54 protein-coding genes and 1 pseudogene (1 of these 55 only partly in view) are annotated in these 57007 nt (G+C 68.6%); 22 read left to right on the top strand and 33 right to left on the bottom strand.

What is annotated here, in order from left to right; genetic code table 11:
- The 10 genes in view from AB0436_RS24105 to AB0436_RS24150 are tightly spaced (at most 32 nt apart) and all read right to left on the bottom strand, a layout consistent with a single transcriptional unit that may run on beyond the window.
- Window positions 1–679, bottom strand: partial view of an NADH-quinone oxidoreductase subunit J gene (locus AB0436_RS24105; protein WP_366469985.1) — the 5' portion only. The gene continues 251 nt to the left of window position 1, outside the view; the window shows 679 of its 930 coding nt (coding positions 1–679); its start codon is at window positions 677–679; the stop codon falls past the left edge of the window.
- Window positions 676–1326, bottom strand: a complete 651-nt coding sequence (gene nuoI / locus AB0436_RS24110) for an NADH-quinone oxidoreductase subunit NuoI (protein ID WP_366469986.1) — start codon at window positions 1324–1326, stop codon at window positions 676–678. Before nuoI ends, AB0436_RS24105 begins: the two co-directional genes overlap by 4 nt.
- Entirely contained in the window at window positions 1319–2641 is a 1323-nt protein-coding gene (nuoH, locus tag AB0436_RS24115) for an NADH-quinone oxidoreductase subunit NuoH (protein WP_366470050.1), read from the bottom strand. The genes nuoI and nuoH overlap by 8 nt, the downstream gene beginning before the upstream one ends.
- Before the next feature lie 32 nt (window positions 2642–2673).
- Entirely contained in the window at window positions 2674–5229 is a 2556-nt protein-coding gene (locus tag AB0436_RS24120) for an NADH-quinone oxidoreductase subunit G (RefSeq protein WP_366469987.1), read from the bottom strand.
- Entirely contained in the window at window positions 5226–6620 is a 1395-nt protein-coding gene (gene nuoF, locus AB0436_RS24125) for an NADH-quinone oxidoreductase subunit NuoF (protein WP_366469988.1), read from the bottom strand. Before nuoF ends, AB0436_RS24120 begins: the two co-directional genes overlap by 4 nt.
- Window positions 6620–7432 carry an NADH-quinone oxidoreductase subunit NuoE gene (gene nuoE, locus AB0436_RS24130; RefSeq protein ID WP_365851963.1) on the bottom strand — a complete coding sequence of 271 codons (813 nt, stop codon included), beginning with the start codon at window positions 7430–7432 and terminating at the stop codon, window positions 6620–6622. The genes nuoF and nuoE overlap by 1 nt, the downstream gene beginning before the upstream one ends.
- A 26-nt stretch (window positions 7433–7458) precedes the next feature.
- Window positions 7459–8790 carry an NADH-quinone oxidoreductase subunit D gene (locus AB0436_RS24135; RefSeq protein WP_366469989.1) on the bottom strand — a complete coding sequence of 444 codons (1332 nt, stop codon included), beginning with the start codon at window positions 8788–8790 and terminating at the stop codon, window positions 7459–7461.
- Window positions 8790–9515, bottom strand: a complete 726-nt coding sequence (locus AB0436_RS24140) for an NADH-quinone oxidoreductase subunit C (protein ID WP_366469990.1) — start codon at window positions 9513–9515, stop codon at window positions 8790–8792. The genes AB0436_RS24135 and AB0436_RS24140 overlap by 1 nt, the downstream gene beginning before the upstream one ends.
- A complete protein-coding gene (locus AB0436_RS24145) occupies window positions 9512–10066 on the bottom strand; it encodes an NADH-quinone oxidoreductase subunit B family protein (protein ID WP_365851849.1) in 555 nt (184 codons plus the stop codon). The genes AB0436_RS24140 and AB0436_RS24145 overlap by 4 nt, the downstream gene beginning before the upstream one ends.
- Window positions 10067–10084: 18 nt before the next feature.
- Window positions 10085–10444 carry an NADH-quinone oxidoreductase subunit A gene (locus AB0436_RS24150; RefSeq protein ID WP_250299117.1) on the bottom strand — a complete coding sequence of 120 codons (360 nt, stop codon included), beginning with the start codon at window positions 10442–10444 and terminating at the stop codon, window positions 10085–10087.
- Between the two features lie 710 nt (window positions 10445–11154).
- Between AB0436_RS24150 and AB0436_RS24155 the strand changes: the two genes are divergently transcribed.
- On the top strand, window positions 11155–11961 hold the full coding sequence (locus AB0436_RS24155) for a C40 family peptidase (RefSeq protein ID WP_366469991.1): 807 nt from the start codon (window positions 11155–11157) through the stop codon (window positions 11959–11961).
- A 151-nt stretch (window positions 11962–12112) separates the two neighbouring features.
- Here AB0436_RS24155 and AB0436_RS24160 read toward each other — a convergent pair whose 3' ends face one another.
- Window positions 12113–13396 (bottom strand): geranylgeranyl reductase family protein, encoded by a 1284-nt coding sequence (locus AB0436_RS24160; RefSeq protein WP_366469992.1) that lies wholly within the window; start codon window positions 13394–13396, stop codon window positions 12113–12115.
- A 100-nt stretch (window positions 13397–13496) separates the two neighbouring features.
- Here AB0436_RS24160 and AB0436_RS24165 point away from each other — a divergent pair, with 100 nt between their 5' ends.
- On the top strand, window positions 13497–14006 hold the full coding sequence (locus tag AB0436_RS24165) for a GNAT family N-acetyltransferase (RefSeq protein WP_366469993.1): 510 nt from the start codon (window positions 13497–13499) through the stop codon (window positions 14004–14006).
- A gap of 9 nt (window positions 14007–14015) precedes the next feature.
- On the opposite strand, the gene AB0436_RS24170 is transcribed toward AB0436_RS24165, so the two are convergent.
- The 4 genes from AB0436_RS24170 to AB0436_RS24185 all read right to left on the bottom strand — a co-directional run bounded on the left by AB0436_RS24170 (window position 14016) and on the right by AB0436_RS24185 (window position 19640).
- Window positions 14016–14714 carry a demethylmenaquinone methyltransferase gene (locus tag AB0436_RS24170; RefSeq protein WP_366469994.1) on the bottom strand — a complete coding sequence of 233 codons (699 nt, stop codon included), beginning with the start codon at window positions 14712–14714 and terminating at the stop codon, window positions 14016–14018.
- Between the two features lie 58 nt (window positions 14715–14772).
- Entirely contained in the window at window positions 14773–15276 is a 504-nt protein-coding gene (locus tag AB0436_RS24175; RefSeq protein WP_366469995.1) for a hypothetical protein, read from the bottom strand.
- Window positions 15277–15291: 15 nt separating this feature from the next.
- Entirely contained in the window at window positions 15292–16506 is a 1215-nt protein-coding gene (gene mqnC / locus AB0436_RS24180; protein ID WP_366469996.1) for a cyclic dehypoxanthinyl futalosine synthase, read from the bottom strand.
- A 206-nt stretch (window positions 16507–16712) separates the two neighbouring features.
- Window positions 16713–19640: a BTAD domain-containing putative transcriptional regulator gene (locus AB0436_RS24185; protein ID WP_366469997.1), complete on the bottom strand. Its 2928-nt coding sequence runs from the start codon at window positions 19638–19640 to the stop codon at window positions 16713–16715.
- Window positions 19641–20003: 363 nt separating this feature from the next.
- On the opposite strand from AB0436_RS24185, the gene AB0436_RS24190 reads away from it, so the two are divergent.
- Both AB0436_RS24190 and AB0436_RS24195 read left to right on the top strand, forming a co-directional pair.
- Complete coding sequence (locus AB0436_RS24190) at window positions 20004–20651, top strand: hypothetical protein (RefSeq protein WP_366469998.1); 648 nt, start codon at window positions 20004–20006, stop codon at window positions 20649–20651.
- 74 nt (window positions 20652–20725) lie between these two features.
- Complete coding sequence (locus AB0436_RS24195; RefSeq protein ID WP_366470051.1) at window positions 20726–21700, top strand: hypothetical protein; 975 nt, start codon at window positions 20726–20728, stop codon at window positions 21698–21700.
- A 34-nt stretch (window positions 21701–21734) separates the two neighbouring features.
- On the opposite strand, the gene AB0436_RS24200 is transcribed toward AB0436_RS24195, so the two are convergent.
- A complete protein-coding gene (locus tag AB0436_RS24200) occupies window positions 21735–22379 on the bottom strand; it encodes a class I SAM-dependent methyltransferase (RefSeq protein ID WP_366469999.1) in 645 nt (214 codons plus the stop codon).
- A gap of 222 nt (window positions 22380–22601) precedes the next feature.
- On the opposite strand from AB0436_RS24200, the gene AB0436_RS24205 reads away from it, so the two are divergent.
- The 5 genes from AB0436_RS24205 to AB0436_RS24225 all read left to right on the top strand — a co-directional run bounded on the left by AB0436_RS24205 (window position 22602) and on the right by AB0436_RS24225 (window position 27206).
- Window positions 22602–24062, top strand: coding sequence for a pyridoxal-dependent decarboxylase (locus tag AB0436_RS24205; protein WP_366470000.1), 1461 nt, complete (start codon window positions 22602–22604; stop codon window positions 24060–24062).
- A 197-nt stretch (window positions 24063–24259) separates the two neighbouring features.
- Window positions 24260–24481 (top strand): hypothetical protein, encoded by a 222-nt coding sequence (locus tag AB0436_RS24210; protein ID WP_366470001.1) that lies wholly within the window; start codon window positions 24260–24262, stop codon window positions 24479–24481.
- Window positions 24478–25713 carry a hypothetical protein gene (locus AB0436_RS24215; protein ID WP_366470002.1) on the top strand — a complete coding sequence of 412 codons (1236 nt, stop codon included), beginning with the start codon at window positions 24478–24480 and terminating at the stop codon, window positions 25711–25713. The genes AB0436_RS24210 and AB0436_RS24215 overlap by 4 nt, the downstream gene beginning before the upstream one ends.
- A gap of 69 nt (window positions 25714–25782) precedes the next feature.
- Entirely contained in the window at window positions 25783–26526 is a 744-nt protein-coding gene (locus tag AB0436_RS24220) for a hypothetical protein (RefSeq protein WP_366470003.1), read from the top strand.
- An 11-nt stretch (window positions 26527–26537) separates the two neighbouring features.
- Window positions 26538–27206 (top strand): hypothetical protein, encoded by a 669-nt coding sequence (locus tag AB0436_RS24225; protein WP_366470004.1) that lies wholly within the window; start codon window positions 26538–26540, stop codon window positions 27204–27206.
- Between the two features lie 44 nt (window positions 27207–27250).
- On the opposite strand, the gene AB0436_RS24230 is transcribed toward AB0436_RS24225, so the two are convergent.
- From AB0436_RS24230 to AB0436_RS24270, 9 genes are all read right to left on the bottom strand, one after another.
- Complete coding sequence (locus tag AB0436_RS24230) at window positions 27251–27718, bottom strand: pilus assembly protein TadG-related protein (RefSeq protein ID WP_366470005.1); 468 nt, start codon at window positions 27716–27718, stop codon at window positions 27251–27253.
- Window positions 27715–28152, bottom strand: a complete 438-nt coding sequence (locus AB0436_RS24235; RefSeq protein WP_366470006.1) for a TadE/TadG family type IV pilus assembly protein — start codon at window positions 28150–28152, stop codon at window positions 27715–27717. Before AB0436_RS24235 ends, AB0436_RS24230 begins: the two co-directional genes overlap by 4 nt.
- Window positions 28149–28592 (bottom strand): TadE family protein, encoded by a 444-nt coding sequence (locus tag AB0436_RS24240; RefSeq protein WP_366470007.1) that lies wholly within the window; start codon window positions 28590–28592, stop codon window positions 28149–28151. The genes AB0436_RS24235 and AB0436_RS24240 overlap by 4 nt, the downstream gene beginning before the upstream one ends.
- A gap of 93 nt (window positions 28593–28685) precedes the next feature.
- A complete protein-coding gene (locus AB0436_RS24245; protein ID WP_366470008.1) occupies window positions 28686–28931 on the bottom strand; it encodes a hypothetical protein in 246 nt (81 codons plus the stop codon).
- Window positions 28932–28966: 35 nt separating this feature from the next.
- Window positions 28967–29896, bottom strand: coding sequence for a type II secretion system F family protein (locus tag AB0436_RS24250; RefSeq protein WP_366470009.1), 930 nt, complete (start codon window positions 29894–29896; stop codon window positions 28967–28969).
- Window positions 29893–30891, bottom strand: a complete 999-nt coding sequence (locus AB0436_RS24255) for a type II secretion system F family protein (RefSeq protein WP_366470010.1) — start codon at window positions 30889–30891, stop codon at window positions 29893–29895. Before AB0436_RS24255 ends, AB0436_RS24250 begins: the two co-directional genes overlap by 4 nt.
- Before the next feature lie 10 nt (window positions 30892–30901).
- Window positions 30902–32212, bottom strand: coding sequence for an ATPase, T2SS/T4P/T4SS family (locus AB0436_RS24260; RefSeq protein ID WP_366470011.1), 1311 nt, complete (start codon window positions 32210–32212; stop codon window positions 30902–30904).
- Window positions 32209–33036 carry a hypothetical protein gene (locus tag AB0436_RS24265; RefSeq protein WP_366470012.1) on the bottom strand — a complete coding sequence of 276 codons (828 nt, stop codon included), beginning with the start codon at window positions 33034–33036 and terminating at the stop codon, window positions 32209–32211. Before AB0436_RS24265 ends, AB0436_RS24260 begins: the two co-directional genes overlap by 4 nt.
- Before the next feature lie 39 nt (window positions 33037–33075).
- On the bottom strand, window positions 33076–33801 hold the full coding sequence (locus AB0436_RS24270) for a hypothetical protein (RefSeq protein ID WP_366470013.1): 726 nt from the start codon (window positions 33799–33801) through the stop codon (window positions 33076–33078).
- A 767-nt stretch (window positions 33802–34568) separates the two neighbouring features.
- Here AB0436_RS24270 and AB0436_RS24275 point away from each other — a divergent pair.
- Complete coding sequence (locus tag AB0436_RS24275) at window positions 34569–35231, top strand: hypothetical protein (RefSeq protein WP_366470014.1); 663 nt, start codon at window positions 34569–34571, stop codon at window positions 35229–35231.
- Window positions 35219–36280: a hypothetical protein gene (locus AB0436_RS24280; RefSeq protein WP_366470015.1), complete on the top strand. Its 1062-nt coding sequence runs from the start codon at window positions 35219–35221 to the stop codon at window positions 36278–36280. The genes AB0436_RS24275 and AB0436_RS24280 overlap by 13 nt, the downstream gene beginning before the upstream one ends.
- Window positions 36281–36553: 273 nt before the next feature.
- Here AB0436_RS24280 and AB0436_RS24285 read toward each other — a convergent pair whose 3' ends face one another.
- Together AB0436_RS24285 and AB0436_RS24290 are read right to left on the bottom strand one after the other, a co-directional pair.
- Window positions 36554–36832, bottom strand: coding sequence for an alpha/beta hydrolase (locus AB0436_RS24285; protein ID WP_366470016.1), 279 nt, complete (start codon window positions 36830–36832; stop codon window positions 36554–36556).
- 196 nt (window positions 36833–37028) lie between these two features.
- Window positions 37029–37625: a TetR family transcriptional regulator gene (locus AB0436_RS24290; protein WP_366470017.1), complete on the bottom strand. Its 597-nt coding sequence runs from the start codon at window positions 37623–37625 to the stop codon at window positions 37029–37031.
- A gap of 63 nt (window positions 37626–37688) precedes the next feature.
- Between AB0436_RS24290 and AB0436_RS24295 the strand changes: the two genes are divergently transcribed.
- Window positions 37689–38564 (top strand): NAD(P)H-binding protein, encoded by an 876-nt coding sequence (locus AB0436_RS24295; RefSeq protein ID WP_366470018.1) that lies wholly within the window; start codon window positions 37689–37691, stop codon window positions 38562–38564.
- 113 nt (window positions 38565–38677) lie between these two features.
- Here the strand turns inward: AB0436_RS24295 and AB0436_RS24300 are convergent.
- Both AB0436_RS24300 and AB0436_RS24305 read right to left on the bottom strand, forming a co-directional pair.
- Window positions 38678–39110 (bottom strand): annotated as a pseudogene (locus tag AB0436_RS24300) (LysR family transcriptional regulator substrate-binding protein); the annotation flags it as partial.
- A 412-nt stretch (window positions 39111–39522) separates the two neighbouring features.
- Window positions 39523–39867 carry a hypothetical protein gene (locus AB0436_RS24305; protein WP_366470019.1) on the bottom strand — a complete coding sequence of 115 codons (345 nt, stop codon included), beginning with the start codon at window positions 39865–39867 and terminating at the stop codon, window positions 39523–39525.
- Window positions 39868–40093: 226 nt separating this feature from the next.
- Between AB0436_RS24305 and AB0436_RS24310 the strand changes: the two genes are divergently transcribed.
- From AB0436_RS24310 to AB0436_RS24335, 6 genes are all read left to right on the top strand, one after another.
- Window positions 40094–40972, top strand: coding sequence for a hypothetical protein (locus tag AB0436_RS24310; RefSeq protein ID WP_366470020.1), 879 nt, complete (start codon window positions 40094–40096; stop codon window positions 40970–40972).
- Window positions 40973–41052: 80 nt separating this feature from the next.
- Complete coding sequence (locus AB0436_RS24315; RefSeq protein WP_366470021.1) at window positions 41053–43275, top strand: hypothetical protein; 2223 nt, start codon at window positions 41053–41055, stop codon at window positions 43273–43275.
- Window positions 43265–44557 (top strand): hypothetical protein, encoded by a 1293-nt coding sequence (locus AB0436_RS24320; RefSeq protein ID WP_366470022.1) that lies wholly within the window; start codon window positions 43265–43267, stop codon window positions 44555–44557. Before AB0436_RS24315 ends, AB0436_RS24320 begins: the two co-directional genes overlap by 11 nt.
- Before the next feature lie 68 nt (window positions 44558–44625).
- A complete protein-coding gene (locus tag AB0436_RS24325) occupies window positions 44626–45171 on the top strand; it encodes a hypothetical protein (protein ID WP_366470023.1) in 546 nt (181 codons plus the stop codon).
- 42 nt (window positions 45172–45213) lie between these two features.
- Window positions 45214–45912: a hypothetical protein gene (locus tag AB0436_RS24330; RefSeq protein ID WP_366470025.1), complete on the top strand. Its 699-nt coding sequence runs from the start codon at window positions 45214–45216 to the stop codon at window positions 45910–45912.
- Between the two features lie 61 nt (window positions 45913–45973).
- Window positions 45974–47392 (top strand): PE-PGRS family protein, encoded by a 1419-nt coding sequence (locus AB0436_RS24335; RefSeq protein WP_366470026.1) that lies wholly within the window; start codon window positions 45974–45976, stop codon window positions 47390–47392.
- Between the two features lie 382 nt (window positions 47393–47774).
- On the opposite strand, the gene AB0436_RS24340 is transcribed toward AB0436_RS24335, so the two are convergent.
- The 3 genes from AB0436_RS24340 to AB0436_RS24350 all read right to left on the bottom strand — a co-directional run bounded on the left by AB0436_RS24340 (window position 47775) and on the right by AB0436_RS24350 (window position 49308).
- A complete protein-coding gene (locus AB0436_RS24340; RefSeq protein ID WP_366470027.1) occupies window positions 47775–48608 on the bottom strand; it encodes a hypothetical protein in 834 nt (277 codons plus the stop codon).
- A gap of 40 nt (window positions 48609–48648) precedes the next feature.
- Window positions 48649–48909 (bottom strand): hypothetical protein, encoded by a 261-nt coding sequence (locus AB0436_RS24345; protein WP_366470028.1) that lies wholly within the window; start codon window positions 48907–48909, stop codon window positions 48649–48651.
- 96 nt (window positions 48910–49005) lie between these two features.
- A complete protein-coding gene (locus AB0436_RS24350) occupies window positions 49006–49308 on the bottom strand; it encodes a hypothetical protein (RefSeq protein WP_366470029.1) in 303 nt (100 codons plus the stop codon).
- Window positions 49309–49430: 122 nt separating this feature from the next.
- Here AB0436_RS24350 and AB0436_RS24355 point away from each other — a divergent pair, with 122 nt between their 5' ends.
- The 4 genes from AB0436_RS24355 to AB0436_RS24370 all read left to right on the top strand — a co-directional run bounded on the left by AB0436_RS24355 (window position 49431) and on the right by AB0436_RS24370 (window position 52226).
- Window positions 49431–49760, top strand: a complete 330-nt coding sequence (locus tag AB0436_RS24355) for an SAV_915 family protein (RefSeq protein WP_366470030.1) — start codon at window positions 49431–49433, stop codon at window positions 49758–49760.
- A complete protein-coding gene (locus AB0436_RS24360; RefSeq protein ID WP_366470031.1) occupies window positions 49753–51228 on the top strand; it encodes a hypothetical protein in 1476 nt (491 codons plus the stop codon). Before AB0436_RS24355 ends, AB0436_RS24360 begins: the two co-directional genes overlap by 8 nt.
- A 152-nt stretch (window positions 51229–51380) precedes the next feature.
- On the top strand, window positions 51381–51845 hold the full coding sequence (locus AB0436_RS24365) for a DUF3592 domain-containing protein (RefSeq protein ID WP_366470032.1): 465 nt from the start codon (window positions 51381–51383) through the stop codon (window positions 51843–51845).
- A 120-nt stretch (window positions 51846–51965) separates the two neighbouring features.
- Window positions 51966–52226, top strand: a complete 261-nt coding sequence (locus tag AB0436_RS24370) for a WXG100 family type VII secretion target (protein WP_328537326.1) — start codon at window positions 51966–51968, stop codon at window positions 52224–52226.
- A gap of 104 nt (window positions 52227–52330) precedes the next feature.
- Here the strand turns inward: AB0436_RS24370 and AB0436_RS24375 are convergent, their stop codons facing one another.
- Entirely contained in the window at window positions 52331–56815 is a 4485-nt protein-coding gene (locus AB0436_RS24375) for an FtsK/SpoIIIE domain-containing protein (RefSeq protein WP_366470033.1), read from the bottom strand.
- Between the last annotated feature and the right edge of the window lie 192 nt (window positions 56816–57007).

The following is a 57007-nucleotide window of genomic DNA, read 5'->3' on the forward strand; positions in this document are numbered from 1 at the left end:
TGAGCTCGGCCGGTGTGCCGTCCGGCAGCAGTCCCGCGACGTCCACCGCGTTGTGCCGGGCGTACACACCGGGGGCGGGCAGCGGCGGCAGCTGCTTGCTGCGTACGCGCTCCTCGGACATCTCCCGCTGGGTCTTCGCCCGCTCGGTGCGCTCCCGGTGGGTGAGCACCATCGCACCGACCGCCGAGGTGATCAGCAGCGCGCCGGTGATCTCGAAGGCGAACACGTACTTGGTGAAGATGAGGGCCGCGAGGCCCTCGACGTTGCCGCCGGCGTTGGCCTGCCCCAGTCCGTCGAACTGGGAGAGCGAGGCGTTGGCGATGCCCGCGATCAGCAGAATCCCGAAGCCGAGTCCGCAGGCCGCGGCCAGCCAGCGCTGGCCCTTGATGGTCTCGGTCAGCGAGTCGGCAGCGGTGACGCCGACCAGCATGACCACGAAGAGGAACAGCATCATGATCGCGCCGGTGTAGACGACGATCTGGACGATGCCCAGGAAGTAGGCGCCGTTGGCGAGGTAGAAGACCGCCAGGACGATCATGGTTCCGGCGAGGCTGAGCGCGCTGTGCACGGCCCTGCGCATCAGGACCGTGGACAGTGCCCCGATCACCGCGATCGTGCCGAGCACCCAGAACTGGAAGGCCTCGCCGGTGGAGGTGGCGTAGGCGGCGAGGGACATCATCGTCCGATCACCTTCTTCGACGCCGGTTCACCGGGACCGAAGTCCGCGGCGGCCTCCTGCGGCGCTTCGCCCTTGGAGAGCGCGACCTGACGGACCGTGCCCGGCGCCGCCTCGGTCACCAGGCCCCGGTAGTAGTCCTGTTCGTCGGTGCCGGGGAAGATCGAGTGCGGCGAGTCGACCATGCCTTCCTCGAGGCCGGCGAGCAGCTGCTCCTTGGTGTAGATCAGATTGGCGCGGCTGCTGTCGGCGAGCTCGAACTCGTTGGTCATGGTCAGCGCCCGGGTCGGGCAGGCCTCGATGCAGAGTCCGCACAGAATGCAGCGCGCGTAGTTGATCTGGTACACGCGGCCGTATCGCTCGCCCGGGGAGTAACGCTCCTCCTCGGTGTTGTCCGCGCCCTCCACATAGATCGCGTCGGCCGGACAGGCCCAGGCGCAGAGCTCGCACCCGATGCACTTCTCCAGTCCGTCCGGATGCCGGTTGAGCTGGTGCCGCCCGTGGAAGCGCGGCGCCGTGGTCTTCTCCTGCTCCGGATACTGCTCGGTCAGCCGCTTCTTGAACATGGCCTTGAAGGTCACGCCGAAGCCGGCCGCCGGATTCAGCCACGGAGATTTGGGGGTGTCCCCCTCGGAAGAGCGGTCAGGCATCGTCAGCCTCCTTTCCGTCACTCACAGTGTCCACGCCACCACTGACAATCAGCTCCCGCTCCGTGCGCGAGCGCCGCCGGGGAACCGGCGGAAGGGTCTGCCCGGGCAGTGGTGGCACCGGGAAACCGCCCGCCATCGGGTCGAACTCGGCCTCCGGCGCGGCTGCTTCGGCCTCCGCCTTCTCCCGCTTGTCGCGGAAGATGTCGTAGACGAAGGAGAGCAGCAGGATCGCGATGACGGCCCCGGCGACGTACAGCACGATCGAGGTGAAGTCGTAGTTCTCGTTCCGCAGCGCCCGTACGGTCGCGACCAGCATCAGCCAGACCACCGAGACCGGGATGAGGACCTTCCAGCCCAGCTTCATCAGCTGGTCGTAGCGCACCCGGGGCAGCGTTCCGCGCAGCCAGATGAAGAAGAACAGCAGCAGCTGGACCTTGATCACGAACCAGAGCATCGGCCACCAGCCGTGGTTCGCGCCCTCCCAGTACGTCGAGATCGGCGCCGGGGCTCGCCAGCCGCCCAGGAACAGAGTCGCGGAGACCGCCGAGACGGTGACCATGTTGACGTACTCCGCCAGCATGAACATCGCGAACTTGATCGACGAGTACTCGGTGTTGAAGCCGCCGACCAGGTCGCCCTCGGATTCCGGCATGTCGAACGGCGCGCGGTTGGTCTCACCGATCATCGTGACGATGTAGATGATGAAGGAGACCGGCAGCAGCACGATGAACCAGCGGTCCTTCTGTGCGTCCACGATCGCCGACGTCGACATCGAGCCCGAGTACAGAAAGACCGAGGCGAAGGCCGCGCCCATCGCGATCTCGTAGCTGATCATCTGTGCGCACGAGCGCAACCCGCCGAGCAGCGGATAGGTCGAGCCGGACGACCAGCCGGCCAGCACGATGCCGTAGATGCCGACCGAGGCCACCGCGAGGATGTAGAGCATCGCGATCGGCAGGTCGGTGAGCTGCATCGTCGTGCGGTGGCCGAAGATCGAGACCTCGTTGCCGGCCGGGCCGAAGGGGATCACCGCGATCGCCATGAAGGCGGGGATCGCGGCGACGACCGGGGCGAGGACATAGACGAACTTGTCGGCCCGCTTGACGATCACGTCTTCCTTGAGCATCAGCTTGATGCCGTCGGCCAGCGACTGGAGCATGCCCCAGGGGCCGTGCCGGTTGGGCCCGATGCGCAGCTGCATCCAGGCGACCACCTTGCGCTCCCACACGATGGAGAAGAGCACAGTGATCATCAGGAAGGCGAAGCAGAAGACAGCCTTGATGACGACGAGCCACCAGGGGTCCCGTCCGAACATGGACAGGTCCTCGGCCGCGAGGTAGTAGTTCGTCACGCCTCCACCTCCGTCGTGGCCGCGGCTGCGGCAGGTGCGGCGGAGATCCGCACCGGTTCACCCGGGTGGGCGCCCGTGTCGGCGAGGACACCGCCGCCCGTCGAGTTCAGCGGGAGCCAGACCACCCGGTCCGGCATCTCGGTGACCTGCAGCGGGAGTTCGACCGCACCGGCGGACCCGGTCACGGCGAGGACGTCGCCGTCCTTGACGCCCGTCTCGGCCGCGGTGGCCGCCGAGAGCCTGGCGACCGCGGCGTGCCGGGTGCCGGCCAGGGCTTCGTCGCCCTGCTGGAGCAGCCCCTGGTCGAGCAGCAACCGGTGCCCGGCGAGCACCGCCTCGCCCGCGTCGGGGCGGGGCAGCGGGAGCGAGGACTCGGCGGGAGCGTCCGCGTACGGTCCGGTCCATGCGCCGAGCCGGCCCATCTCCCTGCGTACGGCGTGCACATCCGGCAGCCCGAACCGACCGGCGCGGTCGGCGCCTCCGGTCCCGGTCTGCGCTTCGGCCAAGGCATCGGCCAGGGCGTCGGCCAGCATGTGCAGCACCCGCGCATCGGCCGGGGCGAGGCGGCTGGTCATCTGCTCCGGCTTGAGTGCGGCCTCGAACGGCCGGGCCCTGCCCTCCCAGTTGAGGAAGGTGCCCGGCTTCTCGGCGACCGCGGCCACCGGGAAGACCACATCGGCGCGCTCGGTGACCTCGCTGGGCCGCAGCTCGAGCGAGACCAGGAAGCCGACCTTGTCGAGCGCCTCACGCGCCCGCGCCGGATCGGGCAGGTCCGCGATTTCGACGCCCGCGACGAGCAGCGCACCCAGTTCGCCGGTGGCGGCCGCCTCGACGATCTGGCCGGTGTCCCGTCCGAAACGGTGCGGGAGTTCCGGTACGCCCCAGGCAGCGGCCACTTCTTCGCGGGCCCGCGGGTCGGTGGCGGGGCGACCGCCCGGCAGCAGCGCGGGGATCGCGCCCGCCTCGATGGCGCCGCGCTCGCCGGCCCTGCGCGGAATCCAGACCAGCTCGGCGCCGGTGGCCGCCGCCATCCGCACGGCCGCGGTCAGCGCGCCGGGTACGGCCGCCAGCCGTTCACCGACGATGATCACCGCGCCCTCAGCGCGCAGCGCCTCCGCTGCCTGCTGCCCCGCGGTGTCCAGGCCGACCCCGCCCGCGATGGCGTCCAGCCACTCGGTCTCGGTGCCCGGTGCGGCGGCGAGCAGCACACCGCCCGTCTTCTCGAGTCCGCGGGTCGCATACGGGGCGAGGGAGAAGGTGCGCAGACCGTGTTTGCGGTGGCCCTTGCGTAGCCGCAGGAAGACACCGGGGGCCTCTTCCTCGGATTCGAACCCGGCCAGGAGTACGGCCGGGGCCTGCTCCAGCGAGGTGTTGGTGACGCCGCTTGCGTCCAGGTCCCTGCCGCGTCCCGCCACCCGGGCGGCCAGGAAATCGGCCTCCTCGGCGGAGTGCACCCGGGCGCGGAAGTCAACGTCGTTGGTGTCGAGGGCGACCCGGGCGAACTTGGCGTAGGCGTAGGCGTCCTCGACGGTGAGACGACCGCCGGTGAGCACTCCGGCGCGGCCTCGGGCGGCGGCCAGTCCTTCGGCCGCCCTGCCCAGCGCCTCCGGCCAGCTCGCCGGTTCCAGGACGCCGTCGTCATTGCGTACCAGCGGGGTGGTCAGCCGGTCGTGGCGCTGTGCGTAACGGAAGCCGAAGCGTCCCTTGTCGCACATCCACTCCTCGTTGACCTCCGGGTCCAGGGCGGCGAGCCGCCGCATGACCTTGCCGCGCCGGTGGTCGGTGCGGGTCGCGCAGCCGCCGGCGCAGTGCTCGCAGACGGACGGCGACGAGACCAGGTCGAAGGGGCGGGACCGGAAGCGGTAGGCGGCCGAGGTCAGCGCGCCGACCGGGCAGATCTGGATGGTGTTGCCGGAGAAGTACGACTCGAAGGGGTCGCCCTCGCCGGTACCCACCTGCTGGAGCGCGCCCCGCTCGATCAGCTCGATCATCGGGTCGCCGGCGATCTGGTTGGAGAAGCGGGTGCAGCGGGCGCACAGCACGCACCGCTCCCGGTCGAGCAGCACCTGAGTGGAGATCGGTACCGGCTTCTCGAAGGTCCGCTTCTTGCCGTCGAAGCGGGACTCCGCCGCGCCGTGCGACAGCGCCTGGTTCTGCAGCGGGCACTCGCCGCCCTTGTCGCAGACCGGGCAGTCCAGCGGGTGGTTGATGAGCAGCAGCTCCATCACCCCCACCTGGGCCTTGGTGGCGACGGCCGAGGTGAGCTGTGATTTGACGACCATGCCGTCGGTGCAGGTGATGGTGCAGGAGGCCATCGGTTTGCGTTGGCCCTCGACCTCGACGATGCACTGGCGGCAGGCGCCCGCCGGGTCGAGCAGCGGGTGGTCGCAGAAACGCGGGATCTCGATGCCGAGCATCTCGGCGGCGCGAATGACCAGGGTTCCCTTGGGGACCGAGATCGCAATGCCGTCGATGGTCAGCGACACCAGGTCCTCGGGCGGCACGGCCGCCTCGCCGCCTCCGGAGGGAGCGCTGTTGGTGGTCACTGTCATGCGTTCACCTCCGCGTTACGGGTGGGGCCGTCGGCCCATACGGTCGACTTCGCGGGGTCGAAGGGGCAGCCCCGGCCGGTGATGTGCTGCTCGTACTCCGCGCGGAAGTACTTGAGCGAGGAGAAGATCGGCGAGGCGGCGCCGTCGCCGAGCGCGCAGAAGGACTTGCCGTTCACGTTGTCGGCAATGTCGTTGATCTTGTCGAGGTCGGCCATCTCGCCCTTGCCCGCTTCGATGTCGCGGAGCAACTGGACCAGCCAGTAGGTGCCTTCGCGGCAGGGTGTGCACTTGCCGCAGGACTCATGGGCGTAGAACTCGGTCCAGCGGGTGACCGCCCGCACCACGCAGGTCGTCTCGTCGAAGCACTGAAGCGCCTTGGTGCCGAGCATCGACCCGGCGGCGCCCACCCCCTCGTAGTCCAGCGGGACGTCGAGGTGCTCGTCGGTGAACATCGGGGTGGAGGAGCCGCCCGGCGTCCAGAACTTGAGCCGGTGGCCCGGCCGCATGCCGCCGCTCATGTCGAGCAGCTGGCGGAGGGTGATGCCCAGCGGCGCCTCGTACTGGCCGGGGCTCGCGACGTGACCGCTCAGCGAATAGAGCGTGAAGCCGGGGGACTTCTCGCTTCCCATCGATTTGAACCAGTCCTTGCCCCGGTTCAGGATTGCGGGAACCGATGCGATGGATTCCACGTTGTTGACCACGGTGGGACAGGCGTAGAGCCCCGCGACGGCCGGGAAGGGCGGGCGGAGCCTGGGCTGCCCGCGCCGGCCTTCCAGCGAGTCCAGCAGCGCGGTTTCCTCACCGCAGATGTAGGCGCCCGCCCCGGCGTGCACCGTGACGTCGAGGTCGAGCCCGCTGCCCAGGATGTCCTTGCCGAGGAAGCCCGCTTCGTATGCCTCACGCACGGCCTCGTGCAACCGCCGGAGCACGGGGACGACTTCGCCCCGCAGGTAGATGAAGGCGTGCGAGGACCTGATCGCATAGCAGGCGATCACGATGCCCTCGATGAGGGAGTGCGGATTGGCGAAGAGGAGCGGGATGTCCTTGCAGGTCCCGGGCTCGGATTCGTCGGCGTTGACCACCAGGTAGTGCGGCTTTCCGTCACCCTGCGGAATGAACTGCCATTTCATTCCGGTGGGGAATCCCGCGCCGCCCCGGCCGCGCAGACCGGAGTCCTTCACGTAGGCGATGAGGTCGTCCGGCGCCATGGCGAGCGCCTTCTTCAGGCCCTCGTAGCCCTCGTGCCGTTTGTAGGTCTCCAGGGTCCAGGACTCCGGCTGGTCCCAGAAGGCGGAGAGGACCGGGGTGAGCAGCTTCTCAGCGCTGCTTCCGTTGCTCTCGCCGCCCCCCTCGCCGTTGCCGCTTCCGCTGAACTCGGTTGCCAAGGTCATCACTCCCCCTCCTCAGCCACGGGTCCGGCCGGGTGCTCCGGATCGGACGCGGAGGTTTTCTGCGGTGCGTCGTGCGAGCTCAGGTGCTCGGACCCCGGCTGGGGCGCGTCCTGCGGGGCCTCGCCGCGCGGGGAGACGACCCGGGGCTGCGGTTTCTCGCCCTTGGCGAGCCGCAGTCCGACGAGTGAGGGAGCACCGGCACCGCCGGTGGCCGCGACCGCGCCGGGGCGCTGGTCCGGGAAGCCGGCCAGGACGCGGGCCGTCTCCTGGTAGGTGCAGAGCGGCGCCCCACGGGTCGGCGAGACCTGCTCGCCCGCCCGCAGGTCGTCCACCAGCTGTTTGGCGGACTCGACGGTCTGGTTGTCGAAGAACTCCCAGTTGACCATCAGCACCGGCGCGAAGTCGCAGGCCGCGTTGCACTCGATGTGCTCGAGGGTGACCTTGCCGTCGGCGGTGGTCTCACCGTCGCCGACGTCGAGGTGCTCGCGCAGCGCGGCGTAGATCGCATCGCCGCCCATCACGGCGCACAGCGTGTTGGTGCAGACCCCCACCTGGTAGTCGCCGCTCGGCTTGCGCCGGTACATGGAGTAGAAGGTGGAGACCGCGGTGACCTCGGCGGTCGTCAGACCCAGCATCTCGGCGCAGAAACGGACGCCGGTACGGGTGACGTAGCCCTCCTCGGCCTGCGTCAGGTGCAGCAGCGGCAGCAGCGCCGACCTGCTGTCCGGGTAGCGGGCGATCACCTCCCTCGCGTCCGCCTCCAGCCTGGCGCGTACGTCGGCCGGATAGTCGGGAGCGGGGAGTTGGGGCATGCCGAGGCTCGTCGGAGCGACGTTCGTCACCGGTCAACGCCTCCCATCACGGGGTCGATGGACGCGACAGCGACGATGACGTCGGCGACCTGGCCGCCCTCGCACATCGCCGCCATGGCCTGCAGGTTGGTGAACGAGGGGTCGCGGTAGTGGACCCGGTAGGGCCGGGTGCCACCGTCCGAGACCACATGGACGCCGAGTTCGCCCTTGGGCGACTCCACGGCGGTGTATGCCTGTCCGGCCGGGACCCGGAAGCCCTCGGTCACCAGCTTGAAGTGGTGGATCAGGGCCTCCATGGAGGTGCCCATGATCTTCTTGATGTGGTCGAGCGAGTTGCCGAGTCCGTCCGGGCCCATGGCGAGCTGCGCGGGCCAGGCGATCTTCTTGTCGGCGACCATGACCGGGCCCGGCTCCAGCCGGTCCAGGCACTGCTCGACGATCCGCAGCGACTGCCGCATCTCCTCCAGGCGGACCAGGAACCGCCCGTAGGAGTCGCTGGTGTCGGCGGTCGGGACATCGAAGTCGTAGTTCTCGTAGCCGCAGTACGGGTCGCTCTTGCGCAGATCGTGCGGCAGGCCGGCCGAGCGCAGGATCGGCCCGGTCGCGCCGAGCGCCATGCAGCCGGCCAGGTCGAGGTAGCCGACGCCCTGCATACGCCCCTTGAAGATGGGGTTGCCGGTGGCGAGCGCGTCGTACTCCGGCAGGTTCTTGCGCATCGTCTTCACGAACTCGCGGACCTGGTCCACGGCGCCCGGGGGCAGGTCCTGGGCCAGTCCGCCGGGCCGGATGAACGCGTGGTTCATCCGAAGCCCGGTGATCAGCTCGAAGAGATCGAGAATGAGTTCACGATCACGGAAGCCGTAGATCATGATCGTGGTCGCGCCGAGCTCCATGCCGCCGGTGGCGATGGCCACCAGGTGCGAGGAGAGCCGGTTCAGCTCCATCAGCATGACGCGGACGATCGTCGCGCGGTCCGGGATCTGGTCCTCGATGCCGAGCAGCTTCTCGACGCCCAGGCAGTACGCCGTCTCGTTGAAGAACGGCGTCAGGTAATCCATCCGCGTGACGAAGGTGGTGCCCTGCGTCCAGTTCCGGAACTCGAGGTTCTTCTCGATGCCGGTGTGCAGATAGCCGATGCCGCAGCGGGCCTCGGTGACGGTCTCGCCGTCGATCTCCAGAATCAGCCGGAGCACGCCGTGCGTGGACGGGTGCTGCGGTCCCATGTTGACGACGATGCGCTCGTCGTCGGCCTTGGCGGCGGACTGGACGACCTCGTCCCAGTCGCCGCCGGTGACTGTGTATACAGTCCCCTCGGTGGTCTCCCGGGCCGAAGCGTGCGAGGTATGTGGCGTGGACATCAGTTGTAGGACCTCCGCTGGTCCGGGGCCGGGATCTGGGCGCCCTTGTACTCGACGGGGATGCCGCCCAGGGGGTAGTCCTTGCGCTGCGGGAAGCCCTGCCAGTCGTCCGGCATCATGATCCGGGTGAGGGCGGGGTGCCCGTCGAAGATCAGGCCGAAGAAGTCGTAGGTCTCGCGCTCGTGCCAGTCGTTGGTCGGATAGACCTCGACCAGCGACGGGACATGCGGGTCCGCGTCCGGCGCACTGACCTCCAGCCGGATCAGCCGGCCGTGCGTGATCGAGCGCAGGTGGTAGATCGCATGCAGTTCGCGGCCCTTGTCCCCCAGGAAGTGCACCCCGCTCACGCCGGTGCAGAGCTCGAAGCGCAGCGCCGGGTCGTCGCGCAGGGTGCGTGCCACGGTCACCAGGTGTGCCCGGTCGATGTGGAAGGTGATCTCGCCGCGGTCGACGACGGTCTTCTCGATCGCGTTGCCCGGGGCGAGTCCCTGCTCCTCGAGGGCGCCTTCGAGTTCATCGGCCATCTCGTCGAACCAGCCCCCGTAGGGCCGGTTCGTGGCGCCCGGCAGCGCCACGGTGCGGACGAGGCCGCCGTATCCACTGGTGTCCCCGCCGCTGCCGCCGTTGCCGGCGCCGAACATTCCCCTGCGTACGCCGATGACCTCACCGGTGTCCTCGCGCGGGGCGGGCACCGCGCCGTTCTCTTCGTGCCGTTCGTCGCTCACCGCAGCAGCCCCTTCATCTCGATCGTCGGGAGCGCCTTGAGGGCCGCCTCCTCCGCCTCGCGGGCCGCTTCCTCCTGGTTGACCCCGAGCTTGGAGCTCTGGATCTTCTGGTGGAGCTTGAGGATGGAGTCGATCAGCATCTCGGGGCGAGGCGGGCAGCCGGGCAAATAGATGTCAACGGGGACGATGTGATCAACACCCTGCACAATCGCGTAATTGTTGAACATCCCGCCCGACGAAGCACAAACCCCCATGGAGATCACCCACTTGGGGTTGGGCATCTGGTCGTAGACCTGCCGCAGCACCGGCGCCATCTTCTGGCTCACCCGCCCGGCGACGATCATCAGGTCCGCCTGTCGCGGCGATCCGCGGAAGACCTCCATGCCGAAGCGCGCCAGGTCGTAACGGCCCGCACCTGTCGTCATCATCTCGATGGCGCAGCAGGCGAGGCCGAAGGTGGCCGGGAAGACGGAGGACTTCCGCACCCAGCCGGCGGCCTGTTCGACGGTGGTCAGCAGAAAGCCGCTCGGCAGCTTCTCTTCGAGTCCCATGGTGTGCCCCTCAGCCCCTCAGTCCCATTCCAGACCGCCGCGCCGCCATACATACGCATAGGCGACGAAGACGGTGAGCACGAAGAGCAGCATCTCGACGAGCCCGAAAAGCCCCAGGGAGTCGAAGGTGACCGCCCAGGGATAGAGGAAGACGATCTCGATGTCGAAGACGATGAACAGCATCGCCGTCAGGTAGTACTTGATGGGAAAGCGGCCGCCTCCGGCCGGCGTGGGCGTCGGTTCGATACCGCACTCGTACGCCTCGAGCTTCGCCCGGTTGTAGCGCTTGGGGCCGATTAGCGTGGCCATGACCACGGAGAAGATCGCAAACCCTGCCCCGAGGGCGCCGAGCACGAGGATGGGCGCGTAGGCATTCACGCTCCTCGCTCCTTCCAGTCGTCCTTGACCGTGTGGACCGCATCGGGCCGGCTCGTCCGCCTCGCTCTCGCCGCCGTACGGACGGAGATCACGATTATGTGAAGCAGGTCACAAGCCCGACTGCCACGCATCCTATGCCCGTCGGTCTGTGATCTGCGACACGGGGTGCTGGGGCGGCTTTGTGATCTCCACCACCAGATGAAGGATCATGAAGTCGGATGAGTGGTGATCTTCATACGCGAAGCGCACGAGTGGTCACGAGACGTGACATCCGGTGCTGTTGTCGCTGGTGGGGGACGTGCGCCCCCTATCAATTATCGACGGTCGGAAGCAAATTGGCGATGGACGGCAACGGGTGATAGAGGGCTTGCCGGACCGCCGCCCGGGAAGATCAACATCTGCCGACGGACAAGTGCGCTCATTCACGAGCAACCTCGATCGCGGACGGTCGCCGTCGAGTGACCTGCCTCACGCGATCCACGCGCCGGAGAAACAGGGCTTGGCCAACCTCGTGAACGGATGGTAAGTGGCGGGCAATTCGGGCGAATTGCTGAAAGACCGTGATCACGCCCCTGATCGCCACTGCCCGGATTGCCCGTTTGGGCGTCAATAAGGGCCTCGGATAACCGGAATTGGGCGGTCCATTCGTAACTGTGGCGCAACACACGTTTGTTGAAGGGAACCGCGATCGCCTGATAGCGGTAGTTCTCATGTCCCTCACCGCTCACATACCCAGCCACCGGAAGCCCCGCCGAAGCGCCGCCAAGTCCGCGCTCCGCGCCGGAGTTGCCGGTGGCGTTCTCAGCACCATCGCAGTGGCAGGCGCCGCGGCTCCGGCGAACGCCGCTGAGCCGGTGACCGAGACGACGCTCCAGATGCCCACGCTCAGCGCTACACAGGTCGCCGCCGCGACCGAACAGGCCGCCGCCGACATCCAGCAGCAGGCGCAGCAGGACGCGGCGGCCCAGGACGCCGCCAAGGCGGCCAAGAAGGCCAAGGCCGAGGCCGTGCACAAGGCGGAGGCCAAGAAGAAGGCGGAAGCCGCCGCGAAGGCCAAGGCGGCCGCCGAGGCAAAGGCCAAGGCCGCCGCTGCCGAGCGCGCGTCGCGCTCCGCCACCCGCACCACGCTCAAAGCGGTGTCCGTCAGCTCCTCGCAGGCGACCGGTTCCGCCGCCGCCATCGTCAGTTTCGTGACGTCCCACCTGGGCGACGCCTACGTCATGGGCGGCACCGGCTCCAACTCCTGGGACTGCTCCGGACTCGTCCAGGCCGCGTACAAGTCCATCGGCGTCGACCTGCCGCGCGTCTCCCAGGGCCAGTCGACCGCGGGCACTCAGGTCTCCCTGGGCAACCTGCAGCCCGGCGACATCCTCTACTGGGGCAGCGCGGGCAGCGCGTACCACGTGGCCATCTACGTCGGTGGGGGCCAGTTCATCGGCGCTCAGAACCCGAGCTCCGGCGTCGTCGAGCACCCGCTGAGCTACGACCAGCCGACCGGCGCGGTCCGGGTTCTCTGATTCACCCGGTCTGTCCGCTTAGCCCGATGCACCCGTTTTACTCGTTCAACTGACATACGCCGAAGGGCCGCTGTCCCCCCGCTCGGGGGCAGCGGCCCTTCGGCACACGGGTCCTGGGCACCTGGTCCTGCACACCGGGTCCCGTACGGGCTCAGGCCTTCGGAGCGACCTTCGACAGGCCGTTGATGACGCGGTCCATCGCGTCCCCGCCGGTGGGGTCCGTCAGGTTCGCCAGCAGCTTCAGGGCGAACTTCATCAGCATCGGGTGGGTCAGCCCGCGCTGAGCCGCGATCTTCATGACCTTCGGGTTGCCGATCAGCTTCACGAAGGCACGGCCCAGCGTGTAGTAGCCGCCGTAGGTGTCCTTGAGGACCTTCGGATAGCGGTGCAGCGCCAGCTCGCGCTGGGCCGGGGTGGCCCGCGCATGGGCCTGGACGATGACATCCGCGGCGATCTGGCCGGACTCCATGGCGTAGGCGATGCCTTCGCCGTTGAACGGGTTGACCATGCCGGCCGCGTCACCGACCAGCAGCAGGCCCTTGGTGTAGTGCGGCTGACGGTTGAACGCCATCGGCAGCGCCGCACCGCGGATCGGCATCGTCATGTTGTCCGGGGTGTAGCCCCAGTCCTCCGGCATCGACGCACACCAGGCCTTCAGCACCTCGCGCCAGTCGAGTTCCCGGAAGGCGGCTGACGAGTCGAGGATGCCGAGGCCGACATTGGATGTGCCGTCGCCCATGCCGAAGATCCAGCCGTACCCCGGCAGCAGCCGGTCCTGGGCGCCGCGGCGGTCCCAGAGTTCCAGCCAGGACTCCAGGTAGTCGTCGTCGTGCCGCGGCGAGGTGAAGTACGTACGCACCGCGATGCCCATCGGCCGGTCCTCGCGGCGGTGCAGTCCCATGCCGATCGAGAGCCGGGTGGAGTTGCCGTCGGCGGCGACCACCAGCGGGGCGTGGAAGGTGACCGGGGTCTTCTCCTCGCCCATCTTCGCGTGCACGCCGGTGATCCGGCCGGTGCGCTGGTCGGTGATCGGCGCGCCGACGTTGCAGCGCTCGTGCAGCCGGACGCCCGCCTTCTGCGCCTGGCGGGCCAGCTGCTCGTCGAAGTCGTCACGCTTGCGGACCAGTCCGTAGTCCGGGTAGGAGGCGAGATCCGGCCAGTCCAGCTGGAGGCGGACGCCTCCGGCGATGATCCGGAGCCCCTTGTTCCGCAGCCAGCCGGCCTCTTCGGAGATGTCGATCCCCATCGAGACCAGCTGCTTGGTGGCGCGCGGGGTCAGACCGTCACCGCAGACCTTCTCCCGGGGGAAGGCGGTCTTCTCCAGCAGCAGGACGTCGAGTCCGGCCTTCGCGAGGTAGTACGCGGTCGTGGAGCCGGCCGGGCCCGCACCGACGACGATCACATCTGCGGTGTTCTCCGAGAGGGGCTCGGTCACGGCGGGATCTCCCGAAGGCTCGATTACACATGGCGAACGGCACTGAACAAGGGCAGTCTATGGGGGCGTCCTGATCGATCAGCTGAAGGGTGAGCACCGAGTGAACGAGCCTGCGCCCGCGGTCCGGCTGCGTGTCCCCACCGAGGAGGACGCCTTCGCCTGGCACCGGATTTTCGCCGACCCCGACGTCATGGAGTTCCATGGCGGTTCCCCGGCGGAGCTGTCGGTGTACGAGGAGTTGACGGCGCGGCAGCGCAAGCACGACGCCGAGCGCGGCTTCTGCCTCTGGACGATGCTCGACGAGGACGACACGGTGATCGGCTTCACCGGCGCACAGCCCTGGCCGCACGAGTCCTTCGGCCCGGTCGGTGAGATCGAGATCGGCTGGCGGCTGGGCCGGGCGCACTGGGGCCGCGGATATGCGACCGCCGCCGCCCGCGCCACGCTGGAGCGGGTCGGCGCGGCGGGCGTCGAGCGGGTGGTCGCGATGGTCGACGCCCGCAACGAACGGTCCATCGCGGTCACCCGGCGGCTCGGCATGAAGCACGTGGAGACCTACACGACGCCGGTGTCGAAGGTGACCGGATACTGCTTCCGGCTCGACCTCTGACGGGTCCGGTCAAACGGCCCGCTTGAAGCCCCGGTGCAGGGCCACCACCCCACCGGTCAGGTTGCGCCAGGCGACCTCCGACCAGCCGGCCTGCTGAAGACGCGCGGCGAGCGCCGGCTGGTCGGGCCAGGCCCGGATCGACTCGGCGAGATAGACGTACGCATCGGGGTTGGACGACACCGCGGTGGCCACCGGCGGCAGCGCGCGCATCAGGTACTCGGTGTAGACGGTGCGGAACGGAGCCCAGGTCGGCTGCGAGAACTCGCAGATCACCACCCGGCCGCCGGGCTTGGTGACCCGGTACAGCTCGCGCAGCGCCGCGTCGGTCTCCTGGACGTTGCGCAGCCCGAAGGAGATCGTCACCGCGTCGAAGACGTCGTCGCGGAATGGCAGCTTCGTGGCGTCGCCCGCGGTCAGCGGCAGATGCGGGTGCCGCACCTTGCCGACCTTGAGCATGCCGATCGAGAAGTCGCAGGGCACGACATACGCGCCGGTCTGCGCGAACGGCAGCGATGAGGTGGCGGTGCCCGCAGCCAGGTCGAGGATCTTCTGCGCGGGCCGGGCGCCGACCGCCTTGGCGACCTCCCTGCGCCACAGCCGCGTCTGCCCGAGGGACAGCACATCATTGGTGAGGTCGTAGTTCGCCGCCACGTCGTCGAACATCGAGGCGACTTCGTGCGGCTGCTTGTCCAGGGATGCTCGGGTCACCCGGTCATTGTGTCGTGCGGGCCCCTTGGTGCGGGCACGGGGTGGCGTCGGCGCGCCGTCAGCGCGCCCGGTACAGCAGCCGGCCGCCGATACACGTCACCAGGCAGACGCCGTCCTCGCCCAGCACCGCGAAGTCGGCGCGCCCCGAGACGGTCAGCGGCCGCGGTGCGGAAAGTACCGGCACACCGGACCGCTCCACGGCGGTACGCACCGAAGGCCGGTCGAACGGGCCGGCGACCGCGGTCGTCCCCGCCGCCAGCAGCCGCTGCAGCCCGCGCCGGGCGCTCGCGCCCCACCGCGCCTCGGTCATTCCGAGCGCGGCCAGTGCGTCGTCGGTCAGCGGGTCGGAGCCGAGGTCCTCGCGTGGATCGGGCCAGTAGCAGCACTCCAGCAGCGCGGGTGCGTCCGGTTCGTACCGGCCCGGGGTCAGCACCCCGGGCCACTCCCGGAGCCTGGCCCGCTCCCCGTACGCCGCGGCCAGCTCCTCGTACCGGCCGAGCGCGGCGACGCGGTCGCCGTCGACGACGACTGCTTCCGCGCCCGCCCGGTGGATGGTAAGCAACAGAGCCTCGGCGCCTCAGTTGGCGCTGAGCAGCTTCAGCTCGGGGTGCGCCGTGCCGCCCTCGATCGCGGTGGAGGAGATGTGCGAGACGACGCGGTCGTCGACGGGGTCGTTCGCCGGGTCGTCGTGGACCACGATGTGCTCATACGTCGTGGTCCGCTGCGCGGGGACGCGGCCGGACTTACGGATCAGGTCGATGATCTCCATCCGGTTCGACCGGTGCTTGGCGCCGGCCGACGAGACCACGTTCTCCTCCAGCATGATCGAGCCCAGGTCGTCCGCGCCGTAGTGCAGCGACAGCTGGCCGACCTCCTTGCCGGTGGTCAGCCAGGAACCCTGGATGTGCGCCACATTGTCGAGGAACAGCCGGGCGATGGCGATCATCCGCAGATACTCGAAGAGCGTCGCCTGAGTGCGGCCCTTCAGGTGGTTGTTCTCCGGCTGGTAGGTGTACGGGATGAACGCGCGGAAGCCGCCCGTCCGGTCCTGCACGTCACGGATCATCCGCAGATGCTCGATCCGCTCGGCGTTGGTCTCGCCCGTGCCCATCAGCATGGTGGACGTCGACTCCACGCCCAGCCCGTGCGCCGCCTCCATGATCTCCAGCCAGCGCTCACCGGACTCCTTGAGCGGGGCGATCGCCGTGCGCGGCCGCTCGGGCAGCAGCTCGGCGCCGGCACCGGCGAACGAGTCGAGGCCCGCGGCGTGGATCCGCGTGATGGCCTCTTCCACCGACACCTTCGAGATCCGCGCCATGTGCTCGACCTCGGAGGCACCCAGGGAGTGGATGACCAGCTGCGGGAACGCCTTCTTGATCGCCGAGAAGTGCTCCTCGTAGTACTCCACGCCGAAGTCCGGGTGGTGCCCGCCCTGGAACATGATCTGCGTACCACCGAGCTCGACGGTCTCCGCGCAGCGGCGGAGGATGTCGTCGAGGTCGCGGGTCCAGCCCTTCTCGGTGTCCTTCGGTGCGGCATAGAACGCACAGAACTTGCACGCCGTCACGCAGAGGTTCGTGTAGTTGATGTTGCGCTCGATGATGTACGTCGCGATGTGCTCGGTCCCGGCGTACCGTCGCCGCCGTACGGCGTCGGCCGCGGAGCCCAGCGCGTGCAGCGGGGCCGACCGGTAGAGGACCAGTGCCTCCTCGGGGGTGATGCGACCACCGGCGGCGGCGCGGTCGAGGACGGCTGCGACATTTACCGACGTGAGGTCGGCGTTCTCGGTCACCGGGCGGGTCCTTCCCAAGGGGCTACTGACGACCGATCCAGCCTACGCCAGCCCCCGAGCCCGTCAGCGGCGCCCGGCCCGGCCGCCTGAACCGCACCCGCGGCACCTTCCTCGCCACGCCTGGCTACTTCTCGCCCGGCCGGCGTTCGAGGCCACCATTCGAGCCCGGCTCAAGCCCGGCGACCGCACCCCGCGCGCCCCGCGCCTCACCCCGCCGCAGCGACCCCGTCCCGCCACCCCGGCAGCAACTCGTCCAGCAGCGCCTCGGTCCGCGGCGGCAGCCCCCGCGCCCCGCTCCGCCCCGCCAGATCCGCCGCCAGTTCCCGCAGCCGCGACTCGTCGTGGGTCGCGTGGGTGGCCCGGAGCAGCTCGTTCCACAACCGCTCGTCCGCCGAGGACCCCGCCACCGCCGCGTTCAACGCGGCAATGGCCTTCTCCGGCTGCTCCTGCTCCAGGTGGTGCGCGGACAGCGCCAGCGCCACGTCCGCCACCAGCAACGGCAGTTGGGTGTCGATGATCTCGTGGGTCAGCCAGGTGTAGCGTCCCTCCGTGCGGTCGGCCAGCAACGGCCCCCGCACCAGACCCAGCGCATCCGTCAGCAACCGCTCCCGTACCGACGCGCGCCGCGCCCCGCGCCCCTCCGTCGCCTCGTGATGGAGCGAGCGCAGCACGTCCAGGTCGGACACCACCGAGCGGGCCAGGGTGAGTCGCCCGGTCGTATCCGTACGCAGCCGGGCCGAGCCGTCCTCGTCGGTGCCCAGCCACACCCGCAGCCGCTCGATGAGCGCGTCGCACACCTCGGGGGTGACCCCGCGCGGCCACATGGCCGAGGCCAGCACCCGGGGGTGCACACCCTCCCGGTGCAGCAGCAGCAGCGCCAGCGCCTCGTGCAGCAGCACACTGCGCTCGCTGTCCGGGGTGTCCAGGCCGATGATCTCGTACGGGCCGACCAGCCTGGCGTACACCGCGGGACGCCCCTGCTCGGAGATGTCGACCAGGAAGGGACGGGACGGCTCGGGCCCGTCGCCCGACGGATCGGCGTCGGCGAAGAGCCGGACCACCGCTTCGTGCTGCGGCTGCGGCAGCAGCTGCGCGGCGAGTTCCAGGCCGAGCAGCGGAGCCAGCAGGGTGCCGTCCTCGGTGATCTCCAGGTCCCAGGTGGCGCCGGGCAGTTGCTCCCCGGGCGCGGTACCGACCAGGCAGCCGATGCCCAACCGGCCCGAGTCGGCGGTCAGTTCGGCGAGCGCCGTCGCCTCATCGGCGGAAGGCTGCCCGGCGATCAGCACCAGGTGCGGCGCCCAGCGGGTCTGCTGCGCGGGGCCCATCCGCCCGGTGAGCACCGAGTCGTGGCCCGCCGCACCGAGGGCCCCGCGCCGCTGCCCGATCTCCACGCCGAGCGTCTCGATGAGCTCGTCGACCGACGGGAGATGGCGCAGCCGGGTCGGTGCCAGCGGGCTGAGGTCCGCTCCGAAGCCGACGACGGTGACCGTCATCCGGTCCGACCAGCCGTTGGTGGCCAGCTCGGCAGCGACCGAGGAGAGCACCGCGGCACGCTGCCCCGCGGGGCCGCCCAGCGCGACCAGGCCGGGCACCGCCTCGAGGTTCAGCAGCAGCCGGGCGTCGTCCCGCGTACCGAGACTGACCAGCCCCGGGTAGGGCGCCGCCGCGGTCTCCGGGTCGATCCCCTCGTACGCCGAGACCGCCGACCGCTCCAGCCGCCAGAACGTCTGGTCCTGACCCAGCTCCCAGGGCGCCGGCGGCTGCCCCGCGGGCTGTGCGAGCTGGAGATGCAGATCCCCGTCGGTGAGCCAGCCCGCGTACACCACGGGCAGCGGACGGTTCTCGTTGGCGAGCGAGGCGGACAGCCCACGCAGTGCCAGGTCCAGGAACCGCACGGCGTCGGGGTCGGCGCCCACCAGCAACGCGTCGTGCACATCGGCCTCGTCACCGGTGGGCACCGGCGGCTCCATACCGCGCCGCCCGGCCACCGCCGTCATCGCCGACTGCCACAGCGCCATCCGGCGCCGACGGCCGAGGGCGCCGAGCACACCGGCCGCGAGCAGCGGAGCGCCGATCAGCGCGGCGGACAACCCGAACCCGGAGTCGGAGCCCTGCGAGGGTGCTTCGGCGACCGCGCCGGAGTCGCCCAGCGGCGCGGTCGGCAGCCGCTGTTCCGGTACCGAGATCTGCGCGGTGGGATTGTCCACCCGGCTGCCACCGCCCTGCTGGGCGGGCTGCTGGTGGTCACCGGACTTGGCGTACTCGGAAATCTGGTGCTGCAGGGACTCGGAGATCTTCGGTGCCTGGTCGGGCATCTCCACGACCTCGCCGCCATGCGCGTCGGCCGGCATTTCCATGATCCACCCGGGCCGGATCAGGCTGGCCTCGGACAGCTTCGTACCGTCCGGCTGCGTCCGGTCCTTGTTGAGCTGGTAGATCTCCTTGTACCTGCGGCCGTCCCCGAGATGCCGCTGGGCGATCTCCCACAGCGAATCGTGATGGCGCCCCTCGGGCGGATTGATCCGGTAGAACTTCGTCGCCCCGTCGGCGCTCGGGCCGGTGTGCACACTGGCCTGCTCCGCCTGCGCCTCGGCCTGCTGCGCCATCGCCGCCTGCACCTGCTGCACGGACCCGGCACCGGGCGCCTGCTGGGCGGCGGCCACCGTCGGCTTGTGCGTCGACTCCAGCGCGTGCCCCAACTGCCCGATCCCGGGCGCGAAACTCGCGGCGGTGGCACTCACCAGCAGCAGCGCGGCGATCAGTTGCCTGGCCAGCATCTGGCTCGGGCCCGCACCGGGGATGCGCGAGGGCATCCCGACCCCGGACAGGGCCGCCTTGATCTCGACGAGCACGCACGCGGCGAACTGCGCCCAGGCCACCCAGACCACGACGACCAGGATGTTCACGAACGTCTCGACGGTGATCTGCTGCTGCACCATGTCGATCGACGGCATGCTGTGCGGCAACGGCCAGCCCTGCGTCGACAGCGCCAGCGGCACGGCGAGCAGCAGCCCCACGAGCGCGAGAAACGCGAAGAACGCTTTGCCGAAGTCTCCGGCGGTACGTCGGCGGGGCAGAGGTTGCGGCGTCCGATTGGTCGGGCCGCCCGTCGAGCCGGGATTGGTGCGCGCCATGGCGGGTGTCCTGTGTGGAGGGAGCGGGTGTCGGGCATTGTCGGGGGTGTGCTGAGCCTACTGAGATGGTACGGACGGTGTCGAAGGACAGACAGGTCACGGCGGCCCCAACGGGCCCGATACGGCCGGTCTGTTGACCTGCGCCCCATTTGATCCCTGACTGATCCCCGGCGGATCTCCGGCGGAGACGCGCGCTGTCCGTGCCGGACGCCGGATTCCTCGCGAGGAGGCCTCACTTCCCGCACATCGCACGGAATCCGCAAATCGCCCCCCGATGCCCTTTACATGCTGCTGGTAGTTTCTTCCCTGTCTGCACACTTTCAGGACTGCCGGATTTCGGCCGCACACCGGGGGAGAACACACGTGGCTCGCCGCACTCCGATCATCGCCGCCGCCCTTGCCGTAAGCGCGGGCTTGCTGCTGACCGCTTGCGGAGGCGGCGGTGATTCGTCATCGGACAAGATCAAGGGCGCGGACGAGGGGTCGTCGAGCCCTCCGGCAGCATCCGCTTCCACGTCACCGGATGCCACCCGGCCGAAGATCGAGATCCCGAAGTCGTTCCAATTGGACTTCCAGGGATGGACCAGCTCCGACTCCGACGAGCAGGCCGTACTCAATGACGGCAAAGAGCAGGTAAAGGCGGGATACGCGGCGATCATCGCGAACGACCCCGAAGCCGACTACCTGGCCTTCTACGACACCGACGCCGGACTCTCCCAGGACCGGAATTGGATCAAGACGTACACCGACAAAGATTTGACGGTCATCGGCAAGGCCCCAGTCTATGACGCCAAAGCTACCCTGCTCGGCAGCAATAAGACTCGCGCGATGCTCAGTTACTGCATGGATGAGAGCAAGGCGTACTCCAAGAACCGCAAGACCGGTAAAACCGAAGGCAATCCCGCCGGTACGGACCCCGAGGTGTTCTACACGTCCACCCTGCAGAAGAGCGATAAGGGTGTGTGGCAGACCGTTTCAGTCGACTCGAAGAGGGGTGGGTGCGCCTCGTGAGGCTGCGGAGGACAGCAACTCTCGCTGTCACGTCACTCGCCGCTATAGCACTTTTCCCGGGTTCCGCCCAGGCCATCGGCGGGGGAGGTACGAAGGGCGGCTCCGACAACCACGGCAATCTCAACGCGTCCGCCACCCACTCACAGATCGTGATCACGTACCCCAAGGGCGGGGGCGGCAGCGGCAAAAAGGGCAACCTCGCCTCGATCGACCCTAACTGGAAGCCACCAGCCTGCTGGTACGAGCCGGTCTTCACACCGGAAGGCCTCAAGAGCTTCGTGAAGTCGTCCGGCGGGGACGGTGACGTCGGTATCCACGAGTCCTGGTTCGGAACAGCCCTGTGGACCGACCACTACCGGGACGGCAAGCCCGAAACCAACATGGACGACACCCAGACCGTCGCCCCCGGTTACAAGAAGTACAACGTCGGCAAGGACGGCTACTTCTGGCGGAGCGTCGCACCGGACGTATCCGACCCCGACTCCTGGCAATGCGGCCGCATCATGTTCTGGCAGGACGCCGGCCAGGTCCCGAAGATCCCCCACACCCCCACTCCCAAAATGCTCGCCGACTACGCCTACAACCAGGTCAAGGTCCCCCAGACCAGCATCGAGCTGAAGCCGGTAACCAAGTCCACGGTCAACCTCCCCACCTGGATCTGGCTCGACAAGGGCACCTTCAAGGACGTCGTGGTCCGCGCAGCGCTCCCCCGCACCGGCCTCTGGGCCGAGACCACCGCCAAGCCGGTCAGCCTCCACCTGGACCCGGGTACCGCGGACGCCGAGACCTCCCCCGCATCAGGCACCTGTGCCTTCAACAAGGACGGCTCCATCGGCACCCCGTACAAGCCGGGCGACGCCAACCAGACCCCGCCGTGCGGCATCACCTACCTGCACGCCACGAACGGCACCCCGTACCAGCTCAAGGCCTCCATCACCTGGAAGATCTCCTGGAAGGGCTCCGGCAACACCGGCGGCGACCTGCCCGACGGCACCTTCGAGACCACCCAGGACATGAACGTCCAGGAAATCCAGGCCATCAACCGCTGACCGCGCCTCGGTCACCTGCGTCCGAGCCATCGGGCTAGGACTGGCGGCGCGCAAAAAGGACTACGCCGGGAAGGTGCTCGTCGAGGCCGAGCAGCAATTGAGCCTCGACAGTGAATCCGGCCTCGCACAGCCAGGCCGCCATTCGGTCAGGCCGCCGGCGGTGGACATGGACCTTCATCGGGTGGCCGCCATAGCCCTGCGTCTTCAGTCGCGACCCGTCGCCCAAGTGAAATCCGAGCAGCAGCGGTCCGCCAGGACGCAGCACCCGCCGGAACTGCCCGAGGACCGTAGGGATCGCATCGTCAGGGACGTGAATCAACGACCAGAAGGCGAGCAGCGCACCGACCGACGCGTCGGCGAGACCGAGATCCGTCATCGAGCCCACCTCGAACCGAAGGCCAGGGTGGTCACGCCGAGCCACGTCGATCATTACCGGTGAAAGATCGATACCGAATGCATCGACCCCCAGTTCCTGCAGGTGGGCGGTGACATGCCCGGGTCCGCAGCCCACGTCTGCCACTGGTCCGCCGCCGGCGGTGTGAACCAGTCCGGCGAACAACGCCAGCGCCGCCCGAAGGTAAGGCTTCCCGACCAGGGCATCGCGCAGTTGGTCGGCATAGTCGGCCGCCACCGTGTCGTAGGAGCTTCGGGTGTCTGCCAACCATCCGTCGGCGGTCATGGTCCAACACGCTAGTCGACCAACCGGCGGCGACGGCGGCCGACTCCTGATGCGGCGCAGGGCCTCACAGCGCATGGCTGCTTGAGCCGGCTGTTCGATGGGGCCAGGATGGGAGAGGTGAGCAACCAGCGAGGACCGCGCAGCGGCGACATCGGCCCCCATGACGGAGCGGGCACCGGTCGGACGTGCGCTGCCGGGCCGGGCTTTCCGACGGGCCGCGACGTGTTCGAGCCTGGGCCCGAGGCGGCGAGGCAGGTGTGGCAGCACATCGTGGACGTGCTCGAAGAGGAAGGCGCGGCGATCCGTGCGCGGCCGGTGAGCACGCCGGTGGACCTCACGGCCTTGCGCTCCACGGTCCGCGCCTACGACTTCGACGAACCGGTCGATCCGGGGAAGGCGATCGACGATGTCGTGGCGTTGCTGCGGTCGTACACCGTACACACCGCCCACCCGAGGTACTTCGGGCTGTTCAACCCGGCCCCGACGCTGCTGGGCGTCGTCGGTGACACGCTCGCCGCGGCCTTCAATCCTCAGCTGGCGGCGTGGTCGCACGCGCCTGCGGCGGTAGAGATCGAAGCGCACCTGCTGCGCTTCCTCGGCCACCGCCTGGGCTACCCGGCCGACGAGGTGGCCGGGTCGTTCACCAGTGGTGGCGCCGAGGCGAACCTCACCGGAGTGCTCCTCGCGCTGACCAGGAGGTGGCCGCAGTACGGCACCGACGGGCTTCGGGCACTGCCCGGTCAGCCGGTGCTGTACGCGTCCGCCGAGAGCCACCTGGCGTGGCTGAAGATCGCGCACGCCACCGGGCTCGGGCGGCAGGCGGTGCGCCTTGTACCGGTCGACGAAGACCTCCGCATGGACCTCGATGTCCTGCGCGCCCGGATCGTAGCCGACCGCCGTGCCGGGTACCTGCCCTTCCTGGTCGCCGGTACCGCCGGTACCACGGGCGCGGGCGCCATCGATCCGTTGCCCGCACTTGCCGATTTGTGTGACGAGTTGGATCTCGCGCTGCATGTCGACGCCGCCTACGCCGGCGCGGCGGCCCTTTCGGACCAGTTGGCCGGGGCGTTGGCCGGGATCGAGCGCGCCGACTCGATCACCGTGGACGCCCACAAGTGGCTGAGCGTCCCGATGGGAGCCGGCGCCCTGCTGTGCACCGACAGCGAAGGGCTCGCGGAGACCTTCCGGGTCACCACCTCGTACATGCCGGGCAACGTCGCCGACACCGTGGACCCATACACCTCCAGCCAGCAGTGGTCGCGCCGGTTCACCGGGCTGAAGCTCTTCCTCAGCCTCGCGGTCGCCGGCAGGTCCGGATATGCGCAGCAGTTGGAGCACGACACCGAGCTCGCCGGCCTGCTTCGCCGGCAGTTGACGGACTCCGGGTGGACGATCGTCAACGACACGCCGCTGCCCGTCGTGTGCTTCGCCGATCCCACCGCCGACGGCCTCTCCCCCGACGCGTCGTGGACGCACCACTCGGCCCTGGCCCATGCCGTGGTCGACAGCGGCGTCGCCTGGATCAGCCCCGTCCGTCTCGACGGCCGTCCGGCACTGCGCGCCTGTGTCATCAGCTTCCGCACCACACGGGCGGACGTCGACGAGCTGGTACGAGTCGTCAACGAAAGCACCGACCGCGCGCCGCGCGCCCGGCGGAAAACGCCCCACGACACTGCCAGCTGATCGTAAAAAACCACCTACCAGCGGGCCAAGAGTGTGCGATCCGCAGGATCCGGCGTTGACGCCGACCCATTCCGCCGAGAAACGTCTGAGGCGGCCGTTGCAGGTGCTCGGCCGAGGCCGGGTTTCCAGAACGGGGTGCGACAGCAGTGGGCTACCGCGGGGGTGACGCAGAGCACATACATGCGTCTGCTTCATCCATGAAAACGGTCGTGACCTCGGCCGAAACACACTCCCGAACAGCGACCTCGGCCGGAAAGCAGGCATCCGGCGCAGCGGGCGACGCCAGGGTGGCCTCGGCGGTCACCGCACTTGCCCGCGCCGTGGCGAAAGCGGCAGCCGACACCAGCACCTCCGTCAGCGATCTGGGCGAGGTGGCCACAACCACCGCCGCCAATCTCAGGAAGGCCACCGGCAAGTGACCGCGCCCACCTACCCGGTGCCGTCAGGCGATCCCGAGAGCCTGCGGACGGCCGCCCGCTCGTACAAGAGCCTCGCGCACGATCACTCCTCGCTGCTGACGACTTTCCAGCGGCATGTCGAGGCGATCCTCAAGGGGTGGACCGGTCCGCTGGCCACGCAGTACAAGACCGCCGCGGAAGGCGTGTATCCCCGCTTCAAGGCAGTACACGAGGCCGCTGCCTCCGCCCATACCGCGCTGCACAAGTACGCCGGAGCGCTGGAAACCGCGCAGAAGGCCGTGAACGGCGCCAACACGAGCTCCAGCAAGGACGCGCGCAGCTCCCACACCTCAGCCGCCGCCCACGGCCAGTCGGTGCACCAGCTGGGCCAGCAGGTCAGCGAAGCGCAGTCGGCCCTGAGCCGCGCCGCAGGCACCTGCGCGACCGCGCTCGGCCAGGCGCAGACCACGCTGGCCAGGACCTGCCCGGACACGATGTCCGCTAAGCAGCTCAAAGCGCAGGTGGACAAGGCGGGCGAGGAACTCAAGGAAGAGAACCCCGGACTGTGGGAGAAGCTCTTCGGTCCTGAGGGCGAACTGCGGAAGTGGGACGAGAAGCTGCACGCCGTACCGGCGCCGTATGCCGACATGGTGCTGCTCAAGCTGATGCACTCCGCGGAGGGGGCAGAGGAGAGCGTCAAGGACGCCGAGGAGTTCGCCGCCACGATTCCCGAGCTGATGGAGGCCGACTTCCCGAAGATGGCCCGCCCGATCATGAAAGCCATGAGCAGTGGGGAGGCCACGGAAGCCGATCTGGCCCAGGCGATCGACGACTTCGCCAGGGACTGGGACGCTATCGGCAAGTGGAATGCGGGGACGAAAGCAGCGAGTTTGAGCGAAGCCGCGCGGCTGCCTTGGCTGCGCGGTGTGGGAGTGGGCCTGAACGGACTGGCACTCATCGGCGACGGTTACACCATCTTGAATCCCGAGGACAAGGGTGCGATGGGTTGGGTGGACCGCAGCGCCGCCGGGGTCAACGCCGGGCTTGTCGGGTGGGACACCGTCGCCCTTCTCACGCCCTTGGACGCCGTCCCGGGTGTGGGCGAAGTCGTCATGGTCGGTACCGGCCTCTTCCTGGGCGGCGACTACCTTTACCACCACTGGAAGCCGTTCAAAAACGTGTGCGACTCCACCGGCCACGCCGTCGCATCCGCTGCCAAGAGCACCTGGCATGCGGTCACCAGCATTTTCTGAAGTCGGACGGAGACAGCACACATGACAGGTGACCCGCGGCAGGCGGATACCGATGCGACACGGGCCCTCATGGATCAGGTCGAACGGGACGGCGCTGTTCAGCTACCGGCCTTGTCGACGGCCGAGCTGTGCGCGCTCGGTGCCATGCAGGCCACGCTGATCGACGAGGTCTCGTGGTCGTGGTGGTCGGGCATGACGGATGCTGAACGGTTCGGGCTTTCGGCTACGGCACTGAAATTCCTCGTCCACCGTGGACTGCTCGACGAACCGGAGCCCGGGGCGATCGAGGATGATTCCACGGAGAATGTCGCTCTGCCTGTCCGCCCCCTGCTCGCCCTGATTCTGGCCGGCCGCACCCAACCGGCATTCGTTGTCGTCCGCGCGGAGGGCACGAAAGCGGCACCGGAACGGATGCGCCTCTACGGGATCGCCGAGGAAGGCCGAGGCCTGCGTGCCGTACTGGCCGAGGCGGGCCCCGGGAAGCTACCCACGAAATTCGGGCCGGCCTATGAGTACGCACTGGTGAGCCCGGCCGAAGCGGTCAATTCCCTGCTGCGCTGGGTCAACCGCGCGCCTGCCGGCCACAAGCTCGGCCGACGTCCACCCAAAATCATCGACGTGTACCAGCCCAACAAGGGCTCGGGACCAGCACGTGATCGCTTCGAGGTGTACCGCGGCGGCGCCTCCTCGGGCCTGCGCGTCGAGCAGGAAAGCACCGACAGCTCCGGCACCCCCGCGCCGATCGACTGTGACGAAGAAGCCCTCGGCCGCCTCCTGTCCGACCTGTTCACCCGCCAGGGAAACGCTGCATGAACCTGCCCAAGATGACCGAGCCCGTCCATTACACCGAGGAGCGGTCCGCACTGCGGTGGCCGCTCGTGTTCCACGGTTTCTTCTGGCCGCTGCTCATGGTGGCGTCGTTCACGGCGGTCGGGGTAACCGGCAATTACGTGTTCATGATCGGTGTGATTCTGGGGCTCTTCGGCTCCCTGAGTCTCGGCGGCATTCACCTGGCCGAGGACCGGCCCATCGGCATTCGTGCCGATGCGGCCGGAATCTGGATCGGCGGCATCCAGCGCCTCGAGCCCAAACGGGCCGGCGGAAAGAGGCAAACCAAGCTGTCACGGGCGAGAGCACAGCGGCGGCAGGTCTTCTTCTGCCCGTGGGATGCGGTGCAACAGGTCGACGTGATCACAGACCGGGCGGAGATCCGCAAGATCGCCAAGCTCGGCGATGGTGTGGGCACGTCCCGCGTAGAAGTTGCCACCCGTGCGATCAAGCTCGGTCTTCTGACGGCGCCTTACATGCGGGCGGTCCTGGTGCTCAACGTCGAACTCTCCCGCGCGAGCGTTCCGGAGTTCCGCCCACCCGTGGAACGTTCCTTCTGGAAATCCGGATCACCCCAACGCTTCGCCCCCTCCCCCATCTGGTGCGCCCCCACCCGCCACCCGGAAGAACTCCGCGCCGCACTGGCCCAGCGGTTGACCGGCTGAATCCGCCCCACGAAGCCGCGAAGCCGCGAAGCCGCGAAGCCCCCTCAGCCGGTGACGGACTCCGCAACCGACGACCCGTGCACGGTGATCGAGCTGCTGTAGAACATGCCGGTCAGGATGGGCTCGTAGGTGAGCTGGACCGTCACCTCGACCCGCTGGGCGTTGGCCGCGGTGCAGTGCGAGCCCGCGATGTCCGCGGCGCTCATGCCCATTTCGACGGCGAAGGCGCGCACCCGGGCGTCGCAGTCCTGGTACTTGATCGGTGCGGCGCCGCCGGAGTTGCCGTACAGGGCCTCGGTGTCGATGTCCTGGGCCGCGTACCGGGCAGCCTGTTCGGCGATGTCCGCGGCGCGTTCGCGCTGGGAGATGGACAGGCCGCCGTCGACCACGAAGGCGGCGAGCGCCAGGAACACGAAGGCGAAGATGATGACGGCGGCGGCGCCCGAGCCCCGGTCGTCGAGCCTTGCCCGCCGCGACTCGATCCAGCCGGCCAACCCGGTCGGCGCGCTCACTGGGTCCTCCGGTACGGGTCGATCGGCGAGGTGGAGTGGCCGCTGAGGGTGGTCGGGATGTTCAGCCCGAGCATGGCGAGTCCGCGGACCTGGCAGCTCACATCGACGGTGAAGAAACCGCCCTTGACGAAGCCCTTGGCGGACACTGTCACCGGACCGGAGCAGACGTCGGTCAGGTCGGCTTCGGCCGCCCTGCGGGCCTCGGACATCGCCACCGAGCCGTCCTTCTGGATGGAGCCGGCCCGGGCGGCGTCGCGTGCCGCGCTGTCCACGGCTCCGCGGCCCTCGACCAGTTGGCCGAAGCCCACCAGCACCAGAATGAAGAGGATCATGATGGGCGCGAGGATGACCACTTCGATGGTGGACAGGCCCCGGTCGCCACCGCCGCATCGGCGATGCAGGAAGTCCCGTATCCGCAGCTGCGCCCCCGTCACTTGTCCTCCACGAACCGCTCGACCGGCCCCCGCGACTGGGCGTGCACCGTGAGATCGAGGCCGGGGAAGACGCTGGGCACCTTCGCGGCGATCTCCACCCCCACGGTGTCCTGGTCGGGATTGAGCATGGTCACGGACGGATGCAGCACCAGCTTCGAGCCGAGCTGCTGGATGTAGCTGTCGACGACGTCACCCGCATCGCCGCGCCAGCCGCCCGGATTCGCGTCCGCCTCGGCACGTGCCTTGCGCGCGCCCGCCTGGGCGGCGGCCTGGGCCACGTGGTCGGCGAAGAAGTACAGCGCGAACTGCACCGTCGCGAAGATCATGAAGAACAGGACCGGGGTCAGGAACACGAACTCGATCGCGGTCATGCCGGAATCGCCGCGGGTGGAGGCTGCCTCCACCCTGCGGCGTACGAACGCTCTGATCCTCTGACGCACCAATACCCGTTCAGTGACAGTGACTCGGGGTGACGTGGACTCGTCGGACGCCGACTCAGACACCGACTCCGACGCCGACTCGGCTCCGGCGACTCAGCAGGTGCCGCTCGCGCTGGCGCCCTTGATGCAGTTGCCGACCTTGTTGGCACCGTCGCTCAGCGCCGCGTTGATGATCGCGGCGACCACGCCCACGATCGCCACCACGACGGCGGAGATGATGACCCACTCCACGGCGGAGGCGCCGCGGTCGGTGTCCTCGGAGCGGGCACGCTCGACGCGGGCCTGCAGGAACGTAATCAGGAAGTCGACAGTCGGGTGACTGAAGCGGCGTCCGAACATGGGGTGGATTCCTCTCGGGAGAATGGGTAGCGGGATCAGACCTGGAAGACGCGCATCGCGGCCGGATAGATCAGGAAGACCAGGAAGCCGGCACAGAGAAGCAGCTGGGCGACAAGCATCGACTGTGACTTCTCACCGGCCGCTCCCTCGATCTCGGCCATTTCGCGGTGCCGCATCGTCTCGGCCCTGGAGGCCAGCGACTCACGGACCTTCGCCCCGTCGTCGGCGACGAGCGCCAGCGACGACGACAAGTCTTTCAGTTCCTCGATGCCCAGTTCCTCGCCCAGCCGGCCGAGTGCGAGCCACTGGCTGGTGCCGGTGATCCGGGCGTCGGCGAGTGCGTTACGGATCCGGCGCAGCGCCCATCCGTCACTCACCTCGGCGGCCGCCATCAGCGCCTCGGGCAGACCCCGGCCACCGGCCAGGTTCATCGACACCAGGTCCAGGTATGCGCCGATGACGCGCCGCAGATCCTTGCGCTTGTCCGCCGCGTCCCGGCGTACTTCCAGATCCGGCAGGAAGAAGAAGACCGCCCCGAAGGCCAGCGCCAGCCAGACCGGAATGATCGGCCCGTGACCGAAGCCGATGACCACGGCGATGGCGAACAGCATCGGCCCGAAGATCAGACCCGATACGCCGAGCAGCACCTTGGTCGCCAGGAACCGTTCCCAACCGCGGTCCAGGACCGCCAGGTCGGAGCGGAGCGAGCGCTGCTCCCAGCCCTGCTGCAGGTACAGCTCGGCGATCCGCGCACCCACCTGGGCCCGCACCGAGCCGAACCGTCCGTCGTCCCCGTCCTGCCCGCTCGGCCGTTCGTACGCGGTACCCGCTGCCCGCAGCGCGTCGATGCGCCGCACCTGCGAAACGGCGGAACGCTTGGTGCGGGACAGGGCGCGTACGAGGACGAAGACGCCGAGGCCGAGTACCGCCCCGATCAGTACCGGTGCGGTGAGAATGTCGATCATCGCGGCGCCCCCTGGCCCGTGTTGAACGGTGAGGCCTGCGGTGCGGGATGGGCCCCGGACTGCGCGCCGGGCTTCGCGGCCGACTCCGGACGTACGAACCGGACCTCGGCCTCGTCACGTACCAGGAACCGCTCCGGCGTCTCGATCACCGACAGCTTGCGCAGCCACCAGAATCCGAGCGCGAACAGACCGCAGACGCCGGCCAGTACGACCTGTCCCGTCGCTGTGCTGTACGGCTGGACGAACGACCGGTTGAAGACGGCCAGTCCGAGGACGAACGCCACCGAGACGACCACCACGATCTGCACGCTGCGCCGGGTCGAAGAGCGCTGCGCCATCACGCGGTGGCGCATGTCGATCTCCTCGCGCGCCGATTTGGCGAGTGCGCCGAGCACCTGGCGCAGGCCGGGCCCGCGCAACTTGGCGTTGAGGATGAGTGCGGCCACGATGATGTCCGCGGAAGCGTCGTCGATCTCGTCGGCGAGGTGCTGGAGGGCTTCGGGCAGCGGCATCCGCGAGCGGAGCCGGTCGACCAGCGCGTCCAGGTGTCCCCGCAGCGCGGGCGCCGCGGCGCGCGCCGACGCCGGGATGGCCTGTTCCAGACCGACCGCGCCGGCGATGGTGTCACGCAGCGACTCGGTCCAGCCGGCCAGCGCCTCGACCCGGCGCATCGCGACCTTCTCCTGCGCGGCGCCACCGAAGAGGCGGTCCCAGAAGAAGACCAGCAGTCCGGCGGCGACACCGGCCACGGCCCAGCGCGTCAGCAACAGCACGATCAGCCCGACACCGACGGCGATCGACCCGCGTCGGCCGACGAACTGTACGAGTTCCCGACGGCGTTGACCGTGCTGGGCCTTCACGTGGCCGGGCTTGGGTTCGACGCCCCGGATGGCGAGGATCAGCAGGGCGAGCCCGCCGCCCGCGGCGACACCGCACCCGAGCGCGATCAGCAGCTGCGGATCGAAGATCCCGCCCAACGAGGAGATGCCATTCATTCGGTCTCCTTCACCCCCAGGCCCCGGAAGGGCGATAGCCGTGTGCAGCGAGGTCTTCGAGGCACGCCACCGGGGCGTGCGGCACGACGCGTCCGTCGGGCGTCTCGGCGAAGACCTCGCTGGAAAGCACCCGCCCGTCCACGCCGTTCACCTCACGGACCGAGGTGACCGCACGCTGCAACCGGCCGCCGCTCTCGAAGTTGTTGCGGCGCTGCACGAAGACGACGAAGTTGACTGCCCCGGCGATGAGCATCTGGCTGGCCTCGATGGGCAGCCGCTCGGTGGCCTGCAGCGCGTAGGTGGAAATACGGTTGAAGACCTCGCTGGAACTGTTGGCGTGGATCGTGGAGAGCGAGCCGTCGTTACCCTGCGACATCGCGTTCAGCATCGTCACGATCTCGTCGCCGAGCACCTCACCGACGATGACGCGGGAGGGGTTCATGCGGAGCGACCGGCGCACCAGCTCGCCCATCGATATCTGCCCGAGGCCCTCGGAGTTGGGCAGCCGCTCCTCGAACGCCACCACGTTGGGGTGCAGTTCGGGAAACTGGTCGAGCCCGAGTTCCAGCGCGCGTTCCACCGTGACCAGGCGCTCCACCGGCGGGATCTCGTTGGCGAGCGCCCGCAGCAGGGTGGTCTTACCGGCGTTGGTGGCCCCGGCGATCATGATGTTCTTACGGGCCCGCACAGCGCAGGCCAGGAAGTGCGCCAGCTCCGGCGTCAGCGTGCCGTTCCCGACGAGGTCGGCCACGAACACCTTGCCCATCCGGGCACGACGGATGGACAGCGCGGGCCGCCGCGCCACTTCCATCACCGCGGAGAGACGGGACCCGTCGGGCAACCGGAGGTCCAACTGCGGGTTGGCGGAGTCGAACGGACGCGACGAGAGACCCGAGTACGCACCCAGCACCTGGATGAGCTCGACCAGTTCCTCGTCCGTCTCGGCCACCGGGTCGACCCGCGCCTCACGCCCGTCGGAGTATCCGACGAAGACCTGGTCACAGCCGTTGATGTCGATGTTCTCGACCTCGGGGTCGTCCAGCAGCGGCTGGAGCCGCCCGACCCCGAAGAGCGCCGCGTGCACCGCGGCCGCGTACTGCTCCTCGGTCTCCGCGTCGAACGGGGTGCGCCCGGCGTTGATCTCGGCGCGCGCGTACTCCTCGAGTATCTGGGCGATGACGGCGCGGGCGTACTGCCGCTCGTCCTCGCCCGACATCGGCGGGGTATTGCTGACCTGGTCGATACGGCGCTGTTCCGCGATACGGTCACCGGCGTCCTGCCGGAACCGCTTGACCAGGCTGTGATCGACGACGCTGCTCATCGACCGGCCCCGGCGTTCGGCTGCGACCAGGCCGCACCGAACTGCTGGTACACATCGGCGGCGACCTTACGTGCACTGCGGATCAGCAGCGACTTGTCGAGCCGCCCACGGCCCCGTCCGGCCAGCAGCCCGGCGCCGGAGGTGTCGTGCGCGATCGTCCCGATGACCCGGGCGCCGGTCTGCGCGGCCACCAGCATGTCGTTCACCTGGTGTGCGAGCTTGGCGGAAACCCCCGCCTCGGCGACCAGCAGCACCCCGATGAGCGGACTGGCCAGCTGCGACATCCCCCGCTGACCACCGTGCAGTTGGGCCGAAAGCGCGGCAGCCCTGTCCCGTACGCGGGCGATGTGCTCCGGCTCCGCACGGGAAACCAGCAGTACGAGGCCGGCCTGCGGCATCAGATCGATCGCCGGCGACCCACCGGCGATCCGCCCGCAGTCGGCGATGACGTCGGCGGGCGCGTGCGGTGACTCCCCCAGCGTCGCGAAGGCATGCCCGAGCGTCGGCCACACCCCGGCGAGCCCGGCGGCCTGCTCGGCCGAACCGAGACCGACGAGCAGTTCTAGCCCGCCCGACATGGGCTGGGCGTGGTCCCAGAGCTGATCAGCCACCAGCCCGCGGCGAGCCGCCGCGGCGATGGACAGCAGACCGGTGTTGGGATTGAGCGGCCCGCCGTTGGCACCGGTGGTGCGGTAGACGAGGTCCCCGCCCGCCGGGTCGGCTTCGGCGAGCAGCGCCCGCCGGGGCCAGACAGCGGCGAGGGCAAGGGCGGCCGTGGTGACTCCGGGCGAACCCTTGTCTGCGGCGAGGGCGATGAGCGCCATGTCTTCTGCGTTCCTCTATGTTCCTCTATGGGCTCGGGGTCAGCCGTTGTTGGGGACGAGCACCAGAGCGACTTCGCCGTTGGCGGAGGCCTCAGCGAGAGCGGCTGCGTCAGCGGCGTCGACGGTCACGGTGATGGAGCGGTTCCCGCTGCTGATCGTGCCGGACGCAGGCGCGGCGGCCGCAGTGACCACGGCCCGCTCGACGATGGGCCCTCCGCCGGAGCCGCCGGTCTGCGCGTTGTCGTTACTGCTGCCACTGCTGCTGCCGGATACCTTGTCGCCCACCCGGTAGGCGGTGACGGTGTCGCCGGCCTTGATGTCGGCGGGGTACTGCCCATCCTTGAGGGAGAGGCCGACTACGGCCTTGCCGGCGGGTGTGCCCTTCTCGCCGGTGAACATCTGGCCAACCAGAAGGCTCCCTCCGTAAAGGGTGCTCTTGGTTCGCAGCCGTGCGAGCCCGCCGACCTGGTCCCACTTGACATAGTCGATCGAGTTGTCGTTCGCCACCATCACCGACCTGAGGTCGTTCTTGGTGACCGTCGTGCCGGCCGGGACGTCATGGGCCAGCTTGGCGACCTCGACGCGGTTGCCGGCGCGCAGCACCAGCACCGTCGCACCCAGCGCACCCACCAGAATCAGCAGCACGGCGAGCGCGGCCAGCGCCGGTTTGCGCTCACGTGTCACCGATGGAAGCCGCTCACCGGACGACTGTGCGGGCGAGGGAACCCTGTGGTTACCTGCGCCCGTGCGCTCCTGGACCTTCACGCCGCTGCTCCCCGAAAGTTTCTCTGCGACATAAGCGAGTCGACTTCGCCGCCATTTATCCGGTTCCGATTCCCAGGCCACCGGAGGCTGTCAAGTCATCGCACCGTAGCAGCAGCACATAAGCGCCTCAAGACGAGATAAGGATCGCGAACCTCGCGCCCTTCGTGAACATCGACCCAAATCGGTCACAACCGGCCGGGCTTGACGACCACGGAAAGCTTCACCAGATTTCCCCTTGGCCACCGGACTCCCGGGCGCCACCCGTTGCACCTGCCAAGCCGTCGCCCTGGTCGCCCGAACATGGCCCGCCAGCCCGGACCTCCCACCGCAGTTGCCGATGCAGCCGCAAATCCGCCCGCCTCACGGCACGCGCATCCCCCTCACAACCACGGCGGATACAGCAATCAACCGGCCGGCCCGGCCCGACTTGCGTCACGATCACTCCAGCAGGATCGGGTGCGGTGGACGGCGGGTCCCAGGACCCGGGACGCGGCGGCGCGCGACAGACACGGAGTGCGCGAACTACATGAAGCGTGAACCAAGCGTGACCAAGACGGAACCTGCGCGGCACTGAGGCTCAGTCGCGGGCCTGGCCACCAGGTGATCGGACACCTCCTGGACATCCACGACCCCCTCCCGTCCGACCGATTCATCCGAAACACCACAAGTATTCCGGCGGCACCGCCCAGTTCGCTCTGGTGAAACCAAGTACCGCCCGGATAGCGTCAATTACCTATAGTCCGCAACCGCCCCACCGGGAGTCGCCCGTGAACCGCCGATCTTTGCCCGTTGCCGCCGCACTCGCGACCGCAGCGGCCCTCCTGCTGACCGCGTGCGGCGGGGGCGGTGACAGTAAGTCCAAGGACTCGGACTCGGACAAGATCGCGGGCGCCGACACGGGGGCCTCGAAGCCCACCTCGCCCAGTCCTTCGGCCTCGACGGCGCCTGGGCGCCCGAAGATCACGCTGCCGTCGGACATGTCGTACACCTTCGACTGGCCGAAGACCGGCAACAAGGAGAAGGATGCAATCCTCTCCGACGGCGAGCAGTTCATCAAAGCCACCGACCTGGCGGTTACGAATCAAGATCCCCTGGACAAGGCGTACCGCTTCTATTCGGAGGGAGAGGTGTCTGTCGCAACACAGAAATACGTACAGGAGTACGTCAACGACAAAGCGCGAATGACGGGGAAGTTTCGCTTTTATGACGCGACCGTAACCGTCAGCAAGGATAAAACAGCCACGCTGGTCTACTGCGAAGATCAGGGCAAGGCGTTTGACTTGCACATCAAAACCAAGAAAATCGATAAAACTCCCGTAACGAGCAATAGTTACATCCTCTATAACACAGCGTTGCGAAAGAACGATCTCGGCGTCTGGGTCACCACGAAGATGATCAGTTTGAGGGGGAATTCGAAGTGCCAGCCCTGAATCGACCACGAATTCTGGCGCTAGCGGTTACGGGATCCGCTATGTTCCTACTGAGCACCCGGCCGGCACTGGCCGATGGATCGCACGACCAGGCCCCTCCGCCTCCTCCCAAAACGGATACCTCCGGCAATGCGGACGGCAGCGGCACCATCTCGGCCAGCGCCGGGGTCGTCTATGACCGAACCCACAATGGCCAAGGCCCACAGACCGGAGCCGTTGCCCCTCAGGGCAACTGGTCGCCGCCCCCTTGCTGGTACGCCCCGAAGTACACCCCAGCCCAGCTCAAGGCTTACCTCGAACCCATCTGGGAAGCCGAGTCCACAGGATACGAGTGGGACGCCAAACAGCGTAATCATTACGAAAAGGGCGACGGCAAGGGCAGTGACTACAAGGACTTCAACAAGGCGAAAACTGGCAAGGGCTACTGGTGGGACTCCTACGTCGACGACTCGCGTATCGGGGAACCAGGCGCACTGTCCTGTGACAAGCCCATCTTCTGGGTGGACAAGGGCGACCCACCCCCCACAGACATCCCGCAGGCCATCACCCCCGAAATCCTGTCGCAGCTCGCCTACGCCGAAATCCGCGTCCCCGACACCAAGGTCACCCTCGCACCGAGCGGCGCGACGAAGGTAAACCTCCCCACCTGGGCCTGGCTCGACAAGACCGACTTCAAGCCCGTCTCCGTAACCGCCTCAGTGCCTGTCCTGAACATTCAGGCCACAACCACCGCGACCCCGGTCTCCATGAAAATCGAACCCGGCACCAGCGACGCGGAGCTGTACCCCGCTTCCGGCGAATGCGCCATCAACCCTGACGGCTCCATCGGCACCCCCTACGTCAAGGGCGACGCCGATAAAACCCCACCCTGCGGCCTCACCTACCTCCGCGCCTCCGGCAACAACGGACCGTACAAGCTGAAGGCCACCATCACCTGGAACATCAGCTGGACCGGCACCGGACAGGCCAATCCGAAGACACTCCCCAGCGGCACCTTCGGCACGACGCAAGACGTCACCGTCGAAGAAATCCAAGCCATCAACCGCTGATCGATGCGAACTCCCCCGATGTCCCATCCCCAGTAGCACGGGGCTACCGGGGACGGGACACGCTTCGCTTGTTCGCTTCACGAACTTTGGCGAGTAACTCCTCGCGCCGGCGTTGCTCCGCGGCCTCGGCTTCGTCATCATCCTGTTGCTCGGGCGCGTCAGTCATGTGGCGCGCCCCGCAGGATCGCGGCCAGCCGCCGGGCCACACTGGGATTGCAGCACTCGGTGACGTCCTCCGCGATGCCGCGCAGCGGCCACTCCGTGCGGGCGGCGTCAGCGCTGGAAAGCGAGTCGGTCGCAATCTGCGACTTGATCGATTCGGGCAGTTCGGTCGCGGTGAGGATGTTGTCCCGTGCGCCGGCGACAGACTCGTCGGAGTCCTAGGCGTGGGAGAGTCGGGAGTGATCTCCGCAGCCGGCTTCGCCGGGCCGGAACCCACGAGGTGATCCCACGGAGGCCGGCGGGCCGGGCCGCTGCGATCAGCTGCGCGACCTTGCCACCCATGGAATGTCCGACGAGGACGTAGTCGGTGACGCCCGCGTCGGTGATCACGGCGATCGTGTTGTCCGCGAGTTGGCGGAGCGTGTAGGGGCCGGACAGGCTGCTTGAGCGGTGAGTTCCCTATGGGCTGACGCCGAAGGCGTTCCGGAACGCCGGTTCCGGCAAACGCCGGTTCCGGCAACCGTGGAGTGCACCAAGTGCGGCCGCTCCGGGCCGCAGAGCCTTCTTTGGCCGGCGGTATCGTCTGTCACCGCAGTTGGTTGAATGCCTGGTCGGCATCGGCTACGGCCTCGGGGTGGACGTCGTGAGCGGTTCGACCATCAGCGATCTTCTGCCAATTGGTCCGGGCGAGTACCCGTTGGACCGCGAGTACCTGGGCGGCTCGCAGGCGTGCCTGGATGCCCTCGCCGAGGGCGTCCGCCAGTGCCTCCTCATCCTCGAGCTGGTACCGAGTGAGCCGTCCCGCCAGGCTCGGGGTGGTGAACACCAGCCGATGGAACGCCACCACCTCGGGATGATCGTTGAGGCCGGTGACGGGGTCGTACCGATCGAGGCCGGCCCGGAAGTGCCGGTGCAGCGCCGTCACCGGCCTGATGCCGGACCTGCGGTCCCGTACGACGCGTGCCGTCTCGCCCTGGTGGTCCGCAAACCGGTGCAGCACCAGGTCTTCCTTGGTGGGGAAGTACCGGAAGAGAGTCGGCTTGGAGATCTCGGCCGCCGCGGCGATGTCGTTGACCGAGACGCGGTCGAAGCCGCGCTCCAGGAACAGCGAGACGGCCGCGTCGCCGATGGCGTCGCGCGTCCGCTCCTTCTTGCGGGCCCGCAGTCCCGTCGGCTCGCTCATCCGACCACCGTAACATTCGTGACCAGGTTGCTTTTTTAACCGAGTAACGTTTTTATGAGAGGCATGCATCAGACAGACATCCTTCCCGTGCTCGTAACCGGGGCGACGGGCCGGGTCGGCCTTGTCGTCATCGACCAACTCCTCGACGCCGGCGTGCCGGTCCGTGCCCTCACCCATCGCCCCGAGGCGGCGGCGACGCTGCCGGCGAAGGTCGAAGTCTTCACCGGCGACCTCACTGCGCCCGAGACACTCGACCCGGCATTGACTGGCGCCGGTGCGGTCTTCCTCGTCTGGACCGCCCCGCCACAGACCGCCGCGGGCGTCGTCGAGCGGCTGGCAGCCCACGTACGGCGGGTCGTCTTCCTCTCCTCCCCGCACCAGACGCCGCACCCCTTCTTCCAGCAGCCCAATCCCATGGCGGTGCTGCACGCCGACATCGAGCGGCTCATCGCGGCCACCGGACTCGACTCGACGATCATCCGGCCGGGGATGCTCGCTTCGAACTCGCTGGCCTGGTGGGCGCCCGCGATCCGGGCCGGCGAGGTCGTCCGGTGGCCTCACGGCGCTGCCGAGACGGCACCGGTCGACGACCGCGACGTCGCAGCCGTCGCGGCGCGGACGCTCTACCAGGATGGATACGTCGGAGGCGACTACGTCCTTACGGGTCCCGAATCGCTGACCCAAGCCGCGCAGGTGGACGTCATCGGTGACGCCCTGGGGCGCCGGATCGCATTCGAGGAGATGACGCCGGACGAGTTCCGAAGCCTGTCGGAGGGTACGGCGCCCAGCTCTGTCGTCGACATGCTGCTCGCCGCATGGAGCGCGGCGGTCGGACAGCCCGCGTACGTCACCACCGCGGTGGCCGACGTCCTCGGGACGGCGCCGCGAACCTTTCGCCAGTGGGCCGCCGACCACACCACTGCGTTCACGGCAGGTTAGGGACGACGGCCGGGGGCATCGTGCGTACCGACAGGACGCGCGGCCTGTGCCTCGTCGTCACTTGGTGATGACGAGGCAAGGAACTCAGCGGCGCCCGCTTCCTTCTTCTGCCGTCAGGACACCGGCGAGAGGGAAGCGGGCCGAGACCAGATCTCCTGACGGAGGAGGTCGAAAAGGGCCTTCTCCGCCGGGCCCGCGCCGTGCCGGATCACGGCGATGACGGGCTGGGACACGGCCGGGGATACCGGGCGAACGAGGTGCTCGTGGCCGTGGGGCACGGGCGCAGGCCGGGACCAGCGTCACCCCCATGCCGTGGGCGGCCCAGCGCGCGGCCGTCGCCGTCTGGGAGACGCGGGCGGCCGTGGTCGGGGTCAGACCGTTGTCCCGCAGCACCTGCAGCAGCACACCGTCGAGCGCGCTGTCACGGTCGAACCTCATCCACGGCTCCCCCGCCAGTTCCCGCAGCTCGACCCGGTCCGCGGCGAGCAGCCGGTGCCCGGGGGCAAGGACCACGACGAACTCCTCGTCGCCCAGGTGGTGGGCGTCGGCGGGGCTCCAGATGGACCAGGCCCGCGAGCCCGTCGAAGATCGGGGCCGGATGAAGTTTCGGGCAGACGGCCCGATCAGCCTCGCCGCCTGGGGGTGTTTGGGCATGCGGTCGGCGACCTCCATCCACAACAGGCCGCGGTCGAACGCATCCAGCACCTCCTCCAGATCGGGCAAGGGGGCGTCGTCCGACTGCCTGGCCGGTTCGCCCCGGCGGGCGGATGTCGCCCCGTGCGCGACGTGTGCTGAGGAGCGCAGCGCTCTGCCAACGGCGACCACCAGCGGCCGGGACCAGTCCTCCGCGTCAACGACTGCGCGAGCCATGACGAGTTCCTCCCAGCTCAAGCGCCGCAACTGTGCCGTCCGCGGTGGCAGCTTGAGCTCCTCCCGCGCCGCGAACACTCCGTCCGCATCACGCAGCAGGGCGAGCGCGGCCGGCTCGCCCCGCACCGTCGGGCCGGCCATCGGCGGGCAGCTTCTCGATCAGGGCGATCCGTTCAGCGGTCGGCGGATGCGAGTCGTACCGGTGGGGTCGCGAGGGACGCCGCTCGGCTGAGATTGCGGCGAGCCGTTCGCCCGGCCGGGCGGCGAGCAGTCGACGGAATCCGCCGTACAACTCGCCCACCGACGGCAGGGCCCCCACCTGCTCGCCCATCCCGGCGTACGTATTCATCCAGTGGTCGTACGCGGCGTCGAGGACCGGAAGGGCCCGCAGAGTGCCGACCATGGCATCGCGGCCCGCGTGCTGGGCGGCCATTCGGTCGGCGAGGGTGGGGTCCTGACTGTCACCACCCTGCTGGCGAGGTGGTTCAGTACTCGGGACCCATCGTCAGCTCGACCGAACAGGGACGGCGTCCGAGGATGTAGCTTGCACGCGGCGCCCTGTACCGGGTCAGCACCGGCGTGGGTTCTTCCCGCTGACCGCACAGAGATCGGCGCATTTTGGCCAGGCGCCAGGTGGGCAATTCGACGCTGGAGGACAAGTGGACTGGTATCCGGGCCCGGACGAAGATCTCCTGTTCCGCACAGCGGCCAGGTTCGCGACCGGCCAGGCGCCCTCCGTGGCAGGCTCCCGGTGGTTCCGGGATGACGTACGCGGCGACATCCAGGGCGACTTGCCGGGGTGGCCGCCCGGCCCGCGGTTCGCCCTCCGCGGCGGGGCCGATCGGGCGGCACAGCGCACCGGGCGAGGCTTCCTGGTCGGTGTCCCGCTGATCGCCAACCTCATAGCGAACCTCGGCGGCGTGTCCGGCTCGCCCTTCGGTGACATCTCCGTACGCGGGACCCCGGAGGAGAAGGAGAACGAGGTCGACGACTTCCCCGTCCTCTGGGCCGCACCCGGCACGCTCGCCCGTACCGTCCCCTGGCAACTCGACCCGGCACGGCGGCCCGAGGGCTACCGGACGGATGTCGTACTCACCGACCGCCGGCTGCTTTTCCTCGGGGTGGCGGGCGGAACTCTGGACTCGGCCGATGTGCTGTGGGAAACGGCCCGCGATGTGCTCGCCGGGGCACGCAGGATGAACTACAGCGAGTCCGGCGGAGACATCCGGATCACCTTCACGGACGGCTCCTGGATCCGGCTCCACACGAACGCCGCCCGGCTCGCCCAGCTCATCAACGGCGCGGGCGGAATGCTCACGGAGATGGATCTCACGGACGGCCAGCGCTACCGACTAAGGGAATTCAGGCAGAAGCTGCCGAAGAATACCGATGCGCCCGCCATTGCCCTGCTCAGGAGCGGCGTCGTCCGGGTCGTGTACCGCACAGGTGCGGAGACCGCGCCGGACGGCTACGAAACTCACACCCTCCTGATGGACGCATCGGGCGGTCCGGCCAGGGCACGACCGGGGGATATGTAGACCGCACCGGCCGAACTGCCCCGTATCGGCGCATTCGCGCTCCTTACCACCACAACGCACACCTCGCTAGAGTTCGCCACATGAGGGAACGGAACGCAGACGCCCGGGCTGCCGGCCTGCAGTACACCGCTCGTGGCGGCATCCCACGCGCCCCCGCACTGCGTGCCGTGTTCGCGCTGCTGGCACTGCTGTTTGCCCTGCTCGTTCCCGCCGGGCCGGCCGTCGCCCAGGGCTCCGCGCCCGCTTCGCAGGCCGCCCACCTCGCCGACCTTCTCCGTAACAACCCGGTCTACGTCACAGACCAGTTGCCCCGCGAGGTGCCGCGCTCCCTGGCCCCGGCCTTCGCGAAGTACGCAAAGCGGACCGGCGTCCCGACGTACGTCCTGGTGCTTCCCGCGCAGCGCAGCGCTGGGGGCTCACTGCTCGCCGCGGTGCACGACCGGCTTGGGCGGGACGGGCTCTACGTACTGGTCGACGACATGGGGGTCGCAGCCGCCGACGCCTACGGGGTACGGGCCGCCGCGGACGATGCGTCCACCGTGTCGCTCTACGAACTCCCCTACGACGCAGGGCCGCTGCTCAAGTTCCAGCGCTTCACCGAAGTGATCGCCGAAGGAAGCACCAAGGCTGCGCAGCGTGCGGACAGTGCGCGCAAGAGGTACGGCGGTGAGGGCGGGAGTTCGCACGAGCCGGACAATATGTACATCGGTCCGACCGACCGGGACAACCAGTCGTTCCTCACCGGCATTCTGCTGACCGGTATTCCGCTGCTGATTCTGCTGCTGTCGCCGTACGTACGGCGCCGGCTCCGTCGCCGCAAGCAGCCGGCCAAGGCATCCAAGCCGACCGTCGACCTCGGCAAGCTGCCGGAACAGGCCGGCGCCGCCTCCGCGAAGTCCGGAAACTCCGGGAAGTCCGCGAAAGAGGCGACTCCCCGCGCCCGGCATCCGCTCGCCGCCCGTCTGATCGAGGCGGGCTGCGCCCTGCTGGCCGCCGTCGCCGTCGTCTTCGTCACGCTGCATGCCTTCGACCAGAAGACGTCGAGCGCCGCACCCCAGCCCACCGCCGCCGACATGGCGGCACGCATCGACCGGGTCGCGGCCGGGCTCCGGTACGACCCGCTGTACAGCGATCCGGAAAGCCCGCAGCTGCTCACCGCCGCCAAGCAGTCCGAACTGCGGCACCGGATGGCCGAGTTCGAGTCGAGCACCGGGCCGGTCTACCTCGCGATCATGCCGCAGCTCTCCGACGACGAGTCGGGCGACGAGCCAGGCATTTTCAGCGCGGCGCTGCACAAGAAGGTGGACAAGGACGGCGTCTACATCGTCGCCGACCCGCTCCGCGGTGATATCGGCGTCGATAACTACGGGCTCCGGATCGACAGCAGTCGGCTGACCTTCGACCTGCCTGATGCGATCCGCTACGACAACGCGGTTTCCGAGCCGGCCGACTTCCGGCTCGGCGCACGGCTCGACCAGCTGATGACGTTCCTCGGCAAGACGCCACGCACGTCCGAGCCGAGCTACTCCGATTCCGGCACCGAACAGGCGCCGGACCCCGTCGAGGACACCACGCTGCACCCGCTGTTCTTCCGCAGCGACTTCTGGCCGGGCGTCTTCGTTGGTCTGCTCGCGGGGGCGTTGGCCTTCGGCATCATCGTCGCGCTGATCAGCATGGCCGGCGGGCTGATCGCCTTGCGGAGACGGCGGGCCGCCGCTCCCGCTTCCGCCACGCCCGGTGCGTTCACCGCTCCGGCCGATCCCGCCGAGGCGTACTTGCGCCGGACGGCCCGCAGCGACATCACGACCCTCGGGAGGGAGTTCGAAGCGGCACCGGAGAGTCTGCCCGAGGCGGTACGCACCCGGGGCTGGGACTGTCTGGATGCCGCCACCCTCCTCGTCGACCGCGATTCCGACGGCCGGGTCGACAACGAGGCCGCGCCCGCCGAGTTGGCCGCCGCCATCGCGCTGGCCCGCGCGGGCCGGGCCGCACTGGTGACCGGCACCGCCGCCGACTTCTGCTGCGGCCTCAATCCGCTGCACGGCCCCGCCACTCAGAAGCACGACGTGCGTTACGTGGAGCGTGGGCGGCGCAGGCGGCGCCGCATCCCAGTGTGCGAGCCATGCCGCCACGCGGCGGCCGACGGCCGGCACGGCCCGCTGAGCGCCCTTCGGCTCACGCTGCCGGGCGCCGACCACGGTGAGCGGGTGGCATACGAGGAGGCAGCCGGTCCGCTGCCCGCCGCCCAGCACGGAATTGCCCGACTTCTCGACGCCGTAAGGGAGTACGCCGGTGTCCAGTAACCCCGGGGGCCTCAAGCGAACCTTCGCCGCCCCGCTCGCCGCACTCCTGTCGGCGCTGGCCCTGGTGCTGGTGCCGGTGCTGGTGCTACCGGCCGCGGCGCAGCCGCCCAGCCCGGGCGCCCGGATCGCGGCGGGGCTGCGAACCTCACCGGTGTACGTCGACCCCGGGTACACCGGATCCGTACCACCCACGCGACAGAAACAGCTCGCCGCGCAGATCGCGAAGACCGGGCTGCCGATCAAGGTGGTGTTGGTGCCGCTGATCAAGGGCGACAGCTTCAACGGCGAGTCCGACAACCTTCAGGGCGTCGTCCGCGACCATCTGACCCAGCACGACCTCATCCTGATCAGCACCTCCGACGAGGCCGGCTACCTGAGCGGCCGTGAGTGGCCGGACGACAAGCATCAGACCAGCGACGCCGTGTCGGCGGTCGGCTTCCTGGACGACATGCGGGACGCGAGCCTCGCCGACCAGGTCTCCAAGGCGATCGAGCTGGTGCAGCAGGGCAACGGCACCCAGGTGTACGACGACGCCACATCCGATCTCGGTTCGTCCGCGCCGAGCGCCACCCACAAGCCGAAGGACGGCGGAACCACCCCTTGGCTGGTCATCGCCCTCGCCGCGGTGGCGGTCCTCGGGCTCGCGGGCGGTGCGCTGGTGTTCGTACGCCGCCGCCGGAGCCGCCCCGCGCCGAACGCCCCCTTCGCATTCCCCCAGGCGGTGTTCGCGGCCGCCCGCAGCGCCGACGAACGTGAACTGCGCAGGCACGCCTCCGCCGAGGTCATCGCGCTCGGCGAAGCGGCCCAGTCCGCCGCCGACTCCCTGCCGGGCCTGCCGCGCGCCCTGGACGCCTACGCAGCGGCCGGCAAGGTCCTGGACGCGGCCCACGGCGTGCCCGACCTGGCCGGGGTCCTCGCCCTCGTCACCGAGGGCCGTGACGCCCTGGCCGGCCGTACCCCGTCCGTCCTTCCGCTCTGCTTCTTCAACCCCCTGCACGGCCGCGCCGCCCGCCGCATCGACTGGCGCCCGCTCGGCCGCCGCGACCGATTGAACGTGGCGGTCTGCGAGGCCTGCGACCGGGCGGTCCGCACCCGACGCGCGCCGGAGGTACTCACCGCTCCGGAGTCGAAGGGTGGCCGCGAAGTCCCCTACTTCGAGATCCCGGCGGACCGCAGCGTCTGGGCGGCCACGGGGTACGGGTCGCTGGTCCGCTCTGCGGAGGACGGCATGGCGGCGCGGGTGGGGCGCGGGGAGTTCTCGCACAAGGCCGGGCAGTCGTGACCACCGGGGTGCGGACGGTAGCGTCTGAGGACCCCAACCCGTCAACCGCTGAGGCGAGTCCGAGAATCATGTACATAGAGAAGGCGCCCAAGATCTGGTCGTCCATCTGCATCGCGCTCTACCTGGCGGGCATCGCCGCCATGGCCCCGGGAACCTTCCCGGACGAGATCGGCCTCTGGTTCGGGCTCTCCGCACTCTTCCTGCTGATCCTGCTGCCCTGCCTGGCCATCCCGATCTCCAAGGTGATCTACCACCGGATCCGTATCGACCGCTCCACCCTCCGGGTCGGCCGCGAACGCATACCGCTCGCCGACGTGGACTTCAACTCCGTACACGCTGCCCTGCAGGGATCGAACCCCACACCGATGCAGCGTTACGCGTCGTCACTGGGCACCATCGACGCCCCGGTACCGGGCCTCCGTGCCGCCGACCGTGGAGCACCGCGGCTGGTCGGTGGGGGCTGGTCCGTGCCGATGGGCATGGACAGCGTGGTGATCGCCAACCGGCAGGGCGAGCTCCTGACGATCGCCACGCGCGACCGGGCTGCCTTCCTCACGGCGCTGGCCAACGCGGCTGCGGGGATGCCGGTCTCGCCCGAAGAACACGGGCGTTAGGGTCTTAACGGCTCGCCCGTCAGTTCGGTCCAGGAGGTAACGGTGGCATTCGGTAAGGGCAGGAAGGTCGAGGAGCCCCCCGTGGAGCCGGTTGCATGGGCGACAGTCCACAAGTTCGTCATCGATACGGCGGAGCGCCCAGCGACGCCCAAGCGCAAGAAGGCTGTGTACGGACCGCGGGCGGTACGTGTGCCCCAGGGCGGCAAGGACTACCGGGTCAACGCCCCTTGTGCGTACCTCGCTCCCGCGTCACGACCCGCCTCAGGGCCGGCCCGGTCCGATCTCACCCTGTACGAGGACCCCGAGGCGCAGCGTCTGCTCTGCTCCGTGGATGCGCCGCAGGAAGTGAACGGGGAGCGCCACCACGTCGTGCGTGACGCACAGGGAGAGGTCATCGGAACCTTGCGTCGCATCCCGCCCAAGCGCCCCTTCCGGCACACCTGGCGCATCGACCAGCCGGGGCATCCGGAGATCGTCGGCCGCAACGAATGGGTCAGCGGTGATTCCACGAAGGAGGTCGTCGGACGGGCGGCGGTCAGAATGACCATCGGTCTTGTGGCCGGCCTGGCTGATATCGGCGGCGACGTCGGCGGCGACCAGCCGTCCAAACCGCGAACCCTTGAGTGGCGAGTGGAGGACAAGGTGGTAATGGTCTCCGAAGGCAGCACGGAAGTCACCATCCGGACCGAATGGGTCGACCGTCGGCTGGCCTTCGCGTTCGCTCTCGTAGGGGACCGCTAGGCATCAGGGTTGACAGCTGCCCGTAGAATCAGTCGCCCATTCGCCCTCGGGGGAGAGCACGTTGAGAACAGCCAATCCGGACGACATGGACCAGCTCGCCAAGCTGCTCGACGGCCGGGGCGGCGTCCAGGACAAAGTCGACGAAGCATTCACCAGGGCCTCGAAGCTGGGCGTCACCAGTCACCTGACGTCTCTCAAACCCTTGCGTTCCTGGGTCACCGACACGGGACCCGACCTGCGAAAGCGTGCCAACTTCGCCCGGCTGGAGAACGGTGACCCCGACGCCGGGTTCAAATGGGCAGGCTTCACCGACGCGGATCTCAAGAAGTACAAGGGTGAAAAGCTCGGCCCCGATGTCATCCTGCTCGCCAACTCGGTGGCAGCCAGCGACGACCCGAAGGCTGATTCATTCAAGCGGCAGCCGCACGAGTCACTCAACGACTGGCTGGACCGGCTCAAGGCTCAGGCGATAGGCAAGATACCCGGCCTGCACCCGCACGAGAAGACGATTCAGTACCTGATCGGACTCTACGGCGACTGGGGTTCGGTCACCTCGACCACCGCGACCGTCACCATCCAGGGAACCGCGCTCACCAAGGTGCTCGTCGGCAACGCGCTCGCCAAGGGTGCGCTGCGGACCTGGAAGACCCGTATCGGGGTGACGCTCCGGGGGTCCGACAACAGTCTCCTCCGGTGGTCAGGCAGCAAGCTCATCAAGATGAAGCTGCCCATCCGCTCGCTCGGCGCACCGGGAAGCTGGTTTCCGAGCAAGCTGGGGCAGTGGGCGCAGAAGATTCCTGGCACGACCGGACGGATCAACGACCTGACGGGCCAGGCCTACAACGCCGCCCGCAAACTGCCGTTCATGGACTCCCCGATCTGGAAGGGCCTCACAGCGAACAAGGCGATCGACTTCATCGTCGGTTCCGATTCGCTCGCCGCGAAGTACGGCGGGGTCACCCACGCCGGTACGGATGTCGCTCGTGCCGGCAACGCGAGTCTTCTCAGGGTGACCAGCAACGCCTTCACGGAATCGCGCGGTTTGGGCGCCACCCGGCTCGGCGCCCTCAGCAAGGGCCTCGGGGCGGCGGGCAAGGTATCCGGCTTCCTGCGCGGGGCCGGTATCGCGGGCAGCGCGGCGTCGACCGTGTTCAGCGCGGCAAACGTCATCTCGCAGGGCAACCCCGTCGACGCCTACAAGCGCAATGGCGCCGGCTACGTCGCCGACGTCGCCGAGGTCGGCTTCAACGCCTCGATGACCGCCGCCATGATCGCCCCGAACCCGGTCACCATCGGCCTCGCGGTCGGCTTCGGGGTCGTCTACGGCGGCGCGAAGATCGTGCAGCACTGGGGCGACATCAAGAAGGGCGCGGGGAAGGCCGCCGACTGGGTCGGCGACAAGGCGTCCAAGATCGGCGACGGAATCGCCGACGGCGCCAAGAGTCTGGCGAAACACGCCAATCCGATGAGCTGGTTCTGACCACACGAGTGTGCCGGGGTGACGTCCACGAGTCGGAACCTTGCGCCGTTTCTTCACCACGGTGGCGCCCAAACGGAAACTGCCACGCAGCAGTACGCTGCGGCGATCGAGAATATAACCGCTACGCACCGTCACATTATGAGTTCGCCATCAGAGGGCCGGACAAACTCGTGCCGAGCCCCCGTCGCGGTGTCGCCCAAAAAGAAGCCCCCATGGCGCCAGTAGCTGCGCCCCGGCACACCCGTAACCGTTACCTTTCTCCACGGGCACAAGGCCAAACTCGAAGCGATGCACAGCAGAACCTCTCGTATAACGCTCATGCGTGCACACTGATTTGAGGGCCGCACCGAGAACGGACGCGACCCTCAAAGCTGCGTGAGGACTACGCCTCGTCGATCAGGTCTGCCTTGTCCGGTAGGAGGTCGGCGACCTTCTCCCAGAGTTCGCCGGCGTTGGACTCGACCAGGACCAGCACGCTTTCCGGGGTGACCTGGCCCGGCAGGATCGGCTCCTCCGGCTGTTCGCGGATCCAGTAACCGCGGTTACCGCAGTCCCAGACGGCGAGGGCGCGGATCATGGCGGCGCGTTCGTCCTCGTGCTTGCCGTCCCAGGCGGTGGTGATGCGCCAGGTGGAGTTGATGGCCAGGACGAGGTTCGCGAATTGGGCGAGCTCGGGGTCCTTGAGGTGGGTGTCCACTTCGACGAGGGCTTTGCGGACGAGGTCGCGGGTTGCTTTCTCCTCGGCTCCGTCGCCCTCACCGAGTGCGACGAACGCCGCATCGAGGGCGCCCATCGTCGTCTCGATGCGGTCGACCGCCGGCTCCTCGCTTTCGCCGCTGCGGAGGTTGACCTTCCTGGCCAGTTCCCACACCAGGGTGCTCGGCTCCAGCGGGACGTACTCGGACTCTTCCTCGCCGGGCCAGCCGTCATGGGAGATGACGGCGTTCTGCCCGACGATGACGCCGTGGTTGACCGGGCCGTGTTCGCCGGTGACCTCGACGGTGATCATGACCAGGGGGTCGGCCAGGGCCCCGAGCAAGTCGCGCATCAGCGGTGCGAGTTCCCCTTCCTCGCCGACCAGGCCGATCTGCTGCAGCTCCACCAGTGACGGCCACAGCTCGTCCGGCGGGTTCTCGCCGTCCAGCAGGTGCGCGAAGACGCCTATGTGGCGGTCGGCCAGCCTGAGACGGCCTCGGGAACTGTCGTACGAAGGCATCGCTGTAGTTTCCTCCCCCTGGGCCTCACGGGCACACGGTTCACTTCTTGGGGTGCTGCAGATCTTTGGCTTCCTGGGAGGCCTTGTGCGCCTCTTCGCGGAGCGACTTGGCGACCGTGGTGCACTTCGTGCGCCAACTCTTGAGCTTGCCGCGCACATCGTCGGCGTTCGGGCCCGCCCAGGTCTTCATCGCCCTGGTGCTCTGGGTGTGCGCTGGATCCACCAGCGATTCGATGTGATCGGCCAGCGACCTCAGAGACGCGGCACGCGAATTGAGGTCCTGGATGTCCGGATTTCCCATAGCAGCCTCCCCCGCTGTCATTCGGACTGGCCACCAAGCATAGACGGGCAGTAGCGGAGAACCTCAAGGGGTCGGCGAGACGGTGGGTGAGGTCTCTCAGGCACCGTCGTGGTAGGTACGCGCCTCCTTCCTGCCGACCTTTTCGGGTTCGCTGGTGATTGCCGCCTCCACCAATGGCAGTAACGCGGCGACCTGTTCACCGAGCCTCCTGTGCCGGCCGGCCAGTTCCCGGTGCCAAGTGCGGGCGTTCTTGCCTACCCAGACGTCGCCGCCTCCGAATTCTTCGGTGGGCTTCTTGAGCGCCTTGCTCAGTGCTTCGATTTCTTTGGCGAGATCGCTGCGCAGTTTTTCGAGATCTGCCTTTCGAGGATTGGGAACCTTTGCCGGGTAATCTGTCATGCCCCCGCCTCTCCATGGTTTGCGGGCACAGGGGCCACGGACCTTACCAACTCCGGTGGCACCGACCCGGCTTGGCCGTGGGGATGGGATTGCTGGGCGGTAGGTCCTCATAGCCTGATGTGATGCAGGACGAAGAAGCGCGAGTAGCCCCAGATGTTCTTTTGCTGCCCACTATGAGCGCCATTCCGGAGGATGCGAACGGGAAGCCATATATCGAAAACACGGTCGACGTCATGCTGGTGCCGGTGGCCACTGACAGCGGTGAGGAACGGCTTGTGGCGTTGGCCTTCAGCGCGGTCGGCCTGCTGGCCGCGGCGCTCGGCGTGGAACAGCCGTGGGTGGCGGTGCCGGTCAAGGAGTTGAATCGGGCCCTGGAAGGGTCCGGGGCGCGGGGCGTGCTGGTGGACGCCCAGGTGGCGCCGGGTCCGGAAAAGGATCACTCAAATGGTTGATCCGAACTTCTCCGGGATCAACCCCGCGAACCTGCAGAGGAGCATTGATGCCCTGGTCGGCGGCAGCAAACTGCTGCACGGAGGCAGGGCCTCGTACTACGGCCGGTTCCAGAAGTACGGGCTCGACACCCGGCATCTGACCGAGATCGGGAAGATCGCAAGCTGGGTCGACGACGAGCTCCCCATGTTGCGGCGGCGCCAAGCGTTGGCTGTGGCCATGGAGAACGACGGTGGGCACCACCGTCGGGCCGGCGGCGGGCCCGCCATGGTGCGGCTTCCTGAACCCGTCATGAGTGTCGCGTCGGCGCGGGCGGACGGGAAGGTGCTCGCGGAGGATGCGGACAAGGCCGGGGCCCTTGCCCGGGGCCCAGGTGGTGCGGAGTTTCACCGGATCGCGGGTGCACTGGCTGCGCATCGCGGGGATCCGGACTTCACTTCTGCGTTCTATGCGCGGATGGATCCCGCGTTGGTGAAGAATCTGCCGACTGTGATCATGGCGGCCGATGCGGGTACGGCGGGGGCGGACGCGAAGGTTTTCGGCTCGGCGTTCACGACTGCGGTCATGGCGGACTCGCCTGCTCCGGGATTCGATAAGACACTGGCGCTCTTTCACGGACCCGTGGGGAAGGACGAGCCGGGGGCTCTCTTCAATCGGGCGCTGATGCAGGGAGATGCGCCGGAACTCTGGGACCGTGGCTGGTGGCACCTGAAGAAGGCCTCATCGAAGCTGCTCGATCCGGCCGACACCTGGTCCGACGACGTGGGGCTGCTGGCCGGTGTGATCGGGGTGCAGATCCAGCTCTCCGAGCACTATGGGGACGCAGCCAGGGAGTTCGCCCGCGATGCGCAGGAGCTTCACCGGCAACGTGTTGCCGCCGTGGGCAAGGCGGCCAAGCGGCAGCTGTCCAAGGCGACCAGCCGCTCGGGCAAGGCAGCCAGAGCGGCGAGCCTTGAGTCGGAGCGGGTCCTGGCGAAGTACGGTCTCGGGTCGTTCTCCAGGCTGATGGAGGCCTCGGTGGGCGAGGGCGCGGGATGGCTCGTCGACAAGGTGCCGAGCCTGCGGCCGCCCGGTGGGATGGGGGCGTTCGGAGGGGTTCTGCGGGCGGGCGGGAAGGTGCCTCTGGTGGGGACGGTGCTTACTGTCGGGGCGACGGCTTGGGATATCGAGCATGGGACCGATGCGGATGTGGCTGTCGCTGCGAATGGGGTTGGGATGGCGGCGGGGGCGCTGGGCACGTGGGCGGGGGTCGGACTCGTGGCCCTGGCTGGCGGTCCCGTCGGCTGGGGTATCGCAGCCGGAATTGTTGTTGGCTTCGTCGCCGGGTACGCGGCGTCATACGCCTTGAAGGACATGCCATCCGGAATCGAAGCGGTGCATGCAGTGAGTACCGCAGCGAAGGATCTAGTCGATTCCGTCAGCGAAAGCGCATCAGACATGAAGCGTTCTGTTTCCCATTGGTTCTCCTAGAACGGGCGATGATGAAGAAGGAATGGCGACCAGCGACCAAGTGGAACCTCCCACCCCGCGCTCGACGTTCGAGCGAACTTGCCAAGAATGAGAGATCTAGCAGGCGCACTCCACCGCTCCCCAAACGCCGTTTCATTCTTTTCATCTTCGGGATGGCCCTCTTCAGCTGCGGACTGTTCGCCGCCCTGTGGATTCCCCCGCACCTGACAGTTAACAACCTTCGCTCCCACGGAGTCACGACCCCCGCCAGAGTCACAGCTGTAAACACTCACACCAAGAGCGTGAAGGTTCGCTTCAGTGCTTCCAAGCACCTGGTGAATACCGAGTTGTACGACGCTTCGGGCATGATCTCGGAAGTCGAAACGGGGGATGATCTGGCGGTCACCTACGATCCGCACGATCCTTCTCAAGTTCTGGCCCAGAGTTGGCTCCGTCACCCGCCGTACGTGAATCTCGCAGTCATCGGCAGCGGGTTCCTGATCCTGTTCTTCACAGTCGGCACCGCAGCCCTCATCCTCCGCCGCCGCCACATCCTCCGCACCTACGGCCGTCCCCCAACACCCGCCCCAACACAGCTCAATCCGGGCGAACCGCCCATCCCGCTCACCAAGACGTGAACCGTCAACTCCGACCAAACCAGGGGCCCAAGGCCCTTTACGGGAACTGCCCGCCGTACGGTAGCGTCCACTGTTGCAAACGGATAGTCCGTTTACCTCTACAACACGGGGAGGATCGCGATGGACCGCGGTGCAGATCTTCATCAGCTCCGGGACTTGGCCAAGCTCTTTGCGCACAAGTCGACCGACCTTCAGACTCTGATCAAGAACCTGAACACGGCCACCTCCAGCAGCCACGGCTACTGGAAGGGCCCCAAGGCCGACCGCTTCCGCAGCGACTGGGAGGGCGTCCGTCCGACCTTCGAGAAGTGGGTCGACACGCTGCACGACGCCAGCAAGTCGGCGTCCACCAGCGCGGACAACATCGAGCGCGCCACCTGATCCCGATCAGCAGCGTGTAAACGACCGCCGGGGCGGCCACCTCAAGCAGGTGGTCGCTCCGGCGCGTTGGCGTGCCGGAGCGACCGCCGCGCCCGGCACGCGGGTCAGCCGCGCATCGCGCCCTGGATCGGGGTGAGGGTTCCGCCGGCGATCAGGAGGCCGCTGCCGACGGGGCCCGCGGTGCTGTTGGCGGGTAGTCGGACGTTGAAGAGTTCACCCTCCTGCGGCGTCTGCGGGGTCAGCAGGATGCCGTTGCGGGACTTGCGGGCCTCGGGGACGAAACCCCGGTACTGGGAAGCCAGGGTGTCCGTGGTGCCGGCCGCGATCAGGCCGAGGCCGCCGTCGGCGCCCTTGCGGATGACGGCCTCCAGGGCCTCGTCGAGGTTTCCGTCGTAAAGGAGTTCGGCGTCGTCGACGATCACCACGTACGGACGTCCCTCCGCTTGCTCCAGCAACTCCTCGAGGTCGTCTTCTCTGCTCTCACCGTTCAGTACGCCGAGTACGCCGTCGCGCCCCTCCAGTTCGCGCAGCGGCGACCGGCGTGGGGTGATGAGCACGACGGAGGTTCCGGACCGGAGCAGCGATTCGGCGGCGACCACCAGGGCGTTGGAGCGACCGGACTTGGGCGGGCCCGCGATCACGAAGCCGGGGCCGGACTCCTCCAGGTCGACGCCGACCGGGGCGAGTTCGTCGCCGCCGACACCGAGCAGTGCCCACAGCGGCGCGCGGGGCGCCGGGGTGGGGTCCAGCTCCAGGGCCTGTGTGGCGGTGATGCGGGCGGGGAGGGCGTCCACGCGCATCGGGCCGCGGCCTGCGGGGACCCGGCCGTACTGAGCCTGCGCGTTCTCCGCGATCTCGCGGAGCCGGCGTACCTGGGCCTGACCGGCCGGGTCGGCGTCGAGCAGGCCGATCTGGGTCTCCTCCACACCGTTGTCGGTGATCCGCAGCGCGCGTCCCGGCGGCATGTCCTTGGGGACCTCGCGCGTCTGCAGCCCGGCCATGGAGTAGTCGTTGACATCGGCGAAGCGCAGCACCAGGCGGTCCGCGAAAGCGGATGCGACGTTGCCGCTGAGGCCTGAGCGGTCGGCAGTCATGACCACCTTGATGCCGACTGCCGAGCCCTCCCGGAAGATCCGCTGCAACTGCTCGATCAACTGGCCGTAGTTGTAGTTCTCGAAGGTGGAGACGAAGCCTTCCCAGCCGTCGAGCAGCAGCACCATCCACGGCAGCCGGTCCTCGGGGGCGGCACCGGCCCGCTGCTCGGCGGCGCTGGAGGCGCCTTCCATGGCGAGCATCTGCTGGCGGCGGGCGATCTCCCCGAGCAGCCGGTCGAGCAGCCGGCGTACCCGGTCGGGTTCGTCGCGGTTGACCACGGCGCCGACGTGCGGCAGCCGCACCAGCGGCAGCAGCGCGTTGGAGCCGCAGTCGATGGCGTACACATGCACGTCGAGCGGTGACGTCTGGCGGGCGATGGCGCCGCCGAGGGTGCGCAGTGCGGTGGACCGGCCGCATCGGGCGCCGCCGATCAGCATGGTGTGTTCGCCATGCACCAGGTCGATGGAGAGCGGCTTGCGGGCCTGCTGCGCGGGCAGGTCGGTGAGTCCGTAACCGATGGGCGCCACATCGCTGTGGGTGGCCGATCGGTCCTCGAATTGGGCGAGTTCGTCGATGGTGACGTGTTCCGAGAGCGGCGGCAGCCAGGGGCTGCGCGGCGCCGGGAAGCCCATCGCCTCCGAGCCCGAGCGGATCGCGTCGACCAGTACGGCGAGGTCGGTGACCATGGTGCCGTCGTCGTCGGCCTCGGCGACCCGGGGGGCAGGGCGGCTGTACATCGGCCAGGTGAGCGGGGCCAGGGTGGCCTTCGGACCACTGCCGCCGGTGGCCGGGCGCCGGCCACCGATACGGGCCGACTGGACACCGACGAGGGACTGCGCACCCGAGCGCACGAAGGCCCGGCCGGGGGTGGACTTGGCGATGGCGCCGGCGTCCATGGCGTCGATGACGTCCTGGGACTCGGCGCCGTCGGTCACTCGCAGCGCGATCCGGAGGTTGGTGTTGGCGCGGATGTCCGCGCTGACCACACCGGCCGGTCGCTGGGTGGCGAGTACCAGGTGCACACCGAGCGAACGGCCTCGCCGGGCGATGTCGACAAGTCCCGCGATGAAGTCGGGGAGTTCGGCGACCAGCGAGGCGAACTCGTCGATGACCAGGACGAGCCGCGGCATCGGTTCGAGCTCGGGGCGGAGCTTACGGGTGTCGTTGTAGTCCTCGATGTCCTTGGTGCCGGTGTTGAAGAGGATCTCCTCGCGGCGGTGCAGCTCTGCGGCGAGCGAGGCGAGCGCGCGCTCGGTGAGGTGGGCGTCGAGGTCGCTGACCATGCCGACGGTGTGCGGCAGCCGGGCGCAGTCCATGAAGGCGCTGCCGCCCTTGTAGTCGATCAGTACGTAGTTGAGGGCGTCGGGCCGGTTGGCCACCGCCAGCGAGGCGATGATCGTCTGCAGCAGTTCGGACTTACCGGCGCCGGTGGTACCGGCGACGAGCGCGTGCGGGCCGTCGCGCCGGATGTCCAGTACGAAGGGACCGTCCGCGGCGACCCCGATCGGCGCCGCGGTGGTCGAGCCGCCGGCCTTCCACACGCGTTCGATGTCGGCACCGGTCGGGTCCGGCATACCGATGAGGTGCAGCAGTCTGGCGGCGGTGGGCAGAGCGCTGTCCGCGTCGTCGCGGCTGACGTCGCGTACCGGAGCCAGCGAACGGGCCAGCAGCTCGCACCAGTCGTTGGCCACCTGGTCGGCCAGTACCTCGCCGACCGCCTCGAGGCCGGAACCCAGCAGCCGCACCCGGGAGGGTGACTCGGCCGTCCAGCACACCACGGCCCGGCACTCCTCGGGGAGCAGCCGCTCGTCCTCGTCGATGCAGAGGGCGAAGATGCCCAGCGCGGGGCCTTCCTGGAGGAGTTGCGGCACGCCGGGCATCCGGCGCAGCAGCCGGGCGCCGTCGAGCACCACGAGGATGTGCGGGTCGGGGCTGAGCGAGCCTGCCATCCGTCCCTGGTTCTCACGGGCGGCCTGGCGCCTGGTGAGTTCGTTGACGAGTTCGTTGACCCGCCGGGCGATGGCCTCCGAGTCCGAGCCGACCAGGGCGACGCAGTCCTGGCCCTGCTGGGGTGCGGTGTGCGGGATCCAGTGCGCCCAGTTCCATTCGGCGGCGGCGTCCCGCGCGGAGGACAGGACGACAAGTCCCAGTTCACGGGGGCTGTGCAGGACGGCCGCCTGCACGGCGAGCCAGCGCGCGGTGGCGAGCGTGCGGGGGCGGTCGCCGGCGATACCGACCACGCCGAGCTCGGGGAAGGGCAGCGTGATCGGTACGTCGGCGAGCCTGGGCGGCTGGGGCCCTTCGTCGTCGAACTGCGCTCCGCGGCCCATGACCAGCTCGATGTCGGCGGGCAGGCTGCCCACACCGATCCGCAGCTTCAGCACGTCGGGGTCGGTGAGCCGGCGTTCCCACAGCCGGCGGCGCGGTCCGGTGGCGAAGAGCAGGATCTCGGCCGGGTCTGGGTTGCCGGTACGCAGCCGCCGCTGCTCCTCCTTGGCGACCTTGAGCAGGTCGGCTTCGTGGGCGGCGACGTCCTTCTTGTACTGCTTGACCGATGTCTTGTTCTTCTTCTTGCCCTCACGGTTGTCGCTCAGCCACTGACCGAGCATCATCACCGGGCTCATCAGGCAGAACATCAGCATGTAGATCTGCTTGGTGACGAAGTACATGGCGAGGCCGAAGGCCATCGGCATGAGCGCCGCGATCATCTGGAAGCGGGCGCGTTCGCTCTTCGACGGCGGTACGGGCACGACAAGTCGCGGGCGTGGCCGGAGCGGTGAGAGGCGCGGGGGCCGGTTGTACGCCAGTCCGCCTTCGCCGGTGTCGGAGAGATGGGCGTCCGGCTCGCCGGCCTCGTCGAGTATGAGGAGCGAGTCACCGATGCGGGCGACACCGCCCAGCGGCCAGTTCTGTTCGCCGACGACCGGTACGTCGTCCAGGTGGGCGGCGCCGGGCTGAGCTGTGAGTACTGCCCTTCCCTGCACGTCGATGGCCACCCGTGCCGCCACGGGCGGCAGTTGGGGGTCGGTGACGGCCAGCGTGCAGGTCGGGGCGGATCCGATGGTGGCGGTCCCGGCGGCCAGCCGGACGACCCGGCCGGACGAGGCGCCGCCCGCGACCCGTAGTTCGTACCGGCCGGCGGGTTCGCCTCGGCGCAGCAGCGGGCCGATGGAATCGTCGACGGAGATCCGCATTCCGTCGCGCAGCACGGACGTCACCGGTGTACGGGGGTCGCAGCGGTTGCCGTCGGCCCAGAGTGTGGGGCTGTGGACGGGCTCGTTTCCGTAGGTGAACCGCGGATCCAGGGTGGTCCCCGGCATGGGGACCACGACGGAGGGCATCGCACGGCGTCCGGGGCCATAACCCGGTTGTGGGGCCTGCCGGGTGGCGGCGAGCACCTCCGCGAGGTCCCCCGCGGTGGCTGCGTCGTCCGTGTTGACCAGCACGTCCTGCGGCTCTTCCCCCTCCCGCACGACTGTCACCAGCACTCGCATGGTCGTCTTCCTCCCTGCCGGCCCGCGCTGGCTACATCGTCCATGGATTCACTGAGGCTAATGGGTGCGAACGCCTGCCGGAACAGGCGCCCTGTCACCTCAGACGGCTCTACCGTCTTGATCGGGTTGATCGAGCCATTCGTAGGGTTGGGTCACCCAGGGGTGCTGGGTGTGGCTATCAGGCGGCTGCCG

The sequence above is a fragment of the Streptomyces sp. NPDC051322 genome (assembly GCF_040689485.1).
In the GTDB taxonomy this organism is placed as follows: Bacteria; Actinomycetota; Actinomycetes; order Streptomycetales; family Streptomycetaceae; genus Streptomyces.

Bases quoted from the DNA above. Each gene is read 5' to 3' on its own strand.
- AB0436_RS24185 (WP_366469997.1), bottom strand. From the start codon at position 19,640: ATGGCGCGCACCAATCCCGGCTCGACGGGCGGCCCGACCAATCGGACG.
- AB0436_RS24255 (WP_366470010.1), bottom strand. From the start codon at position 30,891: ATGAATGGCATCTCCTCGTTGGGCGGGATCTTCGATCCGCAGCTGCTG.
- AB0436_RS24365 (WP_366470032.1), top strand. From the start codon at position 51,381: ATGGCCCTCTTCAGCTGCGGACTGTTCGCCGCCCTGTGGATTCCCCCG.
- AB0436_RS24245 (WP_366470008.1), bottom strand. From the start codon at position 28,931: ATGTTCGGACGCCGCTTCAGTCACCCGACTGTCGACTTCCTGATTACG.
- AB0436_RS24375 (WP_366470033.1), bottom strand. From the start codon at position 56,815: ATGCGAGTGCTGGTGACAGTCGTGCGGGAGGGGGAAGAGCCGCAGGAC.
- AB0436_RS24135 (WP_366469989.1), bottom strand. From the start codon at position 8,790: ATGTCCACGCCACATACCTCGCACGCTTCGGCCCGGGAGACCACCGAG.
- AB0436_RS24340 (WP_366470027.1), bottom strand. From the start codon at position 48,608: ATGCCTTCGTACGACAGTTCCCGAGGCCGTCTCAGGCTGGCCGACCGC.
- nuoF (WP_366469988.1), bottom strand. From the start codon at position 6,620: ATGACCTTGGCAACCGAGTTCAGCGGAAGCGGCAACGGCGAGGGGGGC.
- AB0436_RS24370 (WP_328537326.1), top strand. From the start codon at position 51,966: ATGGACCGCGGTGCAGATCTTCATCAGCTCCGGGACTTGGCCAAGCTC.
- AB0436_RS24355 (WP_366470030.1), top strand. From the start codon at position 49,431: ATGCAGGACGAAGAAGCGCGAGTAGCCCCAGATGTTCTTTTGCTGCCC.
- AB0436_RS24210 (WP_366470001.1), top strand. From the start codon at position 24,260: ATGAAAACGGTCGTGACCTCGGCCGAAACACACTCCCGAACAGCGACC.
- AB0436_RS24155 (WP_366469991.1), top strand. From the start codon at position 11,155: ATGTCCCTCACCGCTCACATACCCAGCCACCGGAAGCCCCGCCGAAGC.
- AB0436_RS24250 (WP_366470009.1), bottom strand. From the start codon at position 29,896: ATGATCGACATTCTCACCGCACCGGTACTGATCGGGGCGGTACTCGGC.
- AB0436_RS24225 (WP_366470004.1), top strand. From the start codon at position 26,538: ATGACCGAGCCCGTCCATTACACCGAGGAGCGGTCCGCACTGCGGTGG.
- AB0436_RS24120 (WP_366469987.1), bottom strand. From the start codon at position 5,229: ATGACAGTGACCACCAACAGCGCTCCCTCCGGAGGCGGCGAGGCGGCC.
- AB0436_RS24265 (WP_366470012.1), bottom strand. From the start codon at position 33,036: ATGGCGCTCATCGCCCTCGCCGCAGACAAGGGTTCGCCCGGAGTCACC.
- AB0436_RS24295 (WP_366470018.1), top strand. From the start codon at position 37,689: ATGCATCAGACAGACATCCTTCCCGTGCTCGTAACCGGGGCGACGGGC.
- AB0436_RS24360 (WP_366470031.1), top strand. From the start codon at position 49,753: ATGGTTGATCCGAACTTCTCCGGGATCAACCCCGCGAACCTGCAGAGG.
- nuoI (WP_366469986.1), bottom strand. From the start codon at position 1,326: ATGCCTGACCGCTCTTCCGAGGGGGACACCCCCAAATCTCCGTGGCTG.
- AB0436_RS24220 (WP_366470003.1), top strand. From the start codon at position 25,783: ATGGATCAGGTCGAACGGGACGGCGCTGTTCAGCTACCGGCCTTGTCG.
- AB0436_RS24260 (WP_366470011.1), bottom strand. From the start codon at position 32,212: ATGAGCAGCGTCGTCGATCACAGCCTGGTCAAGCGGTTCCGGCAGGAC.
- AB0436_RS24200 (WP_366469999.1), bottom strand. From the start codon at position 22,379: ATGACCGCCGACGGATGGTTGGCAGACACCCGAAGCTCCTACGACACG.
- AB0436_RS24145 (WP_365851849.1), bottom strand. From the start codon at position 10,066: ATGGGACTCGAAGAGAAGCTGCCGAGCGGCTTTCTGCTGACCACCGTC.
- AB0436_RS24305 (WP_366470019.1), bottom strand. From the start codon at position 39,867: ATGGCCGCCCAGCACGCGGGCCGCGATGCCATGGTCGGCACTCTGCGG.
- AB0436_RS24350 (WP_366470029.1), bottom strand. From the start codon at position 49,308: ATGACAGATTACCCGGCAAAGGTTCCCAATCCTCGAAAGGCAGATCTC.
- AB0436_RS24315 (WP_366470021.1), top strand. From the start codon at position 41,053: ATGAGGGAACGGAACGCAGACGCCCGGGCTGCCGGCCTGCAGTACACC.
- AB0436_RS24345 (WP_366470028.1), bottom strand. From the start codon at position 48,909: ATGGGAAATCCGGACATCCAGGACCTCAATTCGCGTGCCGCGTCTCTG.
- AB0436_RS24290 (WP_366470017.1), bottom strand. From the start codon at position 37,625: ATGAGCGAGCCGACGGGACTGCGGGCCCGCAAGAAGGAGCGGACGCGC.
- nuoH (WP_366470050.1), bottom strand. From the start codon at position 2,641: ATGTTCGGACGGGACCCCTGGTGGCTCGTCGTCATCAAGGCTGTCTTC.
- nuoE (WP_365851963.1), bottom strand. From the start codon at position 7,432: ATGCCCCAACTCCCCGCTCCCGACTATCCGGCCGACGTACGCGCCAGG.
- AB0436_RS24325 (WP_366470023.1), top strand. From the start codon at position 44,626: ATGTACATAGAGAAGGCGCCCAAGATCTGGTCGTCCATCTGCATCGCG.